A 52,200-nucleotide genomic window follows, 5' to 3' on the forward strand; every position below is an offset into this window, starting at 1 on the left:
ATCGTCGGTTTCCTCAACCCGGACCAGTCGAACCTGGTGTACCTGGTCTACGGCATGGCGATTCTCGCGCTGCCGTTCGCGATCCTGATCGAGCTGATCATCGGCAGGCAGTGGAAGCTGCTGGCCGGTTACGCCGCGGCCGGGATCGTCGCCGGACTGCTGCTGTCCATCACCGGCACCGGACTGTCCGCGCCGAAATGGCATCTGCAGGTGCCGGATCGGTTGGACACTTTCCTGTCCCAGTTCCTGGACGACCCGCGCTGGATCGCGATGATCGCCGCGATGCTCACGGTCGCCAGCCCGTGGCTGCCCGTCCGCCCGCGCCGCTGGCTGTGGTTCCTGCTGCTCGCGTTCGCTCCGATCCACCTCGTGGTCAGCACCGTGGTTCCCGCTCGCGCGATGTTCGGCCTCGCGGTGGGGTGGCTGGTCGGGGCGGTGATCGTGCTTGTGGTGGGCACGCCCGCGCTGGAGGTCCCGCTCGACGCCGCCGCCCGGTTGCTGGCCAGACGCGGTCACACGGTCACCGGTTTCACCGTGGTGCATCCCGCCGGCCGGGGGCCGCTGGTGCTCGCCGCCGCCACCGAAGGGCCCGAACGCGAGCTGATCATCGAGATGTTCGGCAAGAACCAGCGCAGTTTCGGCGCGCTGCGGCAGTTGTGGCGCTGGCTCACGTTCCGCTCCAGCGAGACCGCGGCCATGCACGGTTCCATGCACCGCGCGGTCGAGCATCGCGCGCTCATGACGATCGCCGTCGCCGACCTCGGGCTCGGCAGCTGCGCTCCCGTCGCGGTCGCCGGACTCTCTCGTGGCTGGATGTTGTACGCGCGCACCCAGCCCTGCGGTACGGCGATCACCGACCAGTCCGCCGATGTGCTGCCCGGGGTGTGGCGCGCACTCGACACCTTGCACCAGAAGCAGATCTCGCACGGCGACCTGCGCCCGGCCGACATCCGCGTCGCGGACGGCGCGACACTGTTCGGCGGCTTCGGCAACGCCGAGTACGGAGCGTCGGAGGCGCAATTGCAATCCGACATCGCCCAGCTGCTCGTGACGACCACCGCGACGTTCGGCAAGGAACCCGCGGTCCGGGCGGCCATCGAGATCCTCGGCGAAGTGCGCGTGCTCGCCGCGGCGAGCCGGTTGACCAAGTCGGCGATACCGACCGGGATACGCAAAGCGGTCCCGGAATGGAAGGCCGCGCTGTCCGACGCCCGCGACGAGGTCCGCAAACAGACCGGTCAGGATCGGATCGAAGCCGAGCAAATCACCCGTTTCTCCCGCAACCAGATCATCCAGCTGGTCCTGCTGATCGGGCTGGTGTACGTCGCCTACCCGTTCATCAGCGCGGTGCCGACCTTCTTCACCCAGTTGCGAACAGCGAACTGGTGGTGGGCGCTGCTCGGGCTGGTGGTGTCGGCACTGACCTACGTGGGCGCGGCGGCGGCGCTGTGGGCCTGCGCGTCCGGCGCGGTGAGCTTCCGCAACCTGGTGATCATGCAGGTCGCCAACACCTTCGCCGCGACGACGACGCCCGCGCGGGTGGGCGGGCTCGCGTTGAGCGTGCGCTTCCTGCAGAAGGGCGGAGTGGGCGCGGTGCGTGCCACGGCCGCGGTGGCGCTGCAACAGGCCGTGCAGGTGATCACGCACGTCAGCCTGCTGCTCGCGTTCAGCATCCTGGCGGGCACCTCGACGGATCTGTCGCACTTCGTCCCGGACGCCACGGTGCTGTATTTGCTCGCCGGTGTCGGCGTGGGCATCGTCGGCACGTTCATGTTCGTGCCGAAACTGCGCCGCTGGCTGAACAACGCGGTCCGGCCGCAACTGCAAGAGGTTCTCGGCGAGCTCGCCGACCTCGCGCGCGACCCCAAACGATCCGCGGTGATCGTGCTGGGTTGCGCGGCGATCACCCTGGGGTTCGCCGGCGCGCTGTGGGCCAGTGTGGAGGCGTTCGGCGGCGGCACCACCTTCGTCACCGTCACCATCGTCACCATGATCGGCGGCACCCTCGCCTCGGCCGCGCCGACCCCGGGCGGTGTCGGCGCGGTCGAGGCCGCGCTGATCGGCGGTCTGGCCGCCTTCGGCCTGCCGGCGAACATCGCCGTGCCCTCTGTGCTGCTGTACCGGGTGCTCACCTGCTGGCTTCCGGTGTTCTGCGGGTGGGCCACGATGCGCTGGATGGCGAAGAGGGATCTCATCTGAGGCGACTGCCTCGCCACCGCTCGGCCGCAGGCTGTCGACGGCCCTCGGATACGTCCGTCATGGCTTGGTCGCCACGAGAACGCCGGTCGCGGGACGCACCGCGATGAACCGGACGTCCTGGAATCCGGCCGCGCTCAGCGCGTCCCGATACCGCCGGATATCGATGGCCGCCAGGGGATCACCCTCATCGTGTGCGGTGTCGTGGGTGCGGTGGGCGGCGAACCGTGCCATGACGCGCACGGCGGCGGAGAGCACCGGGCCGGTCGGATGAGTATCGGCGAGCAACAGCCGGCCTCCCGGCCGCAGTACGCGGAACATCTGCGCGAAGGCGTCGCGGCGGTGCGCGGCGGGGATGTGGTGCATCGCGAAGGTCGAGGTCACCAGGTCGGCGCACGCGTCGGGCAGCGGAAGCGCTTGCGCCGCGCCGATTTCGAATCGGCAGTTCGCCAGGTCGCGGGAGCGCGCGTTCGCGTACTCGATCATCTGCGGTGACGGGTCGATTCCGGTGACCAGGCCGACCCGGCGGGCCAGCACCCGGGCGAGGTCGCCCGGACCGCACCCGATATCGACCACGTCGGCGTCGGCCGCCGGATCGGCGAGACCGGCGAGCCGGGCATTCAGACGGCCGCCGCGACCGAGCAGGAAGGCGGACTTGAACGCGCGGTAGCGGCGCGGCTGGGTGAGCAGCACACCGATCTCGGTGGGCGAATCGATGGCAGACTGGGGTTCGTTTCCGGACATGAGTTCAGGATCGTCGGATCTCACGCTGCCGACCAGGAACAATGCCGCGGGATTCGTCCGGAACCGGACGCATAGGAGACATCTGTCCGGGAGGCACGATGCCGGGAGAACAGGACACCGACGATCGGCGGGTACGGCGCACCAAGGCCCTGCTGCACCGGGCGCTGATCGAGCTCATGGTGGAAAACGCTTACGACCGGATCACCGTCCGCGACATCCTGGAGCGCGCCGACGTCGGACGTTCCACGTTCTACGCGCACTACCGGGACAAAGACGACCTGCTGTTGCGCAGCAGCACCGACTACCTGCGCACGGCCATGGCCGCCGCGCAGACCGGAGCCGACGCTGCCGAGTTGCTCGCGCCGGTGCGCACGCTGTTCCAGCTGGCCGCGCGTCATCCCGAGATCTATCGGGCGCTGCTCGGCCGCAAGAGCGGCGCGGTGCTGCTGCGCACCACGCGGGTGATGGTCGCGCAAATTCTCGCCGAGCGGCTGCGCGACCGGCTTAGCATGCCGGAGGACGAGTTCGCCACTACCGTCACGTTCCTGTCCTGGGGTGTCGTCGGCCTGCTCGGAGCTATCGCCGAGCCGCATCCGCCGCTTTCGGCCGAGGATGCCTACCGGCGTCTGGTGCGCTTGGTCGGTCCCGGTCTGAGCGGCGAAGTTTGACGGGCTTCGGCGAAGCACCGCCGTCCAGCGGGCCTGGCTCCAGGCCGCCGTCGCGGTGTCGAGCGCCGCCGATCGGAGCGGTTCGAGCCCGCGCCGGAATGGAGTCGGCGGATTCGGACGCGAATCCAGGATCGAGGGCGCTCACACGCCCGCGGTGACGTTCGAGGTCGGCCGGCGCCGCTTGGTGCGCTACCGCAAGCGTTTCGGCGCAATCGCCGAGGTCGACTCGAGGTTTCGGACGCGCTGCCCGAATCAGCGAGAATTCATGCGATCCAATGCCTCGGCGGCGCTCACCCGGCCCGCCGTGACGAGTTCGAGGTTGGCCAGCGCGGCTTCGTGCGCTTCCTCGGTGGCGGCGGCCACGCAGTCGGCCACCGGATGCACCGTGAACCCGAGATCGGTGCCGTGCCGGGCGGTTTGCTCGACAGTGAGGTTGGTCGCGACACCCGTGACGAAAAGCGTCTCGATGCCCTGATCCGCCAACCACTCCGGCAATTTGCTGCCCGCGAGGCCGGAGAGTTTCTGGTTGTCGAACACTTCCGTCGGCTGCGCCGCCATCTCCGGAATGATCGCGGCGCCGGGCGAATCGGGCCGGAACTCGGTCTGCGCCGCACCCACCGAACGCATGAATCCGGTGTTGCGCACCAGTTCGCCCTCACCGACCGGGATGGTGAACCGGGTGAAGACCACCGGCGCCCGCGCCGCGAGCGCCGCGGCGTGGAAGTCCGCCGCACGTGCCACCACGCCGCTCGCCGCCACGGGCGCTGCCAGCATGGGGCCGAAAAAACCCTCCGGCCGAATGACATTCACCTGCCAGTGCAGCGCCAGCACTGCGGCGCGGATGCGTCGGATCGCCATGCGACGACCTTACGCATCCGCGCTCGCGCGCATCGTCCGATTCACGTGAAACGAACGCACTCGGCGCTCAGGACGAATAGTCTTTGCGCAACTGCACTTTCACCACTTTGCCGCTGGCGTTGCGGGGCAGCTCGGGCACCAGCACCAGGTCTTTCGGGTGCTTGTAGCGCGCCAGGTTCTCGTTGAGGAACGGCTCCAGCTCGGCCAGGGTCAGCTCGTCGTCGGGGTTGTGCAGGGCGACCACCGCGACCGGCACTTCGCCCCACTTGTCGTGCGCACGGCCGACCACCGCCGCCTCCCGGATCTTCGGGTGCGCGAACAGCACGTTCTCCACCTCGGCGCAGTAGATGTTCTCACCGCCGGAGATGATCATGTCCTTCTTGCGGTCGACCACGTAGACGAATCCCTCTTCGTCCTGGCGGACCAGGTCGCCGGAGTGGAACCAGCCGCCCGCGAACGCCTCCGCGGTGGCCTCCGGCTTGTTCCAGTAGCCCTGCATGAGCGTCGGACCGCGGTAGACGATCTCACCGACGTCGCCGGGGGCGACGTCGTTCATCTCGTCGTCGACGATGCGCGCCTGGATCGTCGGGATGGGCTTGCCGACCGAGCCGATCTTGCGGATGGCGTCCTTGCCCTCCAGCACACAGGTGATCGGCGACATCTCCGTCTGCCCGAATACCGCGACGTTGAACGCGTTCGGGAACGACTCGCTCATCGCGCGCAGCACCGTGTCGGAGGCGGGCGCGGCGCCCCAGCTGAGCGCCTCCAGCGCGAGCTTGCGGTCCTTCACGGTCGGGTGGTCGCAGACCAGCTGCCACTGGGCGGGCACGCAGAAGGCGGTGGTGGCCTGCTCGCGCTCCAGCGCGTCCAGGAACTCGCCCGCGTCGAAGGCGCCCAGCGGGTGCAGCACCGTCTTCGAGCCGAGCAGGAACGCCGGTGCGAGGCTGCCGAGTCCGGCGATGTGGAACAGCGGCGAGGTGCACAGCGCGATCGACTCCGGGTGCAGCGCCATCGCCCGGATACAGGTCAGCGCCTGGGCGTTCATGTTCGCGTGGGTCAGCACCGCGCCTTTCGGGCTGCCGGTGGTGCCGGAGGTGTACATGATGAGGCTGGGGGTGTCCTCGGGGATGTCCAGCGGGGTGTGCGGATCGCCCGGCTCGGCGAGCAGGTCGTCGAAGCCGATCACGCCGTCGCCGGAGGCGCCGCCGATCACCACGCAGGTCTCCAGTGCGGGCGCCTGCGCCTGCACGGCGGTGGCCAGCGGCTGCAGCACGGTGTCGGTGACGACCGCCTTGGCTCCGCTGTCGCTGACGATGTAGGCGACCTCCGGCGGCGTGAGCCGGAAGTTGACCGGGACCGCGATCGCGCCGAGCGCGTTGATGCCGAACACGGCTTCGAGGTATTCCGTGTGGTTCAGCGCCAGGATCAGCACCCGGTCGCCGAACCCGACACCCTGGCGCGCCAAACCGTCGGCGAATTTCAGCGACCGCTCGTGCAACTGCCGCCAGGTGGTGTCCACCCCACGGAAGCGCACCGCGACCGCGTCCGGGCGCATCTGCGCGTGTGCGGCGATCTGGTTGTTCCAGTGGTTGCGCCGCGACCTGATCGGCTCGTCGAGCGCTGCTGCCCCGGTGGTCATTGCCACGAACTCCTCTCGGACCGTCATCGGCCCGCCGGGTTGTCCGACGGCGGCGACGGGCTGAATCGCGTGCAGAATAGCAACTAACTTAAATGTCCGGCAAGGGATTGCGGGATGAATCCCGGTTAATCAGCCCGGACCGGCTCCCAACTCTTCCGATACCCTTCTTAGCAGCGTATTTGCGCTCATGCACACGGAGGGCAAGACCGAAACCCTATCGATGAAGATCATCCAACATGCGAACCTCGGCTTACTTATGAGTTGAACGTTCGGCGATTCTCGTGTCACCATCGAGCCCAACGGGCGAACCGGCACGCCCGCGCGAGGTATAGGAGAAGCGCATGCTGCGGACCAGGTTCACCGAGAAGTTCGGGGTCCAACACCCGATCGTGCAGGGCGGCATGATGTGGGTCGGCCGGGCCGAACTCGTCGCGGCCGTCGCCAACGCGGGCGGGCTCGGCTTCATCACGGCCCTGACCCAGCCCACCCCGGACGACCTGCGCCGCGAGATCGAGCGCACCAGGGAGCTGACCGACAAGCCGTTCGGCGTGAACGTCACCATCCTGCCGTCGATCAACCCGCCGCCGTACGCGGAGTACGTGCAGGCGATCATCGACAGCGGCGTGAAGATCGTCGAGACGGCGGGCAGCAATCCCGAGCCGTTCCTGCCCTACTACAAGGACGCCGGCATCAAAGTGCTGCACAAGTGCACCAGCGTGCGGCACGCGCTGAAGGCGGAGCGGATCGGCGTGGACGGCGTGAGCATCGACGGCTTCGAGTGCGCGGGCCATCCCGGCGAGGACGACGTCCCCGGCTTGGTGCTCATCCCGGCCGCCGCCCGCGAGCTGAGCATCCCGATGATCGCCTCCGGCGGCATCGCCGACGCCCGCGGCCTGGTCGCCGCGCTCGCCCTCGGCGCGGACGGCGTCAACATGGGCACCCGGTTCCTGTGCACCCAGGAGTCCTCGATCGATCAGAAGGTCAAGGAGAAGATCGTCGCGAACTCCGAGCGCGACACCCAGCTCATCTTCCGCACCATGCGCAACACGGCGCGGGTCGCGGACAACGAGATCAGCCGCAAGGTGGTCGAGATCGAGAAGGCCGGCGGCACTTTCGACGACGTGCGCGACCTGGTCGCGGGAGCACGCGGCCGCCGGGTGTTCGACGAAGGCGACCTGGACGCGGGCATCTGGTCGGTCGGCTTGTGCCAGGGCCTGATCCACGACATCCCGACCTGCGCGGAGCTGATCGGCCGGATGGTCACCGAGGCCGAGGAGCTGATCACGGCCCGTCTCGCGGAAACCGTCGTGGTCGGCTGACCGGAGTCACCTGGCCGCGCGAGCGGTGACGGCCGCGTAGTCGTGGCTCGCGACGAGTTCGATGCCGTCGGGCAGGGCGTGCAGACGGTGGATCGTGGTGAAGGCGGCGTCCCGATCGGCGTCGAACAGCTTGCCCGGCATCGGCGCCTTCTCCCGCAGCAGATCGACCTGCAACTTGCTCCAGACGGCGTCGCCGGCGAACAGCACGCGGCTGCCGTCGTCCACCGCGAGCAGCACGCCGATACTGCCCGGCGTGTGACCCGCGAGATCGACCAGCAGCACCGAGCCGTCGCCGAACAGGTCCTTGCTGCGCGGGAAGGTGAGCACCGGCGGTCCGTCCAGCTCGAAGCGGTCGAAGCCGCGCCCGCGCAGCGGGCCGCGCGCCACACCGGCCGGTGCGTGCGGGCCGCCCATCGCCCACTCGTACTCGACCCCGGGCAGCCGGATCTCCACTGCGGCGGGCAATTCCAGCAGGCCCGAGACGTGATCCCAATGCAGGTGGGTGGGCACCACGAAATCGATGTCCTCGCCCGCGAGATCGTGCGCGGCCAGCGCGTCCGACAGCCCGAGCACCGGTTTGTCCGGCGCGACGAGCAGCGGGACCGGGAACGGCAGTTCGGGCAGTACCCGGTCGTGCACGCCCGCGCACAGGGCCGGATCGATCAGGAAACGCGCCTTCGGGTGCTCGACCAGGAACGCCGCCATCGACAGCCGCATCTCCCGCAGACTACGCACCCCCTCGGCCACGATGGTGGTCGGCGCGGACATGGTGGCCTGCGTCAGCACGGTCAACCGGACCGCGGCGCTCGCGGCGGACGGCGGCAGCGCTTCGAGCTTCGCCAGCAGCGCGGTGTCCGGCCGGCGCGGCCGCAGCAACCGGCCCGGCGTGACCGCCAGCGCGGCGCAGCAGCGCAGCAAGGTGGGCAGAGTGGGCGTGCGCTCGGCGCGGGCGGCGGCGCCGCTGTCCGGTTCGGTCACGACGCCACGGTATGTGATTGCGTCCGGTTCGCGAAAGACCGGACAGGCAGCGGAAACGCGACCTTGCCCCGCGCGATTTCTCCGGCATAATCGCGTGGGTACCGTTCTTCAGTGGGGTAACAACGGCCGGGAGACGGGGAGGGAGGACGCGATGCGGCCCAGTCTTCCGGACGGGCACAGCGGTGCTCAGGAGAACGAAGGTTCGCTCGGCTATCGTCGGCGCACCGCGCTCACTTGTGCCGCTGTTCTGGCTGTCGCGGATCTACTAGGCGTCGACGCCGCCGCGGTGTCGACCAGCTCGCCCTTCACCGATCTCGGCCTCAGTTCCACTCAGCTTGCGAGGCTGACCGCCCAACTCGAGGATGCCATGGGAGTCGAGGTTCCGCTGACCGCGATCTACGACCATCCGGACATCGAACAGCTTGTCGAGTATCTCGCGATGCGATGAGCAGCGCGCCTTCTGATTCCGTCGGCTCGCATCCCCCCGTCTCCATCATCGGCATCGGCTGCCGACTGCCCGGAGCGGCGAGCGTCGCCGAGTTCTGGCAGTTGCTGGTGGAGGGCAGGGACGCGACCTCCACCCCGCCCACCGGGCGGCTGGGCTCCCGGCGCGGCGGGTACCTCGACGACGTCGAGTCCTTCGACAACGACTGGTTCGCCATCTCCGACCGCGAAGCCGCGGTGATGGATCCGCAGCAGCGGCTCGCGCTGGAGGTCGCGGTGGAGGCGCTGGACGACGCCGGGATCGGTTATCGCGCACGCGGTTGCGGCGCCGCCGTCGTCTTCGGCGCGTCGGGATACGACCACGGCATCGCGGTGCTCGGCCGGGCCGGTCACGACGCCCCCTACGCGGTGACCGGGTCCGCGCTCAGCATCATCGCCAACCGGTTGTCGTATGTGCTGGATCTGCACGGCCCGAGCCTGGTGCTCGACAGCGCCTGCTCGTCCTCGCTCGCCGCGGTGGACCTCGCGGTGCGGCTGCTCGCCGACGGCACGGTCCCGTTCGCCATCGTGGGCGGGGTCAACCTCGTTCTGCTGGAACACACCTCGGACTACTTGGCCGAGGGCGGTTTCCTCTCACCCGGCGGCCGGTCGGCGCCGTTCGACGTCACCGCGGACGGCTACACCCGCGGTGACGGTTGCGCCGTGGTGGTCTTGCAGCGCAGCGCGGACGCGGTGCGCGAGGGCAACCGGGTGTACGCGGAGATCGTCGGAACCGCCGTCGGGTCCGACGGCCGTTCGAACGGCTTGTACGCGCCGAACGGCCGCGCGCAGCAGAAGACGCTGCGCACCGCGTGGTCGCGAGCCGGATATCCGCCGAGCCGCGCGGGGTACATCGAATGTCACGGCACCGGAACGCCGTTGGGCGACGCGGTGGAAGTCGGCGCACTCGCCGCCGCGCTCGGCGACGGCGCGGACGATCCGGTCTGGATCGGCTCGGTGAAGTCCAACATCGGGCATCTCGAGGCCGCCGCCGGAGTCACCGGGATGGTCAAGGCCGCGCTGTCCATCCACCACGGGGTGATAGCCCCGACGATCAACGTCCACACCGAGCACCCGCTGCTGCACCTGGCCGAACGCGGGCTGCGTGTGCCGACCGAGCCGGTGGACTGGACCCCCGTGCCCGGCCCCCGACGGGTGGCGGGCGTCAGCTCGTTCGGGTTCGGCGGCACGATCGCGCACATCGTGCTGCGCGGCGTCACGCCCGCCCCGCCCGAGCGTGGCGAACACTTCCCGGTGCTGCTGCCGTTCACCGCGCGCGACGAGGGGGAACTGCGCGAGCGCGCCCTGCGGCTGGCCGACGCCGCGGAAGAGGCTCGGCCTGCGTTGCGTGCGCTCGCTTCGTCGACGGCCCGGCTGCTTCCCGAGTCGGCCCGGGCCGCGATCCTCGCGCACGACCACGGCGACGCGGTGCACCGACTGCGCGCCTTCGGCCGCGGCGACGCCGAGGCGGCGCTCGGCCCCGTCGCGCACCGCCGCCGCGGCGGCCTGCTGTTCCTGTTCTCCGGGCAGGGCGGGCAGCATCCGAAGATGGGCCGCGCGCTGGCGGCGCGGTATCCGGTCTTCGCCGCCGCGCTCGCCGAGACCACCGAGGCGATCGTGGCGGCGGGAGGACCGCGGATCTGGACGCCGCGCCACGGTTGGGCCTCCGCGGGCGAGTCGCAAGCCACCGACCTGGTGCAGCCCGCGTTGTTCGCGTTCCAGGTGGCGCTGGTGAAACTGCTGGCGGCGTGGGGGATTCGGCCCGACGCGGTGGCCGGGCACAGTCTCGGCGAGATCGCGGCGGCGGCCGCGAGCGGCGCGCTGTCGCTCGCGGACGCGGCGCGCGTGGTGGTGCTGCGCAGCGCTACTTTGGCTCATCTGGACGGCCACGGCGCGATGGCGGCGCTGGAGGCCCACCCGGACGAAGCGGCGAAGCTCGTGGAGCCGATGCGCGCGGAGGTGGCCGTCGCCGCGGTAAACGGCCCGAGGTCGGTGGTCGTATCGGGCACGCCACGCTATGTCGACGCGCTGGTGCGCCGAGCCACCCGCCGGAACATGTTGGCGCGCAGGCTCGCGGTGGACTTCGCCGCGCACAGTCCGCAGGTGGCCACCGTGCTAGCACCGTTTGTCGCGGCGTTGACCGAGATCACCCCGCTGGCGCCGCGCGTGCCGGTGTACTCGACGGCACGGCGCGGCGCGAAGCTGACCACCGCGGCCATGGACCGCGACTATTGGGCCCAGAACGCCGCGAGCACGGTGCAATTGGCCGCCGCCTTGGAGTGCGCGGCCGGAGACGGTATCGCGACGGTGGTCGAGATCGGCCCGCATCCGGTATTGCTCTCGGCGGTGCGGGAGTATCCCGACTTCCGCGACGGCGCGCACGCCGTGGCGCTGCGCGACGACGAGGCAAGCGGCTTCCTCACCGGCTTGGCACGGCTGTACCTGGAGGGGCGGCCGGTGGACTGGTCCGCGCAGGGCCCGTCCGGCACGACCGCACCGCGAAAGTGGCGCAGGCGGAACTTCCCGTTGCTGGTGGCGGAGTCCGCGAGCGCGCACATCCCCGAATCCGCCTTCGAGGCCGAGGATCTGACCCAGCACGTGGTGCAGGGCGACAGCACCGTGCCCGCCGTCTTCTGGCTGCGGCGGCTGCTGCACCTCGCCAGGGACACCGCCGGTGCGGCCGCCCTCGCCGATTTCGCCGTGCACGAGAGGACCGATCCGGGCGCACTGCCCGAGGTGGTCTACCGGGGGCCGGGAGCGGAGGAAAGCGTGCGGGCGGAGGTCACGGGCACCGGGACGCTGGCTTCGGCCCGGCCCGCCGGTGACCCCACACCCGCGGATATCGTCGCATGGATGCGGGTGGTGGACGCAAATCGGGCCGCCAGGCACCACATGCGTGTCATCACCACCGGCGCCTTCTACCAGGAATTGCGTCGCAGAAGGTTGGAGTACGGTCCGCGATTCCGGGCGCTGCGCGGTATCGCCGCGGGCACCGGCCGGGCGCTGGGCCTGTTCGACGCCGCCGAATTGCACCGGACCGCAACGCTGGACGGCTGCCTGCACGTACTCGCCGCCGCGGTGTTCGACGACATGCCCGCGACATCCGTCCCGCTGCCGATCGGCATGGACTCCGCTTGGCTGTCGCACGAGCCGAATCGCCACGTGCTCGAGGTGCACGCGCTGATCCGGGAGCGCGGCGAGACCGGGCTGCTGGGCGACGTCATCGCGACCGATCAGCACGGTGTGCCGTGTCTCGCTTTCTCGGGTGTGCGCATCCGTTACGCCAACCCTGGCACCGAAGAGGAACGCGGGGCGGTCCGCGCGACACGTGGCGAGCACGACGCGCAGGCCGCACCCTTCCGCCACGAGGTATGGGCCCCATGTGATCCCGAGACGCTAGGGCTCGCCGCGGCCTCCGCGGACCGGACCCTTGTGCGGCGCGCGGTGGTGGTCGGCGCCTCCGGCCTCGCGGTCCGGCTCGCCCGCGCACTGGACGCCGAGGTGCCCACCGAACGCGTCGCGCGCGACCCCGCCGAGGCGCACTCGCTCGTCACCGCTGTGTTGACCGGGCGCGGCAGCGGTCACGCCGTCGCGGTGGTCTGGCCTCCGGATTCCGCGACCGGCGAAGGCAACAGCGCCGCCGCGGTGACCGGCCGGGTCCTGGAGTTGCTGCAACTGATCTGCGCCCACGATGCCACCGCGTCCGTGACTGTCGCGCTGCCGCGGGATCGTGCGCACGCGACGACCTCGGAAGCGGGCCCGCCGACTTCGGTCGAGACCGCGGCGATCGCGGGACTCGTGCGCTCGCTGCAACTCGAGACCGGCCGACCTGTGCGGTTGGTCTGGACCGATGCCGACCCCAGGAACGTCGCGCTGCTCACCGGCCTGGTGACGGCCACCCATAACGAGGTCCCCGACGAGTCTCGCTTGTCGGCCGGGGAGATCGCCGTCCGGCGCTTCACACCTGCGCGAGCGCGAGCGCTGCCGGTCGCGGCGGTGGACGCGAGCGGAACCTACGTCGTCACCGGCGGGTTGGGCGCTCTCGGTTCGGTCGCCGTGCGCTGGCTGCTGGAGGCGGGCGCGCGCGACGTCGTGGTGCTGACCCGCGCGCCCCGTCCCGTGCCCGCGCTGCTGGACGGCCTGGAGGACCGCATCGTCGTGGTGCGCTGCGACGCGGCCGATCGGGACGATTTGGCCAACGCGCTCAGTGATATCCGCGCCTCCGACTCCGCGATCCGCGGCGTCGTGCACGCGGCGGGCGCGCTGGAGGACGCCGCGTTCGACGCGATCACCACTGGTCAGCTGGCCAGGATGTTCCTGCCCAAAGCCACCGCGGCGGCCAACCTGATCGACCTCACCGCGACCGACGCCACCGACTTCGTCCTGCTGTTCTCCTCGGCCACCGGCGCGCTCGGAGCGCCGGGGCAGGCCGCCTATGCCGCCGCCAGCGCGGCGATGGACGCCCTGGCACGGCGAGATCCGGGCAGGCGGATTCTCAGCATCGGCTGGGGCCTGTGGGATTCCGGCCTCGCCGCGGCGGCCGGCGGGGCCGCTCATCTGCGGCGAGCGGGCATCGGATCATTCGACCTGCGGCGTGGCAGCGCCGTACTGTCCCAAGTTCTGCGCTATGACGGCCCGTACCTGCTCGCGCTCGAGCACAGCCCGACCGCCGACAGGTCGCCCATCGCGCTGCGCGTGGCGAATCTGCTCGGACCGACGCTCGATTCGAGTCCTGCTCCGGCCCGCGACATCGCGCCCGCGCCCCCGGAGTCTGCCGAACCGCTGACCAGCATCATCCGCCGCGTGCTGGCCAGCACGCTCGATCTGCCCGCCGAGCACATCGACCCCGCGGCCGACTTCAACGACCTCGGGCTCAGCTCACTGCTCGCGATCGAGATGCGACGGAATCTGGAATCGCGGCTGCGCGTCCGGATCGCCACGGCGGAGCTGTTCAAGCATCCGACCATCACCGCCCTGGGGGCCGCCCTGCTCGATCGGGTCGCCGCGAACCCTGGAGAATCTTCGTGACCGCCGCCGACCGAACCGCAGGCAACGGTCTCGCGACCGCGGTGGCCGCGTGGGCTGCCGCCCGGCCGGACCAACCGGCCTTCACCGAACTGCGCTTCCGCGGACGGGAACGCGTGCCCGTCACGCTGACCTACGCCGCCCTGCACGCCGCCGCGGCCGCGCTGGCCGCGCGACTACGGCAGGAGAGCGCACCCGGTGACCGAGTGGCCATTCTCTGCGCCCACGGAGTCGACTACGCGGTGGCCTTCCTCGCCTGCCTGTACAGCAACCGGGTCGCCGTGCCGCTGTTCCCGGCCGCGGGCGCACGCAATCGCGACCGCCTGCATGCCGTCCTCGCCGACGCCAGACCCACGCTCAGCCTGCTTTCTGCCCACGACGAGAACACCGCGCCGACCCTGGGGCCAGCACTGGGCCGCGTCCTCGCTTTGCCGCCGAATCCGGCCGCCACCGAACGGGATTCGGCCGGACAGATAGTTTCCGCCGAACGATCGGTGCTGGCGACGGCGGGCGTCGCCGAGCCGGTAGCCCGGTACGCGGACTCGGTACAAACACGTTTCGTGGCGCCGGGTACGGGTTCCCCCGCGCTCGACATCGCGGCCGCGTCCGTCATAGATCCGGTATTTGACGAGCTGGCGTACTTGCAGTACACCTCCGGATCGACCAAATCCCCCGCAGGCGTCCGGGTCACGCACGAGAACCTCGCGACAGCGTTGACGCAGCTCGGGCATGCCATCTCGACCGCAGCCGATCGGCCCGTCGTGACCTGGCTGCCTTTCTTCCACGACATGGGCTTGATCCTCGGCCTATCGTTGCCCCTGTTCCTGGGCGTGCACGGCGTCACGCTGGCACCCGCGGAGTTCGTGAAGCGCCCCGTCCGCTGGTTGCGCGCGATCGCCGACTACCGCGCCGGCACCACGGGGTGCCCCAATTTCGGTCTGAAGCTCGCGGTTTCGGGCACCACCCCGGCCGAGCGGGCCGGGCTGGACTTGTCCGGATTGGACGTCCTGCTCAACGGCTCCGAGCCGGTCCGCGCCGATGCGCTCGACGAATTCACCGAGACCTTCGGTCCGTACGGTTTCCGTCACCACGCGCACACCCCCGGCTTCGGCCTGGCCGAGGCCACCCTCACGGTCACCGTCTGCGACCAGCACGCGGCCCCGGTGTGGCACCGCTTCGACCGCGCGGCGCTGGCCGAAGGGCGCGCGGTCGCGCTATCGGACACCGCGCCGGAATCCCGCAGCGGTGTGGCGCTGGTCGGGTGCGGCGCACCGGTCGGACAAGAGCTGCGGATCGTCGATCCGGTGGACTGGACGGTGCGGCCCGCGGGACGGGTCGGCGAGATCTGGGTGGCCGGAAGCAACGTGTGCGACGGGTATTTCGGCAGGCCGGATGCCACCGAGGAGATCTTCGGCGCCACGCTGACGGGCAGCCTCGTCCGCTGGCTGCGCACCGGCGACCTCGGATTCCAGCACGAGGGCCAGCTCTACATCGCCGGACGCCGCAAGGACGTCATCGTGGTCGACGGGCGCAATCACTATCCCGCCGACATCGAGGCCACGGTGCAGGCATGCGCCGCGGAGGTCAGGCCGGGGCATGTGACGGCGTTCGGACATGACGACGGGCTGCGCGAAGACCTGGTCGTGGTCGCCGAACTCGTCGCGGTCGGCGGCGAACCCACCGAACTCTTCGCGCTGGCCCGCCGCATCCGCACGGCGGTCGCGACCACACACGAGGTGATGCCCGGCGCCGTCCTGCTGGTGGAGCCGGGACGCATTCCCAAGACGAGCAGCGGGAAGCTGCGCCGCGGCGAGTGCAGGGCCCATTACCTCGCAGGCCATCTGCGCCCGGTCGCCATGATCTGACGCCGAGCGCGAAGCCCGGTGCCCGCCCAGACTCCAGTCGGCGAGAGCAACCGGTCCGACCGCCTTCGCGGTTTCGTGCGACGCGAACCGGAGGCAGGCGGGTCAGGACTCGTCCCGGCCCATGAGGCGATCGGTTTCGCGGCGCTCGCGCTTGGTAGGCCGTCCGGCGCCGCGATCTCGGCGCGGCATGCTCGCCAGGATTTCCCGGGGCGGCGGAGGGGGACTGCGATCGATCAGGCATTGGGCGGCGATCGGCGCGCCCACACGCTTGGTGACGATTCGCTCCACGATGACGATGCGCTCGATACCACCCGCCCGGATGCGTACTTCGTCACCGGGGCGTACCGACTGCGCGGGCTTGGCGGGGGCGCCGTTCACCCGAACGTGCCCACCACGACAGGCCTCCGCGGCAGCGGATCTTGTCTTGAACAAACGCACCGCCCAGGTCCACGAATCGACGCGGGCCTGGGTCGGGGTGTTCTGGATGCCGGATTCGGCGCGGGCCACTCGTCAGACGATACGGCGTGCGGTGACCACCATGTCGGGGCGCAGCGGCGTGTAGGACACCGGCGTACCCGACTGCACCGCGTTGAGAAGCTTGTTGTCGCCTGCGTAGATGCCGACGTGACCGCCGCCGTTGGTGATGACGATGTCACCCGGCTGCAGGTCGTGGTAGGCGACCGGAGCGCCGACGTGCGACTGCTCGAAGCTGGTGCGGGGGAGTTCGACACCCGCCTGGCGGAACGCCCACTGGACGAGACCGGAGCAGTCGAAGGCCCGCGGACCGGCGGCGCCCCAGGAGTACTGGGCTCCGACCTTGGTCCTGGCGGCGTCGAGGGCGATGTCGCCGGGGCTGTTCTGCTGCTGTCCGAACAGGCCCGGCAGCATCGGCGCGAAGTTGGGCGCCTGGGGCGCGACCGCTTGCGGCGCCTGGGGGGCAGGGGCGGCGGGAACGGCCGCGAGCGCCTGCTGAATCTGCTGGTTGAGCTGCTGGACCGGCTGTTCCCATTCCTGCGGAACATCGAAGTTGCCGACACCGGGAACGTTGATGGTCGCGGCCATGGCCGGAATCGCGGGCATGGCGCCGGTCGCGGCCACCGCACCCATGACTATCGCACCCTTGACGGAATTCGGTACCCGAGAATCCCGCTGCAAGCTGTGTTTACCCACCGAGCTACGTCTCCGATCTTGCTGCTCTTCCGCCGACCGGGTTAGCTGACGGGTTCGGGCCGGGAGAGCGGCCCTACCTCGCGACCGATATGGCCGCAAGGATTCACCCCAGACGAACCTGTGGGTCCCCGGCACGACAGCCGAGACCGGTTGGCCCCGACAGCCGTTTAGGCGGTAACTAGTGGCGCCGTTTCTCTTACGAAGCGACTGGTTCCACTAAGTCACGAGAAGATTACGGTGCCGACGCGATGTTGTCCAGCGCACAGAGCTGCATCTTTTCCGGGCCCCGGGGTATCCGCGGCAAGATCGGCGGAAAACGGTCGTGGGCGCGGATCACGAAGTGATCTCGTCATCCGGCGACAGGTCACCGAACGGCCGACGCCGTCCCGGATACCGACGCAGCGCTCAGGATCGGCCGCCGTGCACCGCGCGCTCCAGCTCGTCGATCCGGCGGCGCGCCTCGGTCAGTTCGACCTCGAGCCTGCCCAGCGCCATGACCAGCGGACCGACCGCGAGATCGGCGACCAGTTGCGGATCGTCGTAGCCGCGTTCGATCGCGACGAGGATGTTGGAGCGGATGCGCTCGGCCACCGTGGCGCCGGGCGGAACGTTCCATGACCCGACCACTTCGGCGATGCTGGCGGAAGTCGGTTCGTCGGACATGCCCCTCCGTTCCCGCGCGATATGACGCGCGACCGTTCTGGCGAACCGCCGCAGGCCGGGAAGACCGGCGACGAGAGCCATAGTGCAATACCGTCCGCTAAGGCTCTCTAGGGCGCGCCGTAGATATGGCCAGAATATTCCGACCGAACGCGCTACGGTGTCGGGGCATGGACCCCGTGCGCAATCCGTATGCCCCCGGCGCGGGACAGCGCCCACCCGAATTGGCCGGACGCGACAAACAACTCACGGCTTTCGACATCGTGCTCGAACGCGTCGCGCGCGGCCGGCCGGAACGCAGCGTCGTACTCACCGGTCTGCGCGGTGTGGGGAAGACCGTGCTGCTCAACCAACTTCGCTCGGCCGCGATATCGCGCGGTTGGGGCACCGGCAAGATCGAAGCGCGGCCGGACCAGGAACTGCGGCGCCCGCTCTCCTCGGCGCTGCACATGGCGGCGCGAGCGATCGCCACGTCGCACCGCAATCCGGAACGGGTGGACGATTTCCTCGGCATTCTCAAGGCTTTCGCGTTGCGGTCCGCCGCGGACAAGGGCATGCGAGAACGCTGGCAGCCCGGCATCGATGTCCCGGCGGTGAGCGGACGGGCCGATTCCGGCGACATCGAGATCGATCTGGTGGAACTGCTCATCGAGGCCGCGGCGCTGGCCGGCGACATCGGCGTCGGCATCGCGATCTTCATCGACGAAATGCAGGATCTCGGACCGGCGGACATCTCCGCGATCTGCGGCGCGTGCCACGAACTGAGCCAGGACGCGGCGCCGCTGATCGTGGTCGGCGCGGGTCTGCCCCATCTGCCCGCGGTGCTGTCCGCCTCGAAAAGCTACTCCGAGCGACTATTCAGCTACCACCGCATCGATCGGCTGGACCGGGAATCGGCGGACCAAGCGCTGATCGCTCCCGCCCAGCGGGAAGACGTGAAGTTCACCGACGACGCGCTGGACGCGCTGTATCGCAAGGCCGACGGCTACCCGTATTTCGTCCAGGCGTACGGCAAGGCCACCTGGGATCAGGCGCCGGAGAGCCCGATCACGGCCGAGGACGTCGAAGTGGCCTCGCCCGCCGCCGAGGAGGAGTTGGCGGTCGGTTTCTTCGGCTCCCGTTACGAGCGGGCAACGCCGGCCGAACGGGAATACATGCGCGCCATGGCCGACCTGTCCGGCGACGACGGTCCGGTGGCGACCGCGGCCGTGGCCAACGAACTCGGTCGCAAACCCGCGTCCCTCTCACCCGCTCGCGACGGCCTGATCAAGAAAGGTCTGATCTATTCCGCCGAGCGCGGCACGATCGGATTCACCGTGCCGCACTTCGGCCGCTATCTGCGCTCGGTCTGACCGCCGACCGCCCGAGCGGCGGGGGATTGCCCAGTATTCGCCTATCTTCCATGATCAATAGAATTTCGTAGATATCTGTCGACCAGCAGGGCTACCGGTGGGTAACAAACCCTCCTACACTCGGATGTGATCCTGCTCACGTCCGAGGGAGGACATCATGGCGACAGCCGCAAAAGTCGACGCCACCGAAGAACAGGCCCGCGCACTGGTCGAGGAGTCCCGCGAAACGAGCTGGGCCAAGCCCTCCTTCGCCAAGGAGATGTTCCTCGGCCGGTTCCGGCTCGACCTGATCCATCCCTTCCCGCAACCGGAAGCCGAGGACTCCGAGCGGACCGAGGCGTTCCTGGCCCGGCTGCGGACGCTGTGCGAATCCATGGACGGCTCGGTGATCGAAGCGGAGGGCCGGATCCCGGAGGAATACGTCAAGGGTCTGGCCGAACTCGGCTGCTTCGGCCTGAAGATCCCGCAATCCTATGGCGGTCAGGGTCTTTGCCAGCTCGGCTACAACCGTGCGCTGATGCTGGTCGGCTCGACGCACCCGAGCCTCGGCGTCCTGCTCTCGGCGCACCAGTCCATCGGCGTGCCCGAACCGCTCAAGCTGGCGGGCACCGAGGAGCAGAAGGCCGAGTTCCTGCCGCGCTGCGCGGCCGGAGCGGTCAGCGCGTTCCTGCTCACCGAGCCCGATGTCGGCTCCGACCCGGCCAGGATGGCCAGCACCGCGACCCCGACCGAAGACGGCGAAGCCTACGTGCTCAACGGCGTGAAGTTGTGGACGACCAACGGCGTGGTCGCCGAGCTGCTGGTGGTGATGGCCCGGGTGCCCAAGAGCGAGGGGCATCGCGGCGGCATCTCGGCGTTCGTGGTCGAGGCCGATTCCCCGGGCATCACGGTGGAACGCCGCAACTCCTTCATGGGCCTGCGCGGCATCGAGAACGGGCTGACCCGGATGCACGAGGTCCGGGTACCCAAGCGCAACCTGATCGGACGGGAGGGTGACGGCCTCAAGATCGCGCTCACCACGCTCAACGCGGGCAGGCTCGCCATCCCCGCGCTGTGCACCGCCGCCGCCAAGTGGTCGTTGAAGATCGCGCGGGAGTGGAGCACGCAGCGCGTGCAGTGGGGCAGGCCGGTCGGCGAGCACGCCGCGGTCGGCCAGAAGATCGCGTTCATCGCGGCCACCACGTTCGCGCTGGAAGCGGCGCTCGACCTGTCGGCCACCATGGCCGACGAAGGACGCAACGACATCCGCATCGAAGCGGCGCTGGCCAAACTGTGGGCCAGCGAGATGAGTTGTCAGATCGCCGACGAACTCGTGCAGATCCGCGGCGGCCGCGGCTACGAGACAGCGGCCTCGCTCGCCGCGCGGGGCGAGCGGGCCGTCCCCGCCGAGCAGCTGGTGCGCGACCTGCGAATCAACCGCATCTTCGAGGGCTCCAGCGAGATCATGCGACTGCTGATCGCCCGGGAGATGGCCGACGCCCACATGGCGGCCGCGGGGGCGCTGGTCGACCGGAAGGCCGAGTTCAAGGACAAGGCGAAGGCGGCGGTCGGCGCGACGGGGTTCTACGCCAAATGGTTCCCGCAGCTGGCCGTCGGAGCGGGCACGGTGCCCGCGGCCTACACCGAATTCGGAGTACTGGCCAGGCACCTGCGGTTCGTCGAGCGCAGTGCGCGCAAGCAGGCGCGGTCGCTGATGTACGCGATGGGCCGCTGGCAGGCGGGTCTGGAATACCGCCAGAACTTCCTCGGCCGGATCGTCGACATCGGCGCCGAGTTGTTCGCCATGTCGGCGGCCTGCATGCGCGCCCAGTCGATGCGCGCCGCCGGCGCGCCGGAGAGCAAGGCGGCCGAGGAACTGGCCGACGCCTTCTGCAGGCAGTCGCGCCTGCGGGTGCGCAAGCTGTTCGACGCCTTGTGGGAGAACACCGACGACGACGACCGCACGCTCACCCGAGGCGTGCTCGACGGCCGCTACGAGTGGCTGGAGGACGGCGTGCTCGATCCGAGCGAGGGCACCGGGCCGTGGATCGCGGAGTGGCAGATGGGTCCGTCGACCGAGGAGAACCTTCTGCGCCCGTTCCTGCCCTCGACGCGAACCCGAGCGGAGGCGTGAGCAGCGCGGGGCGTCGACCGGCAATTTATTCGGCAGTATCGGATTTCCACTAGAAATCGGCATATTCGCCTCGCGCCCCCGCGCGGGGCGAAGCCTGCGCGGGTGGGGATCACCGTGATCTAAAGGAATCTACTGACTTGGCTATCGCTCTGTAGATTTTTCGGACGTGTGCGGCGCCGACCGCTGGATCGACCGGCAGCCTCAGTTGGACAACGTGTGCATAACGGCAGGTGTGGGCCGTTAACGAGATGGAAATCCAGCTCGACAACCGGGCAAGAAGCGCCTGCCTGGCGCCTCGCCCCAGGAGAGTGCCATGTCCACGCTCAGCGCCCGCCGCGCCGCCGATTACGACGGCCACCGCGTCACGGTGTCGACCGAGGACGGCGTTCCCCTCGCGGTCCGCGTCTTCGGCGCCGCGGAAGCTCCCGCGACCGTCGTCTTCGTCCACGGCCACTGCCTGCACACCGAATCCTGGTCCTACCTGCGCGAGCACCTGCTGCGGCGGTGGGGAAGCGACACCAGGATGGTGTTCTACGACCACCGCGGCCACGGTGCGTCCGGGGTGGCGCATCCCTCGACCTACACCATCGAGCAACTCGGCCACGACCTGGACACCGTGCTGCGGACGGTCGCGCCGACCGGGCCGGTGATCCTGGTGGGCCACTCGATGGGCGCCATGGTGGTGCTCGTCTACGCCCGGCTCCATCCGGAGGCCGTCGGCGCCCGGATCGTGGGCGTCGGACTGCTCGCGGGCGCGGCCGGCGCGATCACCGAGGTCGGGCTCGCGCGCCTGCTCAACCGCCGGGCGGTGACCTCGTTGCAAGCGGCCGTCACCCGCGCTCCGCGGGCGATGCGGACCTCCCAGCGCCTGACCCGCCGAGTGCTCGCGCCGCTGCTGCGCGAGGCCGGCTCGGGCGCCAGGAAGATGAACCCGCGGATGGCCGCACTGGCCACCGCGATGCTGAGCGACACGCCCCTGCTCACCATGGCCGGCTTCCTGCACTCGCTGATCACCTTCGACGAGACCGCGACACTGCACCGCCTCGGCGCCATCCCCGCGCTGGTGCTGGCGGGCTCGGCGGACCTCATCGTGCCGTTCGCGCATTCGGTGGCGCTGGCCTCCCAGCTGGCCGGTTCCGAACTGGTGCGCCTGGAGGGCGCCGGACACAGCGTCATGCTCGAGCGGGCCGAAGAGGTCGCTCTGTCCATCGCGGCGCTCGTCGAACGCGCCTTCGCCATGGCACCCCCGCACACCGACTACATGGCCGCTGGCTGATCTTCGGCAAATAAAGGGCAACTATCGGATTTCGGCCCCGCACGAGCCAGGAGCGGATTCTTTCGGTACTGTGTTGTAGATCACGTTGTGTGGTGGGTCACACGACTCGGTGTCGCGCGGTCCGAGGCAGAAGGGCACCGCGCGCCAAACGCCGAGTTCGCATGTCCGCCAAGGAATCAGGAGGTTTCGATGACTCGCAGCGAATTCGCGGAACTACGCTACGCGGTCGGCCAGCTCCGGCAATCCATCGGCGTACTGCGCACCCAGTTCGGCGACGCCAGCACGGTGCGCCGATTGGAGAACGATCTCGAGCGCCTCGTCATCGACGCCGACGAACTCGAGCAGTCTCCGCCGCCGGAGGTACGACGCCGCCCCCAGGACGTCATCTACGTGCCGGACAGCAAGTCCGATGAGGCGGCCTGGATGGGCGCGCAGGACGAGGGACTGGGCTTCCACTCCCGGCCACGGACCAAGTAGCCCGGGTTGGGCGGCACCCGCCGCCCAATTCGGTGCGTCCCGGTCCGACCCCCGCCGGGTCGGCCGCACGCGCGATGAAGACCCGCGGGGCGACAGGCGCACCATGCGTGACGAGCCGCGCTACGGCGAACACTCGTGGCGACCAACTGCGGGCCACACCGAACGACGGCGCGGCCAGCCGCATACAACACCGAACACACTGGTCACGCCCCTCGCGTGACGAACACACCCGTGGTCACGAGCCCCGCTACGCCGACAAGCTGCGTTACGAGCACCGCGTGGCAACGAGCGCTCCACACCGCGACGAACGCGGCTCGCCCAACGAGCCATCCCGCCAGGGCTGACCGTGCGGCGACCGCCGACTTGCCCACCGCTCGGCGGCGCTCCGGCCGCGGCCGAGAACGACGAGTTCCAGACCTAAGCGTTCTCCGGTAGGCGGGCAACTCGGCGGCAAACCACGCGATATGCCATCGCGGCGACGCATGGAACCCGGCGGCGGAATCGCAACCGACGGCAATTCGACCGACCAGGAATGGCATCGACGCCGGGCCGAGACCCGCCGCCCGCACCGACGCTCTGGTGGACTCGCTCCGGACCGTGTGGACACCGGCCCACCTCGGCTGACAGCAGCGCGAAGCTCGCTTGGGTCCTGTCATCGAGCAGTGCCCCAACGCCGCGCCGCTCAAATGCCAGTCACTCGACGAGCCCATCCGGGCCGACCTCGAGCCGCGATCCTTCCCGGCCCCGGCACCACTCCAAACTCGTTCCGCTTCAAACGAGTTCGAAAAGTCCGGTTGGCCCGCTGCCCGGCGTAAGCAATCATGCGGCGCACGCGATGTGGCGTAAATCATACGGTTGACGGCGGGGCGGGTTTGTCGAGACCCCGTCAGATCAATAGCGGACGTGTCGTATGGTGCTCAGCATCACATTCGATTGCGGAGGTAACGATGACCACCCGCACACAAGATCAGCGAGGCATCCACCTGTGAGTGCCGCACCGACCGCCGCCCCCGAAGCGGGCACCGGCGTATTCAGCAGAACAAGGGCCCGAATCTCGGAACGCACATTGCGCACCGACCGATGGTGGATCCCCCCACTCGTCACGGTGCTCGGCCTTGGCGCGTTCCTTGTCTACGGCTTGATCAGATCGTATGTGCGCACGGCATATTGGGTGCCGGACTACCACTACCTGACGCCCTTCTACTCGCCGTGCCTGAGCACCTCGTGCGTGCCGGGTTCGAGTCATTTCGGGACGCCCTTCGGCGAACTGCCCGCGATTCTGCCCCTCGGCTTCGTGGTGCTGCCCTTCCTGCTCGGCTTCCGCCTGACCTGCTACTACTACCGCAAGGCCTACTACCGGTCGGTGTGGTTCTCGCCGCCCGCCTGCGCCGTCGCCGAGCCGCACGCGAAGTACACCGGCGAGACCAAGCTGCCGCTGATCATCCAGAACGCGCACCGCTACTTCTTCTATGTGGCCGTGATCGTCTCGGTGATCAACACCTACGACGCGATCGTCGCGTTCCACGGCAAATCCGGCGGCTTCGGTTTCGGCCTCGGCAATATCGTGCTGCTCGGCAACGTGATCCTGCTGTGGGCGTACACGCTGTCCTGCCACTCGTGCAGGCATATCGCCGGCGGACGGTTGAAGAATTTCTCCGCGCACCCGGTGCGCTACTGGTTCTGGACTCAGGTCTCCAAGCTGAACACCCGGCACATGGCGCTGGCCTGGACCACCCTCGGCACGCTCGTGCTGACCGACTTCTACGTGATGTTGGTTGCCAGCAACACGATTTCGGACCTGCGGTTCATCGACTGACCGCCAAATCGAGGAGTTTCTCTGCATGGCAGAAGTGGAACGGCACAAGTACGACGTCGTCGTGATCGGAGCGGGCGGCGCCGGGTTGCGGGCGGTCATCGAAGCCAGGGAACACGGCCTGTCCGTCGCCGTGGTGTGCAAATCGCTTTTCGGCAAAGCCCACACCGTGATGGCCGAGGGAGGCTGCGCGGCGTCGATGGGCAACGCCAACGAGAAGGACAATTGGCAGGTTCATTTCCGCGACACGATGCGGGGCGGCAAGTTCCTCAACAACTGGCGCATGGCCGAATTGCATGCCCAGGAGGCGCCCGACCGGGTGTGGGAACTGGAGACCTACGGGGCCCTGTTCGACCGCACCGCGGACGGCCGCATCAGCCAGCGCAATTTCGGTGGTCACACCTACCCCCGGCTCGCGCACGTCGGTGACCGCACCGGCCTCGAGATCATCCGCACCATGCAGCAGAAGATCGTCTCGCTGCAGCAAGAGGATTTCGCCGAGACCGGTGACTACGAGAAGCGCATCAAGGTGTTCGCCGAGTGCACCATCACCGAGTTGCTCAAGGACGGCGACCGCATCTCCGGCGCGTTCGGCTACTGGCGTGAATCCGGTCGCTTCATCTTGTTCGAGACCCCCGCCGTGGTGCTGGCGACCGGTGGCATCGGCAAGTCCTACAAGGTGACCTCGAACTCCTGGGAGTACACCGGCGACGGGCACGCGCTGGCGCTGCGCGCGGGCGCGACGCTGATCAACATGGAGTTCCTGCAGTTCCACCCGACCGGCATGGTCTGGCCGCCGAGCGTGAAGGGCATCCTCGTCACCGAGGGCGTGCGCGGCGACGGCGGGGTGCTGAAGAACACCGAGGGCAAGCGGTTCATGTTCGACTACATTCCGCCGGTCTTCAAAGGGCAGTACGCCGAGACCGAGGAAGAGGCCGATCAATGGCTTCGGGACAACGACTCGGCGCGGCGCACGCCGGATCTGCTGCCGCGCGACGAGGTCGCCCGCGCGATCAACGAAGAGGTCAAGGCCGGGCGCGGCACCGAACACGGCGGCGTGTACTTGGACATCGCCTCCCGGATGCCGGCCGAGGAGATCGTCCGGCGGCTGCCCTCGATGCACCATCAGTTCAAAGAACTCGCGGACGTGGACATCACCAAGGAGCCGATGGAGGTCGGGCCCACCTGTCACTACGTGATGGGCGGGGTGGAGGTCGACCCGGACACGGGTGCGGCCACGGTGCCCGGTCTGTTCGCCGCGGGCGAGTGCAGCGGTGGCATGCACGGGTCGAATCGGCTCGGCGGTAACTCGCTGTCGGACCTGCTGGTGTTCGGCCGCCGGGCCGGCCTCGGCGCCGCCGCCTATGTGGAACAGCTCGGCGAGCGGCCCTCGGTCTCGGAGGGCGATGTCACGAAGGCCGCGAAGGCCGCGGTAGCGCCGTTCGATCCGCCCAGCGACGGCAAGGGGGAGAACCCGTACACTTTGCACACCGATCTGCAGCAGACGATGAACGACCTGGTCGGCATCATCCGCAAGGAGCACGAGGTCCGCGAGGCGATCGACAAGCTCGCGCAGCTGCGCGCCCGCTTCCGTCACGTGACGGTGGAGGGCCATCGCCAGTTCAATCCCGGCTGGCATCTCGCGCTCGATCTGCAGAACATGCTGCTGGTCAGCGAATGCGTGGCACACGCGGCGCTGTTGCGGACCGAGAGCCGCGGCGGGCACACCCGCGACGACCACCCGTCGATGGATCCGGATTGGCGGAACAAGCTGCTGGTCTGCGCGGTGGACCCGGGAACGGCCGGGGAGCCGATCCCCGACGTCACGGTGACGCGCAAGGAACAACAACCGATGCGATCGGACCTGCTCGCCCTCTTCGATCTCGGCGAGCTCGAAAAGTACTACACCCCGGACGAACTCGCCGGGCACCCGGCCGCGGCCGGGCATTCGACGGAGCGAGAGGCGTAACGATGGGTTACGACGCCAAATTCCGCGTATGGCGCGGCGATCTCGACGGCGGAGAACTGCACGACTTCACCGTGCTGGTGAACGAGGGCGAGGTGGTGCTCGACATCATCCACCGATTACAGGCCACGCAGGCGCCCGATCTTGCGGTGCGCTGGAACTGTAAGGCGGGCAAGTGCGGTTCGTGTTCGGCCGAAGTGAACGGGCGGCCGCGTCTGCTGTGCATGACGCGAATGTCCACCTTCGATCCGGACGAGGTGATCACGGTGACGCCGATGCGCACCTTCCCCGTGATCAAGGACCTCGTGACGGACGTGTCGTTCAACTACGAAAAGGCGCGCCAGATCCCGTCTTTCACGCCGCCCGCCGATCTCAAACCGGGCGAGTACCGGATGAAGCAGATCGATGTGGAGCGTTCGCAGGAATTCCGCAAATGCATCGAGTGCTTCCTGTGCCAGAACACCTGTCACGTGGTGCGCGACCACGAGGAGAACAAGACGGCGTTCGCCGGGCCGCGCTATCTGATGCGGATCACCGAATTGGAGATGCATCCGCTGGATGTCGGCGATCGGACCGATCTCGCCCAGGACGAGCAGGGGCTCGGCCTGTGCAATATCACCAAGTGCTGCACCGAGGTCTGTCCGGAACATATCAAGATCACCGACAACGCGCTGATCCCGATGAAGGAACGGGTGGCCGATCGCAAATACGACCCGGTGGTATGGCTGGGAAACAAGCTGTTCCGCCGTTAGACGCGAAGACCGGCCGGGAGCGATCCCGGCCGGTCGGCGCACCCTTACAGCATTGCCACTACACCGAGGGCGACGATCCACACCAGCAGGCCGACGAGCAGCGCCGACAGCAGCGAGCTGGTGAGGACGAAGACTCCGACCGCCGACACCGCGAACAACAGTGCGACGATCAGCCATTCCACCCAATCATCCGGACGCAATTTCTTGTACCGGGGATGGGAACTCTTGAGCCCACGGTCCACGAATAGAGGACTACCCGTATTTCAGCTGCGGCAAACGTCGTTTCGTTGTCGAATATCCGTCATTTCGTGATGTTCGAAGGCGCCCTAACGCGGCCGATCGAACTCACCGTCGTGCACCCCGGCCGTGAAAGCGGCCCACTCTCCGGGGGTGAAGACCAGCACCGGCCCGTCGGGGTCCTTCCCGTTGCGTAGGCCCACGTGTCCGTCGGCGAGCAGCGCCACCTCCACGCTGTCGTTGCCCGACCCCTCTCCGGCCTTTCGCCAGGTAGCGCCGGTCAGGTCGATGTTCGCGTTGCCTTGAATGCTCACGAATTGGACTCCTTCGCTGTCCGCCGAGGCGGACGTGTACGGACCGGGCGTCCAGCACTCCGGCTGGCCGCATGCACGCGCGCCCGATCGTACCGCCGCTGAGCGACACTGTCGGGCGAACGACGAGGCCGGACGATCCGGCCGGTGTCACCGGCCGGACCCGACGATTCCGGCGAAACACGCAGCGCGACCACGCTCTCAGCGGCGGCGCTGCGCCGGCTCGGCCCACGCGCGGATGGCCGCGACCACCACCCGGCCGGAAGGGCGAAACTGGTTGCGCGGCGGAACGATCCACCGGCGAATGGCGCCGACCGCCGCCGTCGGAGACGGCAACGCGATCGTCGATCCGGTCCGGGAGATCGACACGTCCAGCCGGAACAACTCCGCGAACAGCCGCGTATCGCTTTCGGGCAGGTCCGGCGCGATCAGGAAGGTCCACCGATTCGACCGAGGGTGCGCCAGGATCGGGCCGAGCCGAACGCTCTTGCTCTGCATGTGCGCCTTGACCGCCTGCCCCAGGCTGCTCGGCATGGTCAACGCCCAGACCGATCCGGCGCGCATCACGATCCGGCCGAGTTCGGGTGGGTCCACGACGGCGGGGAGGTCACATTCGCGCCGATAGAACTGGCATCTGGACCCTGGTGTATCCCCGAGTGGCCTCTGCTTCACTGACAACCCCCTGCAGTTGTAGTTCGACATTTAGATGTGCGTCATACCGAAAGCCCCTGCGATTCGACTGCGCCCCCGCTCGTGCCGAGGTGCATACGGAGATGGCGCACCTCTAGTTTCGCGTTGCCGCCCCACGGACAAACTGATAAAGACAGTGCAAAACTGGGAAAAATGTTTGCGCCGCGGGACGTATGTGAACGCTTCAGTGCCAGCTGTGGTCGGTCAGCGGGGTACGGGGGCCGAACTTGGGTTTGTGGAATTGGCCGCTGATTTCGAGCAGACGGATCGCCCGATAGCGGTGCGGGCGCAGCGGTTCCAGATATTCGACCATCGCCTCGTCGTCCAGCGGACGGCCGAGCAGGGTCCAGCCGACGGCGGCGGCAAGGTGGTAATCGCCGACCGATAACGCGTCCGCGTCGCCGAACGCCCGCTGCGCGATCTCCGCGGCGGTCCACACCCCGATACCGGGGACGCTGCGCAGCATCCGCGCCGCCTCGGCCGGATCGACCCGCGCCGCGCGCTCCAACGACTCGGCGATCCGCGCCGCGCGCACGATGGTCTGCGCGCGCTGCGGTCCGACGTTGGCCCGGTGGTAGACCCAGGAGGGGATGCGCCGCCAGGTTTCGGCGTCCGGCGGCAGCAGCATTCCCTCCGGCGCGGGGCCCGGCGCGGGTTCGCCGAACCGCCGTACCAACTTGCGCCACGACGCCCGCGCGGAGACGGTGTGCACTTTCTGTTCCAGCACGGCGGGCACCAGGGCTTCGAAGACCAGGCCGGTGCGCAGCATGCGCAGGCCGGGGAAGCGGCGATGGGCGTCGGCGAGCTTGGGATGATCAGGGAGGAACGCCGAGACGTCCTCGTCCAAGCAGAGCATGTGCTCGAGACCGTCGAGGAATTCCGCCGCGCCCGGCCCCCAGGCACGCGCCTGCACCGCGCACGGGCCGGACTGGGTCAATCGGTAGGTGACCGGCCCGGTCGGCAAACGGGAGGCGTGCCAGTGTGCGCCGTCGCCGGTCACTCGGTGGCACGGGTCCCCGGAGCCGCGGCCGAGCGGCGCGACGGTGCAGGTCAGATCGATCGGACGATCCGCGGTCACGGTCCGGCTCGCTACCGGCTCGACCGTCACGCTGCGCACCCGCATCATTCTGCCCCGTGCGGCGCGCGGGCGCGCGTCCCCCTCTACTCGCGTGGCGCGGATTATCATCCGAGCCACACCAGAGGGGCTTTCATGCCATTCGCGCATAATCGGAGTTTGCGCGATCTGATGTAACAGCAAGGGATGCAGGGCGATATCGATTTCGATCGGCAAATAGTTAGCAGAAGCCATGACGGAGGTTCTGGAATGATCACCAATGTGCTCAACTGGTTGCTCAACGCCTGGGGTGGGGTTTTCGCGGGCAGCTCGGGTTACCAGATTCCGCCGGGCACCCTGCCGTTCGGTAGCTGAATCACGCGGCGCGCCCGCCCGCCTCCGCGGGCGCGCCAAAGGTCACCGCCCCAAGAGGAATTGCGCGAGATGTCGCGCCTGCCGCCCGGCCAGGGCAGTGGCCTGGGTGCGGCAGGAGAAGCCGTCGGCGAGGAGGATCGCGTCCTCGCCCGCGGCGCGCAGCGCGGGCAGCATGCCGTTCTCGGCCACCGCCACCGAAATGTCGTAATGGCCCTCCTGCATTCCGAAATTTCCCGCCATACCGCAGCATCCGGTGATTTCCGTCACCCGAATACCCATGCTGGCTAATAGCTGGCGATCGGTCTCGAATCCGAGCATCGCGTGTTGGTGACAATGCGGCTGGACCACCACGGATTGTCCGATTCGAGTCGGCGGGCGCCACGTGGGCTGTTCGGCGAGGAATTCGGCGAGGGTGCGCACCGCGGCGGCGGTCCGGGCGGCTCTCGGGTCGTCCGGCAGCAGTTCGGTCAGGTCGCCGCGCAGGACGGCGGTGCAGGACGGTTCCAAACCGACGATCAGGCCACCCGAGCGGACGTGGTCTTCCAGCGCCGTCAAAGTCGCCCGTAGCCGCGCACGGGCGCCGTCGAGCTGCCCGGTGCTGATCCAGGTGAGGCCGCAGCAGACGCGGCGCTCGGGAATCCGGACGCGGTAACCCAGCGCGGCCAGCAGCCGGGCCGCGGCCAGCGCGATCTCCGGGTCGAACGCGTCGGTGAACGTATCGATCCACAGCATCACGTCGCCGCGACCACCCACCCCCGCCTGCTCCTCGGGCGCGTACGACGACTCGGCCAGCGCGGCGCCCTCGTCCAGGTCGCGCCAGATCCGGCGAAAACTGCGCCGGGCCAGGCGCGGCGCGTCCCGCCGCGGATCCATCCCCGCCGCTCGCAGACCCGCCCGGCGCAGTGCGGCCCGGCCAGCCAGCGCGTTGACCACCCGCGGCATCCGGCCTGCCACCGAAAGCCATCGGGGCAGCCAGCCCAGCGAGTAGTGATCGATCGGCCGCAGCCGATGACGGTAGCGGCGATACAGCGTCTCGGACTTGTAGGTGGCCATGTCCACGCCCGCCGGGCACTCCGACCGGCACGCCCGGCAGGACAGGCACAGGTCGAGCGACTCGGCCACGGCCGCCGATGACCAGGGCAGCGCGCCGCGCACCACCTCCTGCAGGATCCGCGCACGCCCGCGCGTGCTGTCCTTCTCGTCCCGGGTGGCCAGGTACGACGGGCACATGAACCCGCCGTCGGCACGGCATTTCCCCACGCCGACACAGCGATGGACCGCGACGCCCAGATCCCCGCCGTCTTCGCCGAACGCGTAACCGTTCGACGGCCCGACGCGCGGCAGTCCGGCCAGCCGGAGATCGGCGTCGATCGGGCGCGGTGCGACGAGCACACCAGGGTTCAGGACGTCACCCGGATCGAACAGCGCCTTGTACCCGGCGAAGACGTCGAGCACCGCGGGGGAGTACATCACCGAGAGCAGTTCCGAGCGGGCCCGGCCGTCGCCGTGCTCGCCGGAGAGCGAACCGCCGTGGCGGACGACCAACTGCGCGGCGTCGACGAGGAAAGCGCGGAAGCGGCGCGGCGCGTCGGCGATCGGCAGATCGAGGCGGACGTGGATGCAGCCGTCGCCGATGTGCCCGTACAGCAACCCGTCGACGCCGTGGTCGCGGGTGAGCGCGGCGAAATCACGCAGGTACGCGCCGAGCCGCTCCGGTGGGACCGCCGCGTCCTCCCAACCCGGCCAGGCCGGCTGCCCGTCGGGCGTGCGACCCGCGAGCCCGGCGCCGTCGGCCCGGATCCGCCAGAGCGCGGCTGCGGCGCCGGGATCGGTGACGATCCGGGTGTCCACCGCGCCTGCCGTCCGGCACAGCCGCTGTGCGACGGCCAGCGCGTCGGCCGGGGTCTCGCCCGCCGTCTCCACGAAGAGCCAACCGCCGCCGCGCGGCAGGTCGGGCACCGGTCCCCCGTGCGCGCGGACCACGTCGACCAGCCGCGCGTCGATGCCCTCCACCGCGATCGGCGCGCAGGCGAGCACGGCGGCGACATCGTCGGCCGCCGTGGCGATGTCCGGGTAGCCGAGCACCGTCAGCACGGTGGCCGTGGGCAACCCGACCAGGTCGACCGTCGCGTCCAGCAGCAGGCCGCAGGTGCCCTCGCTGCCGACGAACGCCTTCGCCGCCGACGCGCCGCGTTCGGGCAGCAGGTGTTCCAAGCCGTAGCCGGAGGCCTGGCGATCGAAGCGTCCGAGATCGGTGCGCAGCACCGCGAGGTTCGCCCGGCTGAATTCCGCGAGGCCGGGGACCGAGGCCAGGCCGGCGGCCAGCGTGCGCTCGGTGCCGGTGCCGTCGAGGATGCGCAACGCGCGCACGGTGTCGGAGGTGCGGCCCCACGCGACGGCTCGCGGTCCGCAGGCGTTGTTGCCGATCATGCCGCCGAGCGTGCAGCGATTCTGGGTCGACGGGTCCGGTCCGAACCGCAGGCCGTGCGGACGGGCCGCACGCTGCAATCGCGACAGCACGACGCCGGGCTGCACGGTGGCGACCCGCTGGGCCGGATCGATCGCGACGATCCGGTTCATGTGCCTGCTGAAGTCGAGCACCAGCCCGGAGCCGATCGCGTTGCCCGCCACGGAAGTTCCCGCGCCGCGGGCGGTGACCGGCAGGCCGTGGCCGCGGGCGAACTCGAGGGTGGCCGCCACGTCCTCGTCGGTCCGGGGGAAGACGACCGCGGCGGGGAGAACCCGGTAGTTCGACGCGTCCGAGGAGTATTCGGCACGCCGCCGGTCGGACGTGTCGACCTCGCCCGCGATCGTGCCGCGCAGTGCCGCCATCGGGTTCTCGGTCACCTCGTAAGCCTAGGTGCGAGTTCGCGGCAGCACAGGTGGGCACGGCGGCCGGTTTCGCTGTCGGCGGAACCAGCGGACGGCCGGAACGACTTGAACTAAACCATTGTTCAGGTCTTAGTGTCGGTGGCCAGGTCTTTGATGGGGCGGGGAGCGAGAGGGAGAACAACGTGAGCATCGAATCCGTGGCGTGGAGTCAGATGTACCGGCGCGCGAACGCGCCGCGGGAACAGCGGCCGTTCCGCCTCGCCACCGCCGCGCGCATCATCCGGTTCGCCGCGCCGCACCGGCGGAGAATCAGCGCGTTCCTGCTGTTCAGCATCGTGTCCGCGGTGCTCGCCGTGGCGACGCCGGTGCTGGCGGGCCGGGTGGTCAACGACATCGTCGGCGGCGCCGCGCCGCGCGTGGTGGTCCTCCTCGCGCTGGTGATCGGTCTGCTCGCGGTGTTCGACGCGGGGCTCGGACTGGCGACCCGATGGATGTCGGCGCGGATCGGCGAAGGGCTCATCCTCGATCTGCGCACCGCCGTGTTCGACCACGTGCAGAAGATGCCGGTCGCGTTCTTCACCCGGACCAGGACCGGTGCGCTGGTCAGCCGCTTGAACAACGACGTCATCGGCGCCCAGCGCGCGTTCAGCGACACGCTCTCCGGCGTGGTGGCCAACCTGGTGACGCTCGCGCTCACCCTCGGCGTGATGTTCAGCATTTCGTGGCAGATCACCTTGCTCGCACTGGTGCTGCTCCCGGTCTTCGTGATCCCGGCACGCCGGATGGGGAACCGGCTGGCCGACATGCAGCGCGAAGCGGCCCGGTTGAACGCGGCGATGAGCACGCAGATGACCGAGCGGTTCTCCGCGCCGGGCGCGACGCTGGTCAAACTGTTCGGTCGTCCGGAGCAGGAGTCCGGCGAATTCGACCTGCGGGCGCGGCGGGTGCGGGACATCGGCGTGCGCACCGCGATGTTGCAGACCGTCTTCGTCACCTCGCTCACGCTGGTGTCCGCGCTGGCGATCGCGCTGGTGTACGGGCTCGGCGGCTGGTACGCGCTGCGCGGGCAGTTGGACGCGGGCGCGGTCGTGTCGCTGTCATTGCTGCTGACCAGGCTCTACACCCCGCTGACCGCGCTGGCCAGCGCTCGGATGGAGATCATGGCCGCGCTGGTGAGCTTCGAGCGGGTCTTCGAAGTGCTCGACTTGAAACCGCTGATCGAGGACGCGCCGGGCGCGCGAGCGGTTCCGCCGGGCCCGGTCGCGCTGGAGCTGGACGAGGTGAGCTTCGGTTACCCCTCGGCCGACAAGGTGTCGCTGGCCTCGCTGGAGGAGGTGGCGAATCTGGATACCCGCGGCGGGGTGGAGGTGCTGCACGACGTGTCGCTGCGCGCGGAGCCCGGCCAGCTGATCGCGCTGGTCGGCTCGTCCGGCGCGGGTAAGTCGACCATCGCCCAGCTGGTTTCCCGGCTCTACGACGTCGACGCGGGCGCGGTCCGGTTGAACGGCGCCGACGTGCGCGAACTGACCACCCGCTCGATCCGCGAAACGGTCGGGCTCGTCACCCAGGACGGGCACCTGTTCCACGAGACCATCCGGGCCAACCTGTTGCTCGCCCGGCCCGAAGCCACCGAGGACGAGCTCTGGGACGCGCTGGAGCGCGCCCGGCTGCGCGAGCTGGTCGCGTCGTTGCCGGACGGGCTGGAGACTGTGGTCGGCGAACGCGGCTACCGGCTTTCCGGCGGTGAGCGCCAGCGTCTGACCATCGCGCGCCTGCTGCTCAAGCAGCCGCGCGTGGTGATCCTGGACGAGGCGACCGCCTCGCTGGACTCGACCTCGGAAGCCGCCGTGCAGGAGGCGCTGGCCGAAGCGCTGGAAGGCCGAACCGCGCTGGTGATCGCACACCGGCTGTCCACCATCCGCGCGGCCGACCAGATTCTCGTGCTGGAGCAGGGCCGCATCGTGGAGCGCGGTACCCACACCCAGCTGCTGGCCGCCGACGGCCGCTACGCGGAGCTGTACCGCACCCAGTTCGCCGAGGAGCCGGTCACCGCGGCGGCTTGACCGGTCGTTCGGCTAGCTCGCAGTCTCGTCGGCGGCGCAGGTGGTGTCGGTCTCCGGCAGCGCTCCCGCCCCGAAGTAGGCGTTGATCGCGTTGTTCACACAGCTGCTCAACTCGGGCCGGAATGTCATGTGGATCCGGACGTCTCGCAAGGTGACCATGCGCGACTCGGACAGAAATTGGTGCAGGCGCACGCCGTGGGCGTACGGGGTGCGCGGATCTCCGGTCGCCTGCACGATGAGCGCGGGCACGGCGTTGCGGACCACGGTCGGCGCTTCGACCGGTCTGGGCCAGAACGCGCAGGGCTGGATGTTGCCCGCCAGCGCGCCGAACACCGGTTGCGTGGCCCTGGTCTGCTCGATGTTGCGCCAGTACCAGGTGGGATCGATCGGCGCGCCGACGTCACCGCAGGCGATCTGCGCCAGCACGGAGTTCTCGTTGTCCCGCAGCGCCTGCACGATGGCGCGCAATCGGGGCGTGCGCGAGGTCGTCGGCGGGCCGCCCGCGTCGTCGGCGATCTCCCGCACTGTCGCGGCCAGCGCCTCGTTGAGCCGGAAGTTCGTCAGCAAGGCGTGCAGGATGAACGGAAACCAGTGGTCGTCGATCGCGAACCCGTCGATGACGACCGGTTGACGAGCGACGACGCGAACCAGCTCCTCCACCGTCGCGCGCACCTGCCGCGGCGTCGCGCCGAGCCGGAATTCGTCGTCGCGGGCAGCGGCCCACACCGCCCAATCATCCAGCGCGATCTCGTCGGCGGGCCCCCAATCCTGCACCAAGCCCGTCCAGTACCGGTCCGGGTCGATCGCGCTGTCGAGCACGATCCGATCGCTGCGCTCGGGGAACATCTGGGTGAACACGGCCCCGAGGTACGTACCGTAGGACAAGCCGTAGAAGTTGATCTTCTGCTCGCCCAGCGCGGCCCGCACGATGTCGATGTCGCGCGCCGTGTTCCGCGTGGTCAGCTGCCGCAACATGATCGGATCACGAATGACGCAGCTCGCGGCCATGCCCGCGGACTGAACGGTGTCGTGCGCGAACCCCAGCGGGTCCAGGCCCGCCGACCGGACCATCTCGCCGACCGGCCACCCGCACCGCGGCGTCCGGCCGGACTCGCCGACCCCGCGCGGGTCCATCCCGATCAGGTCGTGACTCGCCAGCACGTCCGGTGACAGCACGTCCCCGAGCAGGTCCACGCTGTCGAGTCCCGGCCCGCCGGGACCGCCCGGATTCGACAGCAGGACTCCCCGCCGCCGTGCCGGATCGCTTGCCTTCACCCTGGATATCGCGACGGTGATGGTGCGATCCCCGGGGTGCCCATAGTCCAGCGGCACCAGCACGTCGGCGCACTCGCCACCGGCCTTGTCCAGATTCTCGACACCGCACGGTTTCCATTCGAGCTGCTGGCGATAGAACCGGTCCAGGCCGGCCGGGTAGACGTCCGGCATCGGCTCGGCACGGCTGTAGGTGGGCGCCGCCAGCAGCACGGATACCGCCATGACCGAGATCGAACGCCAGAACAGCTTCGCGGACAACAGACTTCGCCTCTCGACCGGAGCGGGCACGTGGGTGGATGCGGAAGAACCGTATCGGATCGGGGCTTCCGATGGTCGCAACCCCTTCCCGCGTGCGGCGTGCGGCAAGGTCGGCGGCAGGTGTTCCGGCATCGAGCCGGGCTTCGGCGTATCGGACGCAGGGGCAGCGGTCGACTATCGGCCAGGGGCGTCACAGCCTCCTGCGAGCACCGCGACCTACGAGAACCCGCCGCGTACCGGCCTCGCGCAGGTGACGATCAGAATTCGCCCGCCACGCCGAGAATGGTCCGCCCCGAATGCGTGCCTTTCCGGATGGCATGCAGCACCTTCTCCGCGTCGGTGATCGGCGCGTGCTGCTGCAAGGCCGAAAGATGCTGTGGGCGGAGTTCTTTGCCGAGCTGCGACCACACCTCCCGGCGGCGCTCGATCGGCAGATTGACCGAATCGATTCCCTCGAGGGCGACGCCGCGCAGGATGAACGGCATCACGGTGGTGGGCAGTTCGGCGCCGCCGGTGAGGCCGCTGGCCGCGACCACCCCGCCGTAGCCGATGGCGCTCAGCACGTAGGCCAGCGATGGGCCGCCGACGCTGTCGAGGGCCGCGGCCCACCGCGCTTTGGTGAGCGGCCGCGGCTTGGCGTCCGGGTCCTCCGGCAACCGGCCGATCACCTCGTTCGCGCCGATCTCGCTGAGCAGATCGGCCGCGTCGGTCTTACCGGTGGAGGCGATGACTTCGAAGCCGAGGCCGGAGAGGATGTCGATGCTCACGCTGCCGACGCCGCCGGTCGCGCCCGTGACCAGCACCGGCCCCGCGTCCGGGGTGAGGCCCCGCTCGAGCAGGGCCAGCACGCTCAGCGCCGCGGTGAAGCCCGCCGTGCCGAGCGTCGCGGCATCGCGCAAACTCAGGTTCTCCAGTTTGACCACCCATTCGGCGGGCACCCTGGCGTATTCGGCGAAACCGCCGTTGTGCGAGACGCCGATCTCGTATCCGTGCGCGATCACCGGGTCGCCCGGGGCGAAATCGTCGTCGGCGGACTCGACCACCTCGCCCACGAGATCGATGCCCGGAACGATCGGGTAGTTGCGCACCACCCCGCCGCCCTTGGTGATCGCCAGACCGTCCTTGTAGTTCGCGCTCGAGTAGTGCACTTTGATCGTCACGTCGCCCGGCCCGAGGAAACTCTCGCCGACCTGCTGCCGGGTCAGGACGATCCCGCTATCCGTTTCGTGTGCCACCATCGCCCAGAACTCCATGCGGACGAGCATACGAGTGTCCGGACCGGTCCGGGAGCTACTGCGGCAGGAGTTCCAGCCGCACGCCGAGCAGACGAACCGGGCGGTCGAGGTCGAACCGGTCGACGATCCGCAGCGCGGTCTCGGCGATCCGCGCCGCATCGATCGTCGGTTCGGGCAGTTTCTCCTGCTTGCTGCGGGTGTAGAAGGTATTCGTGCGCACCGTGACGCCGACCCGGGTGCCCACCCGGCCCGCGGCGGCCATCTCCTCGGCGACCTCGGTGGCCAGCCGCGCGACGTGGGCGCGGATCTCGCCCGGATCGGTCAGATCGCGGGGGAAAGTCTCGGATTTGCTGCGACCCACCGGGATTCGCGGTTCGGTGGTGACATCGGTATCGCCTTTGCCATGGCCGAGAACCCGGAGATACGGGCCGGTATTCGGCCCGAACTCCGCGGCCAGCCGATCCCGATCGGCCGTCATCAGATCACCCACGGTCTGGATGCCGAGGGCGGCGAGGCGGGCGGCGATCCGGCTGCCGATGCCCCACAGCGCGTCCGTCGGGCGATGCGCCATCACTTCGGTCCAGTTCGCGGCGGTGAGCCGGAAGACGCCCGCGGCGGCGCCGGGGTCGGTGCCGGGCTCGGCCGACGACTTGCCCGCGGACTTGGCGAACCCGGTGGCGAGCTTGGCGGTGAGCTTGTTGTCGCCGATGCCGATCGAGCAGGTCAGGTCGAGTCCGGCGACGGCGGCGCGCACCTGCCGCGCGAGAGCCTCCGGGTCGTCGGTGTCGGCGGCCAGGAACGCTTCGTCCCAGCCCCACACCTCGACCCGCCCTGGGAATGTCCGCAGCAGCGCCATCACCTCGTCGGAGGCGTCCTCGTAGGCGGCCATGTCCAACGGAAGGAACACCCCGTCGGGGCACTTGCGCTGCGCACCGCGCAGCGGCATGCCCGCACGCACGCCGAACGCCCGCGCCGGATAGGACGCACAGGTCACCACTTTGCGCGGTTCGGTCGGATCGCCGTGGCCGCCGACGATGACCGGCAGTCCCCGCAGTTCCGGATGACGGCGGAACTCCACCGCCGCCTGGAACTGGTCGAGATCGACGTGCAACAGCCATCTGGCCACATGCCGTTCTTACCCCACGGCCCCGACAACCTGCCCGGATTCCGTGGATCGGCCGTCGACCGGCCTTCGCCGCGCCGTACCGTCCGCCCCGGACGAGTCGGGTACCGGTACACCGTCGGGGGTGAGCGCGATCGACGCGGCGTTGCGATGACGAAAAAACAGAACTAAATTCTGTATATGAAGATTCGAGATCGGTTGCTGTTGGCCGCCGAGCGGCAATTCGCCGAGCACGGGGCGCTCGACGCGACGCTGACCCAGATCCGCGACGCGGCGGGCGCCAGCGTCGGGGCGCTCTACCACCATTTCCCGGACAAAGCCGACCTGTATCGGCAGGTGTGGGCCAACGCGCTGGTGGACTACCAGCGGCATTTCTGGGCGGTGGTCGCCGACAGCACCGACGCCCACGAAGGCGTCACCGCCGGTGTGCGCGAGCATCTGCGCTGGGTGAGCGAGAACCAATACCGCGCGACGGTGCTCACCTCCGCACGGCCGCCAGGGGTGCGCGAGAGCGAGAGCAATCGCCGCTTCATGTCCGACGTGACGCGCTGGTGGCGCACGCACGCCGGATACGGCGCGGTCCGCGATCTTCCGATCGATCTGGTCTACGCGCTGTGGCTGGGCCCCGCGCAGGAATACACCCGGCAGTGGCTGGGCGGCGAAATGCGCATCGCGCCGGCCGATGTCGCGGGCGAACTCGCCGACGCCGCCTGGCTCGCCCTCGCCGCCGATCGCACCCGCGCCGCGGAAGAGGTCGGTCGATGACAACCGCCACGACCCTCGACCTCGACAGCGCCAAGAAGATCTTGGCCGCACAGCCTTTCGCGAGCTTGGTCGGCACCGAGATCACCGCGTTCGGTGACGGCGCCGCGACCCTGGTCATCCCGCTGCGCCACGAACTGACCCAGCAGTTCGGTTATGTGCACGGCGGCGTTCTCGCTTACGCCGCCGACAATGCCCTCACCTTCGCCGCGGGGACGGTGCTCGGCGCGAACGTGCTCACCGGCGGTGTCACCGTCACCTACCTGCGCCCCGCCGCAGGCGAGCGATTGCGCATCGAGGCATCCGTCACCGGAGCGACGCGCCGCCAAGCGGTCGCCCGCTGCGAGATCTACGCGGAAGCTCCGGACCGGGAACCGATTCTGTGCGCGGTGGCCCAAGGCACCACCCGACTCGCCGAAACCGATTTGACCAGTGCGAACACCGCTCCTTGACCGCGCGATGCCGCCTCCATCGCCGACGACACCGGGGAGGGCGCGTCGAGCATCGCTACACCACTCGGCCGGAACTGATGTGCGGCTCGATGCGGCCGAACACGTCGTGCCTGGTGGCCCGCCAGGCCGCGCCGCCGCTCAGGACAGGTAACCGATGCGCAGTGGTCGCATGTCATGCCTCCGACCTCGCAGGCCGGTCGAGCACCGACGAAGGGCCGGGCACGGAGATGTCCGTGCCCCGCCCGTTCGGCCCCAGGTCAGGCGGTCGCGGCGAAGGCCGGGCCCAGGGCCGGTTCGGCGACCGGCTCGATGGCGTAGGCCAGGATGTCGGCCACGTCGGCGACCGGACGGACGTCCAGCGCCGCCAGCACCTCCGCCGGGACGTCGTCCAGATCCGGCTCGTTGCGCGCCGGGATGAACACCGTCTTCAATCCGGCCCGCTGGGCGGCGAGCAGCTTCTGTTTGACGCCGCCGATCGGCAGCACCCGGCCGTTCAAGGTGACCTCGCCGGTCATGCCGACGTCCGATCGCACCTGCCGCCCCAGCGCCAGCGACACCAGAGCGGTGACCATCGTGACGCCCGCGGACGGTCCGTCCTTGGGCACCGCACCGGCCGGGAAGTGGATGTGGATGTTGCGGTCCAGCACCGACGCCTCGACGCCGATCTCCTCCAGGTGCGAACGCACGTAGGTCAGCGCGATCTGCGCGGACTCCTTCATGACGTCGCCGAGCTGGCCGGTGAGGGTCAGCGAGCGCTCACCCTCGGCGGCGTTGGCCTCGATGTAGAGGACGTCGCCGCCCGCGCCGGTCACGGCGAGGCCGGTGGCCACACCGGGGACGGCGGTGCGTTCGACCGAGTCGGGGGTGAAGCGCGGACGACCCAGGTAGTCCGTCAGATCGCCCAGCCCGATGGTCAGGACGTCGGTATCGACCTGGTAGCCCAGTTCGGGGTCGTAACCTGACGCGGCCGGGACGTTTTCGCGCTCGGAGAGCCGGGTGGCCGCCTTGCGCAGCGCCTTGGCGATCAGCCGCTCCATCTGCCGCACGCCCGCCTCCCTGGTGTAGTTGGCCGCGATCTCGCGCAGCGCTTCCTCGCTGACGGACACCTCCTCGGCGGTCAGCGCGTTGCGCTCGAGCTGCCGCGGCACCAGGAAGTCACGCGCGATGGCCACCTTGTCGTCCTCGGTGTAGCCGTCGACGGTGATCAGTTCCATCCGGTCCAGCAGCGGGCCGGGGATGGTCTCCATGACGTTCGCCGTGGCGATGAACAGCACGTCGGACGAGTCCAGGTCCAGATCGAGGTAGTGGTCGCGGAAGGTGTGGTTCTGCGCCGGGTCCAGTACCTCGAGCAGGGCGGCGGCCGGATCGCCGCGGAAATCGGAGCCGACCTTGTCGATCTCGTCCAGCAGGACGACCGGATTCATCGATCCGGCTTCCTTCATGGCGCGGACGATGCGACCGGGCAGCGCGCCGACGTAGGTACGGCGGTGGCCGCGGATCTCGGCCTCGTCGCGCACGCCGCCCAGGGCGACGCGAACGAACTTGCGCCCCAGAGCGCGCGCCACGGACTCACCCAGCGAGGTTTTGCCGACACCGGGCGGGCCGACCAGCACCAGCACCGCGCCGGAGCCGCGTCCGCCGACCACCTCCAGGCCGCGAGCGGCCCGGCGGGCGCGCACGGCCAGGTACTCGACCATGCGGTCCTTGACCTCGTCCAGGCCGTGGTGATCGGCGTCCAGGACCGCGCGGGCGGCCGAGACGTCGGTGCTGTCGGTGGTCTGCACCGCCCACGGCAGTTCGAGCACGGTGTCCAGCCAGGTCCGGATCCAGCCGGATTCCGGGCTCTGATCGCTGGCTCGCTCCAGCCTGCCGACCTCGCGCAGCGCCGCCTCGCGGACGGAGTCGGGCAGGTCGGCCTGCTCCACCCGGGTGCGGTAGTCGTCGGCGCCGTCCGGCTCGTCCTCGCCGAGTTCCTTGCGGATGGCGTTGAGCTGCTGGCGCAGCAGGAATTCGCGCTGGCTCTTCTCCATGCCCTCGCGCACGTCTTCGCTGATCTTCTCGCTGATCTCGGCCTCGGCGATGTGCGCTTTGGTCCACTCGATCAGGGTGGCGAGCCGCTGGGCCACGTCCGGGGTCTCGAGCAGTTCGCGCTTCTGCTCGAAGGTCAGGTAGGTGGCGTAACCCGCGGTGTCGGCGATGGCCGACGGGTCGGTCAGCTGATTGACCGCGTCGATGACCTGCCAGGCCTCCCGGCGCTGCAGCACCGAGACGACCAGCTTCTTGTACTCGGCGGCCAGTTCCTTGGTGCGGCCGTCCGGCGCCGGCGTCTCGACCGGTTCGGCCTCGACCCACAGGGCGGCGCCCGGGCCGGTGACCCCGTGCCCGATCTTGGCGCGCCGTTCGGCCTTGAGCACGGCCGCCGGGGCTCCGCCGCGCATGCGGCCGACCTGTTCGATGGTGGCGACCACGCCGTAGGTGGCGTATCCCTCGTTCAGCCGCGGCGCGAGCAGCACGGCGTCGGTCCCGGCGGCGCGCGCGGCATCGATCGCGGCCTGCGCCGATTCGTCCAGTTCGATGGGCACGACCATGCCCGGCAGCACGATCGGATCGGTCAGGAACAGCACCGGCAGGTTCTGTGGTGTAGTCACGTCTTCGACCCTTCCAAAAGTTGAGCGTTGCCTACTCAACCCCCGGATGTCCGGGTTTGTTCCACTCCCATGCCGCGTTCGCTGAGGGCGAATGGACGACTCGCGCGTGCGCGGCCGGACCGCGCGCACCGTTCGCGTTGACACTCCGTCCAAGGCAATGAGAACGTGGGGGCCTTGATATCTCATACCGGCGGTACCGCCGGATCGGCTTAGGGAGTCCCATCGATGTCGTCGCTCGCCGCCGGCGTGTTCGTCGACTGGGAAGGATTGACCGGGCAGCCGAAGTTCGTGGTCGACCTGATCACGTTTCCGGTCTTCAGCGCGCTGGCCGGTTGGTTGACCAACTGGACCGGTGTGCTCATGCTGTTCTGGCCGATCCTGTTCCGCGGCGTCCGCATCCCGGGCTTGCACGTGCTCTATCCGTACTTCCCGCGCCGGGTCCAGGTGCTGCCGACCTTCTCCGGCGACGGCCGCCGCCTCGGATTCCAGGGCTTCATCCCGGCGCGCGCGGAGAAGATGGCCAGCATCTGCGTGGACAAGGCCCTGATGCGAATCGGCAGTCCGAGGGACTTCATTTACGAACTCGATCTCGACGGCATCGCCGACTACATCGCCGTGCTCGCGCGCGAGCAGGTGCGGCCGCTGGTCGACGAGCTGATGTACCGGGAGAACCCGGAGCTGTGGCGCACCGTGCCGCGTCCCGCCAAGCAGTTGATCTACCAGCGGGTGGATCGCGAACTGCCCGCCCTGTCCCGCCGTGCGTTCGCCTCACTCGGCGACAACGTCGACCAGCTGATCGATATCAAGAGTTTCGTGATCCGCTACCTGCGGGAGAATCCGACCATCCTGAAGGACCTGACCACCACCATCGCCGCGCCCGAGCTGCGCTTCATGGTGCGCATCGGTCTGCTCGGCGCCCCGTTCGGCGTGCTGCTCGCGCTGTATCTGCATGTACATCAGCACATTCCGGTGCTCGGCTGGGTGCCGGGCTGGGTGATCGTGCTGCTCGCCTCGGCGGCGATCGGCGTGATCGTGAACGTCATCGCGGTGAAGATGGTGTTCGAACCGGGTGACCCGCAACCGCGGTACAAGTACCTGTGGAAGCAAGCCCTTCTGGCCAAGCGACAGACCCAGGCGGCCACCGATCTGGCGCACATCCTGGCTTATCAGGTGCTGACGTTGCAGAACTTGTCCAAGGAGCTGCTGGAGGGCCCGAACGGGGACAAGACCAGACAGCTGCTGGAGCGCTTGATCGCCGACGAGATCAGTCGCCAGCTCGGCCCGACCACCACGCTGGTGCGCGCGGCTCTCGGGCGCCGCCAGTTCGACAACCTCACGGTGGGCGCGGCGGGCGCGGCGGTCGGCTTGGCGCCGACCCTGGTGGAGGACGAGGAGTTCACCCTCGCGCAGGCCAAGACCATCGACGACTTCGCGGCGCGCAAATTGCGCGACCTGACGCCGGGGGAGTTCATGGAGATGTTCTACGCGTCGGTGGAACAGGACGCCTGGCTGCTGTATCTGCACGGCGCGGTGCTGGGTCTCGTCGTCGGAGCTGCCCACCTGCTGGTTTTCGGCTGGTAGCCGGGGCGTCGCCGCAATATAAAACAAGCATGCTTGCCTTTTTTTAACCTCGCTGCGATGCTGGACCCGGCGGCACACGAGGCGGTGTGCCCGAAACGGCAGGGGAACAGATGGCTGACCTCGAGGCGCTGCTCGGCGATTTCGCCGACGAATGCGCCGACCTGGAACGACTCGTCGGCCCGCTGGCGCACGCGGAGTGGGCGCGGGCCACACCCGCGCCCGGCTGGACCATCGCCCACCAGATCGGTCACCTGGCCTGGACCGACGAGATCGCGACGATCGCCACCGCGGACGCCGACGGTTTCCAGAAGTTGCTGGCCGAGGCCGGGCCCCGTGCGCTCACGTTCGTCGACGAGGCCGCCGAGAAGGCCGCGACCGAACCGCCCGCCGACCTGCTCGATCGCTGGCGGCGCGGACGCGCATCGCTCACCGCCGCGCTGCGCGCGGCGCCCGCGGGCGTCAAACTGCCCTGGTTCGGCCCGCCGATGAGCCCCGCCTCGATGATCACCGCCCGCATCATGGAGACCTGGGCGCACGGCCAGGACGTGGCCGACGCCCTCGGTGTGCACCGCACTCCCACCGCGCGGCTGCGCACTGTGGCCCATATCGGCGTGCGCACCAGGAACTTCGCCTACACGGTGCACGGAAAGACCCCGCCCACAACGGAGTTCCGCGTCGAACTCACCGCGCCGGACCGCACGATCTGGGCATGGGGTCCCGAGGACGCCGAGCAGCGGGTGACCGGACCGGCGCTCGACTTCTGCCTGCTGGTGACCCAGCGCCGCCATCCGGACGACCTGGCGATCGTGACACAGGGCGACGACGCCGCGGAATGGCTCGAGATCGCACAGGCTTTCGCGGGCCCGACGGGTGCGGGAAGGACAGCGGGCCAGTTCGCCTGACCCGCCCACACCCGGCCCGATCGATGACGATTCGGGAGCGGGCGAGCGCCACACTTGGGTGCGCCGTGTTCATGTCGACGGCCGGACGCCGTTGGCCGGGTGTCTCGAGGTGGCAGTCGAGAATGGCGCTCGCCAGCTAAACGAATATTTACCCCTTGGTGTGCGCACGGAAACATCTACGCCACCTAGGGCGGTGGCGCCTGAGCTGCCGCACCGTGTGATCCTGCTCTCTTCGACGCGACAGACGCCGCGACCCCAGAGGTAGCCTGGACGGGCGTACAGCTCCTGAGGAGCTGGTCTGTGGGGAGCAGCGTCGCAGGGAAAGGAGCGCATCGTGACAGCACACCGACCTGCCCAAGTCGCTCGGCATGCCGCCATCGTGCTCGCCGGCGCCGCCAGCTTGAGCCTGACCGCCGCCGCCGGGGCCTACATCGTGCACCAGATCGCCGATACCCAGCGCCCGGATTCTCGGCTCGCCGCACCGGTCACCCCGGCTACCCCTCATGCGCCCGACCACGGCCGGGCGACCGTCTCGTATCCGGTACTCACCGCCAGCAGCTCCGTATTGCCCGCCGCGGTCTCCGCTCCGCCTGCTTTCGAGCCCGAAGCCGCTACGCCGCCGATCAATTCGCCGACCGCGCCCGCGCATCTCAGCGGTGAGGTCCGCCTCGGCGACGCGTATTTCGGCGCGCAGGTCGCGACAGCCGAGCCCGAAACCCTCTCGGTCACCGTGGATACGAACGCGATTACGGTGCTCACGGGTTTACTCCGTTCCGCCCCCGCGCCGGAGCAGCCGGGCGCGTCCACCGTGACCACGATGCGCACCGATCTCGACACCCAGAGCGGTGAAGTGCGCGTGGCCTTGTCGGATCCGCGACTCGGCGAGCACGACCTGCGCCTGAATCGTCACGCCGCCCCCGCCCCGGGGCAGATTCCGGCCGGTGGCCGGAAGCATGACGCCACCCAACCCGTGCTCACCGCCCCGCAGGGCGCAGTGGATTCCGTCAAGGTGTGATCCACCGCTTACCCTGCTCGGCATGAGCGCCTACGACTTCTGCGTCATCGGCGGCGGGATCGTCGGCGTCGCGACCGCGCACCGGATCCTGGCGCGCTACCCCGGCGCCGAGCTGGTACTGCTGGAGAAGGCGCAGCACCTCGGCGCACATCAAACCGGGCACAACAGCGGCGTCATCCACTCCGGGATCTACTATCCGCCGAACAGCCTCAAGGCCACGCTGTGCCGCCGTGGCGCGCGCTGGACCGAGGAATTCGCGGCGGCGCACGACATCCCGCACCGGATCTGCGGCAAATTGCTGGTCGCCACGGACGACGCCGAATACGGACGCATGCTCGCGCTGCACGAACGCTCGATCACCAACGGGGTGGCCGTCGAGCTGATCGATGCCGCCGAACTGGTGCGACGCGAACCGCGCGTCACCGGTGTCGGCGCACTGTTCGTCCCGGGCACCGGGATCATCGACTACACCCGGGTCACCGAAGCGCTCGCCACGGAAGTTCGCGGCGCCGGTGGCGAGTTCGTGTTCGGCGCCGAGGTCACCACGCTCACCGAGACCACGGGCGCGGTGACCGCGGCCGGGCCGACCGGTTCGTGGACGGCGCGCAGGCTCGTGGTCTGCGCCGGCCTGCAGGCCGATCGGATGGCACGGGCAGCCGGGCTGAGCAGCGACTTTCGCATCGTGCCGTTCCGCGGTGAGTACTACCAGTTGCCGCGCGAACGCAGCGGCTTGGTCAGCACCTTGATCTATCCGATTCCCGATCCCGAATTGCCCTTCCTCGGAGTGCATTTGAGTCCGGCGATCGACGGGACGCTCACCGTGGGACCGAACGCGGTGCTGGGCCTTGCCAGAGAGGGCTATCGCAAAGGCAGCTTCGACGTCAGGGACGCTCGAGAAGTGCTCGGATACCCCGGATTTCACCGGGTGGCCAAGGCGAACGTGCGCACCGGGCTGCGCGAATTGCGCAACTCGCTGTTCAAGCGCGGGTACCTGGCGCAGTGCCGCCGCTACTGTCCGGAGCTGACGCTCGCCGATCTGCTCCCGCGCGAGGCGGGTATTCGCGCGCAGGCCGTGCTGCGCGACGGAACCTTGGCGCACGACTTCATGATCGAGCGCACCGAACGCTCGATTCACCTGCTCAATGCCCCGTCACCCGCGGCGACCTCGGCCATGCCGATCGCCGAGCACATCGTCGACCAGCTTTGAACGACGCACCGCCGGACCGACCGCCCGGTCGCTATCTGGCATGACAGCGCACCAAATTCTGCCGAGCCCTCGAATAAAGAGGAGAGCTGTAGTACTTTTGACGCCAGTCGTGGAACAGGGAGGGCCTATGGGCCACATCAAGTACGCGAGTGACGTCGGAGCGCCGGTCGAGGTCGCTTTCAGCTACACCGACAACCATCTCTTCGTACCGGATTGGATGTTCGGCATCGCGGACTTCGTGCCGACCGGCGACCAGGAACGCGGCCTCGGCGCGATCTTCGCCACCACCACCCGTCTCGCACTCCTACAGCCCGCGTCGACCTGCGAGATCACCGAATACCGCCACAACGCGGTGATCGGGTACACGCTGCGCGGGCGCTTCTCCGGCACTTTGCGGCTGCGCTTCGATCCGCTCGGCTACGGACGCTCGGTGCTCACCTCCGAGGCGGAGTACAGTTCGCCCCGCGGCGTGATCGGGCGCCTGGGCGCGGGCTTGGTCGACGCCGCGGTCAAATCGGCGCTACGGCGTACCGAATCCCGGTTACGGAGGGAGATAGAGGAATTCCACGGTACCGATCTTGTCGGTCGGATTGCGTAGGGTGCCAGCCATGATCATCGTGAGCACCGACGGATCCTGCCTCCGCAACCCCGGCGGCGCCATCGGCTGGGCTTGGGTCAATCATCAGGGTTCCTCCGCCAGCGGAGGAGCCGCGTCCGGAACCAACCAGGTCGCGGAACTGCGCGCGGTGCTGGAAGCGATCGTCGCCCATCCCGGGTCCGAACCTCTGCTCATCGAGAGCGATTCGCTCTACGCGATCAAATGCGCGTCGGAGTGGGTGTCGGGGTGGCGGCTCAACGGCTGGCGCACGTCCACCGGCGGCGCGGTGAAGAATGTCGAACTCGTCCGGCAGATCGATCGAGCCATCGCGAGCAGGCCGGGGCCGGTCCGCTTCCGCTGGGTCCGTGGCCATGTCGGCAACTACTTCAACGAGCAAGCCGATGCGCTGGCCGGAGAAGCGGCTCGGCAGGCCGCGGTCACCGCGGCTGTCGCCGAGGCGAACACCGTGGAAATGCTCGCGGTGACTGTGGAGAAAGCGTCGGCGGCGCCGGAAGCGCCGAAGGACAAGGCCGCGGGGAAGGCGGCCGCGCCGTCGGCGCCACAGACTTTGACGCTGTTCTGATTCGTGCGCGAATCGCCGAAGACCGCCCGAATGACCTCCGGCGGTGGTGGCTCGGCCCACCGCCGGAGGCGCTCGGCTAGTTGCCCGGCTGCGGTGCGGGCTGACCAGACGGTGCGGGCTGCGGGGCGCCGCCCGGCGCGGGAGCGCCGGGAAGGCCGGTGCCCGCGCCCTTCAGCATCGGCGAATCGAGCTTCTCGACCAGCCACTTGTCGCCCGACTTCTGCAGCTGGGCGATCACCACGACGAACTGCCGCTCGGGGTTGGCCTGGGTGAAGTTGGTCCGGTACTGCGTGAGGGTCACCAGCACCTTGGCCGAGGTCTGGTCACCGGACTGGTAACCACACTGCACGTCGTCGGCCCAGGACTTGACCTGCGCCTGCACCATGGCGTCCTCGAGCGCCTTGGTCGCGTCGTCGAACTCCTTGAGGAACTCGCCGGTCGAACCGGCCTTCACCGTGGTGAAGTAGTCGTCGAGGTTCTTCGAGTAGTCGTAGACCGAGACGTCCTTGCCGAAGGCGCACGCGGCGCTGGTCGAATCGCGGATCGCGTCGAGCTTGTCGCCGCGATCCTTGCCCTGCAGGAAGAACACGACCACCGCGGTGATCGCCGCGACCGCGAGCACGCCGGCCGCGAAGGCGGCCACGAGCGGAAGCGAGGTGGATTTCCCGGACGGCGCCGGCGCGGCCGCCTTGGGAGCGCCACTTTTCGCTGTCGACTTCTTGCCCGCCTCGGTCTTGCTCGCCTCGGTCTTGTCCGCCTTCTCCGCCTTGGACAGCTCGGGCTTCGCCGCGCCCGCGGCATCCTCCGACTTCGCGGTCACCGCGTCGGTGTCCTGGTCGGCGGCGGCCTTGGTCCCGGCGTCCTTGTCGTTCTCGGCGTCGTCGGTAGACATCGATAAAACCTGCACTTTCCCGGCGCGCGTCGGTGCGCACCGATTGGCTTCAGCGGCCCGCGGCAGCGAACCTTACGGGTTCACCAGCGAGTATGCCCGGCCGACGGGTGGACCGCCGGGCCGGGTACGACTCACCGCACCGGAGGCAGAGTCCGCTCGTTCGGATCCACGCCCGGCGGCATGTGCGCGCCGTTGTTCGGCACGTCCGGCCGAGGCGCGTTCGCCGCGCCGCGGATCTGCTGACCCGGCGGCGGGTTCTCACAGTAGTTCCACTTCGGAATCGTGCCGTCCTGCACGACCTCGTTGCGGATCTTCGGAGTGTTGTAGGTACAGAACGGCCGCGGCCAGATGTCGATCATGGCGTGGAATTCGTTCCCGTGCGCCGGGACGCCCAGCGCCTCGCCGCCGAGCGCGAGCGAGGGGAACAGCGCACGCAGCGCGGGCAGCCGCAGCTGCGCCGCCTTGGTGATCGCCTGGAAGTTCGCGGCCAGACCGGTGATCGGGTCGGCCGTCCGGTCCACCACCGCGCCGAGGCTGGTGAGCTGGCCGGGCGCCTGGTCGAGCACCCGCTGCAGTTCCGCGTTCGCGTTGTTGAACTGCTCGAACAGCACCCCGGAATTGCGGGTCAGCGTCGCCAGATCGGGCTGCGCGTTGGACGTGGTGCCGGCGATGGTACGCAGATTGGTGATCAGATTCGTGGTCTGCGGCAGCAGCGAGTCCAGGCCGGCCATCGCCAGACTGATCCCGTTCACCAAGCCGCGCAGCTGGTCCGGACCACCGCTGAGCGCGATGTCCAGCTCGCTCAGGATGACCTGGAAGTGGTCCGGGTTGATCTGCGCGATCAGAGCGCTGGAGTTGTCCAGGACCGACCACACCGGCGTCGGCGTGTAGATCTTCTCCGGATCGAACTTGATCACCGCGCCGTTGGCCAGGTACGGCCCCTGCTCGATGTTCGGCCGGAAATCGATGTACTGCTCACCCGCGCCGGACAGCGCCTGCACCGCGATACGGGTGTCCACCGGGATCTTGTACTTCGACTCGATCTGCGCGGTGGCGGCGATGGCCTGCCCACGATCGGTCAGCTCGATCGAGGTCACCTTGCCGATCCGCCAACCGCGCAGAGTCACGTCGTTGCCCGGCTGCAGACCGCCGGAGCGGTCCAGGTTCACCGTGACGGTGTAGTCGGACCGCAGCGGGTTCACCCGCATGACGTTCACCATCAGGTACGCGGCGCCGACCAGGAGCACGAGCACCAGGCCCAGGTTCGACAGGAAGATCTTGCTTCCGAACAGTTTGCGTACGGAGGTCATCGGTGTCCTCCCTGCACCCGGCCCTGCACCAGCTGCAACACCTGGATCAGGCTGCCCGCGAAGTCCTGCAGGTCGTGCAGATCCTGGAGCTTGCCGTGCTCGGGATCGGTGAGCGCGCTGATGTCGAGATTGGTCGCGGTGGCGTACACCGCGAAGCTGCTGCCGCGGAAGGTCGCGTCCACCTTGGGCCGCAGCACGCGGAGCCGATCGAGCAGTACGCCGAAGTTGTCACCGGTCTTGGCGATCGCGTCCATCAGCTGCTGGGTGTTCTCCAGCAGGCCGTTCAGCTGCGCGGTGGAGGTGTCGGCGTAATTGCCCAGCGCGGCGCTGGCGACGGACAACTTGTCCAGCAGATCGCCGATGGCCCGGTTGTTCTCGGCGATGGCGCCGATCATCTGGGGCAGCGTGTCGGCCACCTCGCCGAGTTCCGAGCGCCGCGCTTCGATGGTGTTGGCGAGGGTGCTGAATTCACCGAGCACGCTGTCCACCCGGGCCGAGTTGGCGTTCAAACTGCCCACCACGCCGGTCATCTCGGTGATCAGGTGGGCCAGCTGCTCGCCGCGGCCGCCGACGATGGAATCCAGCTCCGAGCCCAGCTTGGACAGGCTGGCGATACCGCCGCCGTTGAACAGCATGGAGACCGAGATGAGCAACTGCTCGACGGTCGCGCCCGCGGAAGTGTCGTCGATCGTGAGCGTGTCGCCGTCGTGCAGCATCTCCGCGCCCGGCTCGGTCTTGGGCTTGGACACCGCGACGAACACGTCACCGAGCGGGGTGGCCTGCCGCAGTTCCGCCGTGCTGCCCTTGGGCAACTCGATGTCCTTGCTGATGGTCAGGTCGACGATCGCCTGGAAGTTCTTCGTCTTGATGTCGGTGACCACGCCGACGTCCGAACCGCCGATCTTCACCTTCGCCTGGTCGGGCAGGTTCAGCGCGTTCTCGAACACCGCGTGGATGGTGTAGGTCTCCCCGGACATACCCGGTTTCGGCAGCGGCAGCTTCTCCACGGTGAGCCCGCAACCGGAGGTGACCGCGACACCGGCCACCGCGGCGACGGCGACCAGCGCCCTGCGTGCCTTGATCGTCATTCGGTACGTCATTTCGTCAGTCCGAGCAGTGCGGCGGTGAGCCCGTAGTCGGGTCCGAAGTCCTGCATGTTTCCGGTGCGGCAGCCGTCGGCCTTCATCTGGATGCGTTCGCAGAACAGGCTGACGATCTCGCCCGACAGCGCGGTGCCGATCACCGCGTGCAGCCGGACGTACCCGTGCTCGCGGTTGATGATGTTGTCGACGTTCTGCATGACCATCGGCGCCAAGTCGGCGACCTCGGTGAGGCCGTAGGCGTTGTCGCGCAGTTGCTGGGTCACGTTGGTCAGGCCGGTCACGGAGCCCGACAGCTGATCCTGGTACTGCGTGAGCGTGGTGCTCGTGTTCTGCAGGAACG

The 52,200-nt window shown here is 69.0% G+C and carries 41 protein-coding genes, 1 pseudogene and 1 riboswitch; of the genes and pseudogenes, 22 read left to right on the top strand and 20 right to left on the bottom strand.

Features of this window, described 5'->3' with window-relative positions:
- Positions 1–2,199: lysylphosphatidylglycerol synthase transmembrane domain-containing protein (locus ON27_RS28755; RefSeq protein ID WP_043734413.1), on the top strand; the 2,199-nt coding region annotated here is incomplete at its 5' end.
- Between the two features lie 57 nt (positions 2,200–2,256).
- Here ON27_RS28755 and ON27_RS28760 read toward each other — a convergent pair.
- The gene (locus ON27_RS28760) at positions 2,257–2,940 is read right to left on the bottom strand and encodes a class I SAM-dependent methyltransferase (protein ID WP_063711385.1); all 684 of its coding nucleotides are present in this window, start codon (positions 2,938–2,940) and stop codon (positions 2,257–2,259) included.
- Positions 2,941–3,038: 98 nt separating this feature from the next.
- Here ON27_RS28760 and ON27_RS28765 point away from each other — a divergent pair, with 98 nt between their 5' ends.
- Positions 3,039–3,608: a TetR/AcrR family transcriptional regulator gene (locus ON27_RS28765; RefSeq protein WP_051047081.1), complete on the top strand. Its 570-nt coding sequence runs from the start codon at positions 3,039–3,041 to the stop codon at positions 3,606–3,608.
- Positions 3,609–3,860: 252 nt separating this feature from the next.
- Here ON27_RS28765 and ON27_RS28770 read toward each other — a convergent pair whose 3' ends face one another.
- Both ON27_RS28770 and fadD5 read right to left on the bottom strand, forming a co-directional pair.
- The gene (locus tag ON27_RS28770) at positions 3,861–4,466 is read right to left on the bottom strand and encodes a cysteine hydrolase family protein (RefSeq protein WP_043734416.1); all 606 of its coding nucleotides are present in this window, start codon (positions 4,464–4,466) and stop codon (positions 3,861–3,863) included.
- A gap of 67 nt (positions 4,467–4,533) precedes the next feature.
- A complete protein-coding gene (fadD5, locus tag ON27_RS28775) occupies positions 4,534–6,105 on the bottom strand; it encodes a fatty-acid--CoA ligase FadD5 (RefSeq protein ID WP_043734496.1) in 1,572 nt (523 codons plus the stop codon).
- Between the two features lie 341 nt (positions 6,106–6,446).
- Between fadD5 and ON27_RS28780 the strand changes: the two genes are divergently transcribed.
- Positions 6,447–7,424, top strand: coding sequence for an NAD(P)H-dependent flavin oxidoreductase (locus ON27_RS28780; protein WP_174377895.1), 978 nt, complete (start codon positions 6,447–6,449; stop codon positions 7,422–7,424).
- 6 nt (positions 7,425–7,430) lie between these two features.
- Here the strand turns inward: ON27_RS28780 and ON27_RS28785 are convergent, their stop codons facing one another.
- Positions 7,431–8,402 carry an MBL fold metallo-hydrolase gene (locus ON27_RS28785; RefSeq protein ID WP_245560257.1) on the bottom strand — a complete coding sequence of 324 codons (972 nt, stop codon included), beginning with the start codon at positions 8,400–8,402 and terminating at the stop codon, positions 7,431–7,433.
- 151 nt (positions 8,403–8,553) lie between these two features.
- On the opposite strand from ON27_RS28785, the gene ON27_RS28790 reads away from it, so the two are divergent.
- From ON27_RS28790 to ON27_RS28800, 3 genes are read left to right on the top strand one after another with little or no spacing between them, the layout of a single operon-like run.
- Positions 8,554–8,850 carry an acyl carrier protein gene (locus tag ON27_RS28790; protein WP_051047082.1) on the top strand — a complete coding sequence of 99 codons (297 nt, stop codon included), beginning with the start codon at positions 8,554–8,556 and terminating at the stop codon, positions 8,848–8,850.
- Complete coding sequence (locus ON27_RS28795; RefSeq protein WP_043734422.1) at positions 8,847–13,913, top strand: type I polyketide synthase; 5,067 nt, start codon at positions 8,847–8,849, stop codon at positions 13,911–13,913. The genes ON27_RS28790 and ON27_RS28795 overlap by 4 nt, the downstream gene beginning before the upstream one ends.
- Positions 13,910–15,775, top strand: coding sequence for a fatty acyl-AMP ligase (locus tag ON27_RS28800; protein WP_051047083.1), 1,866 nt, complete (start codon positions 13,910–13,912; stop codon positions 15,773–15,775). Before ON27_RS28795 ends, ON27_RS28800 begins: the two co-directional genes overlap by 4 nt.
- A gap of 102 nt (positions 15,776–15,877) precedes the next feature.
- On the opposite strand, the gene ON27_RS28805 is transcribed toward ON27_RS28800, so the two are convergent.
- From ON27_RS28805 to ON27_RS28815, 3 genes are all read right to left on the bottom strand, one after another.
- The gene (locus tag ON27_RS28805) at positions 15,878–16,282 is read right to left on the bottom strand and encodes an RNA-binding S4 domain-containing protein (RefSeq protein ID WP_245560259.1); all 405 of its coding nucleotides are present in this window, start codon (positions 16,280–16,282) and stop codon (positions 15,878–15,880) included.
- 3 nt (positions 16,283–16,285) lie between these two features.
- Complete coding sequence (locus ON27_RS28810; RefSeq protein ID WP_043734433.1) at positions 16,286–16,882, bottom strand: C40 family peptidase; 597 nt, start codon at positions 16,880–16,882, stop codon at positions 16,286–16,288.
- A 78-nt stretch (positions 16,883–16,960) separates the two neighbouring features.
- Positions 16,961–17,129: riboswitch (cyclic di-AMP (ydaO/yuaA leader) on the bottom strand.
- Between the two features lie 221 nt (positions 17,130–17,350).
- Entirely contained in the window at positions 17,351–17,608 is a 258-nt protein-coding gene (locus ON27_RS28815; protein WP_043734434.1) for a hypothetical protein, read from the bottom strand.
- Positions 17,609–17,775: 167 nt separating this feature from the next.
- Here ON27_RS28815 and ON27_RS28820 point away from each other — a divergent pair, with 167 nt between their 5' ends.
- The 7 genes from ON27_RS28820 to ON27_RS28850 all read left to right on the top strand — a co-directional run bounded on the left by ON27_RS28820 (position 17,776) and on the right by ON27_RS28850 (position 27,354).
- Positions 17,776–18,957 (top strand): ATP-binding protein, encoded by a 1,182-nt coding sequence (locus tag ON27_RS28820; RefSeq protein ID WP_043734436.1) that lies wholly within the window; start codon positions 17,776–17,778, stop codon positions 18,955–18,957.
- Between the two features lie 157 nt (positions 18,958–19,114).
- Positions 19,115–21,070 carry an acyl-CoA dehydrogenase family protein gene (locus ON27_RS28825; RefSeq protein WP_043734439.1) on the top strand — a complete coding sequence of 652 codons (1,956 nt, stop codon included), beginning with the start codon at positions 19,115–19,117 and terminating at the stop codon, positions 21,068–21,070.
- 313 nt (positions 21,071–21,383) lie between these two features.
- A complete protein-coding gene (locus tag ON27_RS28830; protein WP_043734441.1) occupies positions 21,384–22,346 on the top strand; it encodes an alpha/beta fold hydrolase in 963 nt (320 codons plus the stop codon).
- A gap of 189 nt (positions 22,347–22,535) precedes the next feature.
- Positions 22,536–22,823, top strand: a complete 288-nt coding sequence (locus ON27_RS28835) for an Rv0250c family protein (RefSeq protein ID WP_043734443.1) — start codon at positions 22,536–22,538, stop codon at positions 22,821–22,823.
- Between the two features lie 985 nt (positions 22,824–23,808).
- Positions 23,809–24,639, top strand: coding sequence for a succinate dehydrogenase subunit SdhC (gene sdhC / locus ON27_RS28840; protein ID WP_043734444.1), 831 nt, complete (start codon positions 23,809–23,811; stop codon positions 24,637–24,639).
- A gap of 25 nt (positions 24,640–24,664) precedes the next feature.
- Positions 24,665–26,605 carry a fumarate reductase/succinate dehydrogenase flavoprotein subunit gene (locus tag ON27_RS28845; protein WP_043734446.1) on the top strand — a complete coding sequence of 647 codons (1,941 nt, stop codon included), beginning with the start codon at positions 24,665–24,667 and terminating at the stop codon, positions 26,603–26,605.
- Positions 26,606–26,607: 2 nt separating this feature from the next.
- Complete coding sequence (locus ON27_RS28850; protein ID WP_043734447.1) at positions 26,608–27,354, top strand: succinate dehydrogenase/fumarate reductase iron-sulfur subunit; 747 nt, start codon at positions 26,608–26,610, stop codon at positions 27,352–27,354.
- A 44-nt stretch (positions 27,355–27,398) separates the two neighbouring features.
- Here ON27_RS28850 and ON27_RS28855 read toward each other — a convergent pair whose 3' ends face one another.
- From ON27_RS28855 to ON27_RS28875, 5 genes are all read right to left on the bottom strand, one after another.
- Complete coding sequence (locus ON27_RS28855) at positions 27,399–27,596, bottom strand: hypothetical protein (RefSeq protein ID WP_043734453.1); 198 nt, start codon at positions 27,594–27,596, stop codon at positions 27,399–27,401.
- Between the two features lie 84 nt (positions 27,597–27,680).
- A complete protein-coding gene (locus ON27_RS28860; RefSeq protein WP_051047084.1) occupies positions 27,681–27,905 on the bottom strand; it encodes a DUF397 domain-containing protein in 225 nt (74 codons plus the stop codon).
- Between the two features lie 198 nt (positions 27,906–28,103).
- Positions 28,104–28,496: a DUF1616 domain-containing protein gene (locus ON27_RS28865; RefSeq protein WP_245560262.1), complete on the bottom strand. Its 393-nt coding sequence runs from the start codon at positions 28,494–28,496 to the stop codon at positions 28,104–28,106.
- A gap of 280 nt (positions 28,497–28,776) precedes the next feature.
- Positions 28,777–29,718, bottom strand: coding sequence for a DNA-3-methyladenine glycosylase family protein (locus ON27_RS28870; protein ID WP_218003051.1), 942 nt, complete (start codon positions 29,716–29,718; stop codon positions 28,777–28,779).
- 345 nt (positions 29,719–30,063) lie between these two features.
- Positions 30,064–32,853 (bottom strand): FAD-binding and (Fe-S)-binding domain-containing protein, encoded by a 2,790-nt coding sequence (locus ON27_RS28875; RefSeq protein ID WP_043734511.1) that lies wholly within the window; start codon positions 32,851–32,853, stop codon positions 30,064–30,066.
- A gap of 182 nt (positions 32,854–33,035) precedes the next feature.
- On the opposite strand from ON27_RS28875, the gene ON27_RS28880 reads away from it, so the two are divergent.
- Positions 33,036–34,916 carry an ABC transporter ATP-binding protein gene (locus ON27_RS28880; RefSeq protein ID WP_043734455.1) on the top strand — a complete coding sequence of 627 codons (1,881 nt, stop codon included), beginning with the start codon at positions 33,036–33,038 and terminating at the stop codon, positions 34,914–34,916.
- 12 nt (positions 34,917–34,928) lie between these two features.
- On the opposite strand, the gene ON27_RS28885 is transcribed toward ON27_RS28880, so the two are convergent.
- From ON27_RS28885 to ON27_RS28895, 3 genes are all read right to left on the bottom strand, one after another.
- On the bottom strand, positions 34,929–36,449 hold the full coding sequence (locus ON27_RS28885; protein ID WP_169334539.1) for an alpha/beta fold hydrolase: 1,521 nt from the start codon (positions 36,447–36,449) through the stop codon (positions 34,929–34,931).
- 257 nt (positions 36,450–36,706) lie between these two features.
- Entirely contained in the window at positions 36,707–37,702 is a 996-nt protein-coding gene (locus ON27_RS28890; RefSeq protein WP_043734515.1) for an oxidoreductase, read from the bottom strand.
- A 37-nt stretch (positions 37,703–37,739) separates the two neighbouring features.
- A complete protein-coding gene (locus ON27_RS28895) occupies positions 37,740–38,810 on the bottom strand; it encodes a DNA polymerase IV (RefSeq protein WP_043734457.1) in 1,071 nt (356 codons plus the stop codon).
- Between the two features lie 177 nt (positions 38,811–38,987).
- Here ON27_RS28895 and ON27_RS28900 point away from each other — a divergent pair, with 177 nt between their 5' ends.
- Both ON27_RS28900 and ON27_RS28905 read left to right on the top strand, forming a co-directional pair.
- Positions 38,988–39,572, top strand: a complete 585-nt coding sequence (locus ON27_RS28900) for a TetR/AcrR family transcriptional regulator (protein ID WP_043734459.1) — start codon at positions 38,988–38,990, stop codon at positions 39,570–39,572.
- Positions 39,569–40,021, top strand: coding sequence for a PaaI family thioesterase (locus tag ON27_RS28905; RefSeq protein WP_043734460.1), 453 nt, complete (start codon positions 39,569–39,571; stop codon positions 40,019–40,021). The genes ON27_RS28900 and ON27_RS28905 overlap by 4 nt, the downstream gene beginning before the upstream one ends.
- A gap of 257 nt (positions 40,022–40,278) precedes the next feature.
- Here the strand turns inward: ON27_RS28905 and lon are convergent, their stop codons facing one another.
- The gene (lon, locus tag ON27_RS28910; protein WP_051047086.1) at positions 40,279–42,609 is read right to left on the bottom strand and encodes an endopeptidase La; all 2,331 of its coding nucleotides are present in this window, start codon (positions 42,607–42,609) and stop codon (positions 40,279–40,281) included.
- A 285-nt stretch (positions 42,610–42,894) separates the two neighbouring features.
- Between lon and ON27_RS28915 the strand changes: the two genes are divergently transcribed.
- From ON27_RS28915 to ON27_RS28940, 6 genes are all read left to right on the top strand, one after another.
- A complete protein-coding gene (locus tag ON27_RS28915; RefSeq protein WP_043734463.1) occupies positions 42,895–44,250 on the top strand; it encodes a DUF445 domain-containing protein in 1,356 nt (451 codons plus the stop codon).
- 110 nt (positions 44,251–44,360) lie between these two features.
- Positions 44,361–45,152, top strand: a complete 792-nt coding sequence (locus ON27_RS28920) for a TIGR03084 family metal-binding protein (protein ID WP_043734466.1) — start codon at positions 44,361–44,363, stop codon at positions 45,150–45,152.
- A 334-nt stretch (positions 45,153–45,486) separates the two neighbouring features.
- Complete coding sequence (locus tag ON27_RS28925) at positions 45,487–46,167, top strand: hypothetical protein (protein ID WP_157227380.1); 681 nt, start codon at positions 45,487–45,489, stop codon at positions 46,165–46,167.
- 22 nt (positions 46,168–46,189) lie between these two features.
- Complete coding sequence (lhgD, locus tag ON27_RS28930) at positions 46,190–47,374, top strand: L-2-hydroxyglutarate dehydrogenase (protein ID WP_043734471.1); 1,185 nt, start codon at positions 46,190–46,192, stop codon at positions 47,372–47,374.
- Between the two features lie 127 nt (positions 47,375–47,501).
- Positions 47,502–47,972 carry an SRPBCC family protein gene (locus tag ON27_RS28935; RefSeq protein ID WP_043734473.1) on the top strand — a complete coding sequence of 157 codons (471 nt, stop codon included), beginning with the start codon at positions 47,502–47,504 and terminating at the stop codon, positions 47,970–47,972.
- Positions 47,973–47,982: 10 nt separating this feature from the next.
- On the top strand, positions 47,983–48,555 hold the full coding sequence (locus ON27_RS28940; RefSeq protein ID WP_043734475.1) for a ribonuclease H family protein: 573 nt from the start codon (positions 47,983–47,985) through the stop codon (positions 48,553–48,555).
- 76 nt (positions 48,556–48,631) lie between these two features.
- Here the strand turns inward: ON27_RS28940 and ON27_RS28945 are convergent, their stop codons facing one another.
- The 4 genes and pseudogenes from ON27_RS28945 to ON27_RS28960 all read right to left on the bottom strand — a co-directional run.
- Positions 48,632–49,447 (bottom strand): hypothetical protein, encoded by an 816-nt coding sequence (locus ON27_RS28945; protein WP_043734478.1) that lies wholly within the window; start codon positions 49,445–49,447, stop codon positions 48,632–48,634.
- Between the two features lie 131 nt (positions 49,448–49,578).
- Positions 49,579–50,757 (bottom strand): MlaD family protein, encoded by a 1,179-nt coding sequence (locus ON27_RS28950; protein ID WP_043734480.1) that lies wholly within the window; start codon positions 50,755–50,757, stop codon positions 49,579–49,581.
- Entirely contained in the window at positions 50,754–51,845 is a 1,092-nt protein-coding gene (locus ON27_RS28955; RefSeq protein WP_043734483.1) for an MCE family protein, read from the bottom strand. Before ON27_RS28955 ends, ON27_RS28950 begins: the two co-directional genes overlap by 4 nt.
- 8 nt (positions 51,846–51,853) lie before the next feature.
- Positions 51,854–52,200: pseudogene (locus ON27_RS28960) on the bottom strand (mammalian cell entry protein); the annotation flags it as partial.

Source organism: Nocardia asiatica NBRC 100129 (assembly GCF_000308415.1).
GTDB lineage: Bacteria > Actinomycetota > Actinomycetes > Mycobacteriales > Mycobacteriaceae > Nocardia > Nocardia asiatica.

What these genes read in the sequence shown, in the direction of transcription:
- ON27_RS28815 (WP_043734434.1), bottom strand. Translation starts at nt 17,608, where the DNA reads ATGTCCGACGAACCGACTTCCGCCAGCATCGCCGAAGTGGTCGGGTCA.
- ON27_RS28900 (WP_043734459.1), top strand. Translation starts at nt 38,988, where the DNA reads ATGAAGATTCGAGATCGGTTGCTGTTGGCCGCCGAGCGGCAATTCGCC.
- ON27_RS28830 (WP_043734441.1), top strand. Translation starts at nt 21,384, where the DNA reads ATGTCCACGCTCAGCGCCCGCCGCGCCGCCGATTACGACGGCCACCGC.
- ON27_RS28875 (WP_043734511.1), bottom strand. Translation starts at nt 32,853, where the DNA reads ATGGCGGCACTGCGCGGCACGATCGCGGGCGAGGTCGACACGTCCGAC.
- ON27_RS28850 (WP_043734447.1), top strand. Translation starts at nt 26,608, where the DNA reads ATGGGTTACGACGCCAAATTCCGCGTATGGCGCGGCGATCTCGACGGC.
- ON27_RS28790 (WP_051047082.1), top strand. Translation starts at nt 8,554, where the DNA reads ATGCGGCCCAGTCTTCCGGACGGGCACAGCGGTGCTCAGGAGAACGAA.
- ON27_RS28835 (WP_043734443.1), top strand. Translation starts at nt 22,536, where the DNA reads ATGACTCGCAGCGAATTCGCGGAACTACGCTACGCGGTCGGCCAGCTC.
- ON27_RS28935 (WP_043734473.1), top strand. Translation starts at nt 47,502, where the DNA reads ATGGGCCACATCAAGTACGCGAGTGACGTCGGAGCGCCGGTCGAGGTC.
- ON27_RS28955 (WP_043734483.1), bottom strand. Translation starts at nt 51,845, where the DNA reads ATGACGATCAAGGCACGCAGGGCGCTGGTCGCCGTCGCCGCGGTGGCC.
- ON27_RS28920 (WP_043734466.1), top strand. Translation starts at nt 44,361, where the DNA reads ATGGCTGACCTCGAGGCGCTGCTCGGCGATTTCGCCGACGAATGCGCC.
- ON27_RS28810 (WP_043734433.1), bottom strand. Translation starts at nt 16,882, where the DNA reads ATGGGTGCGGTGGCCGCGACCGGCGCCATGCCCGCGATTCCGGCCATG.
- fadD5 (WP_043734496.1), bottom strand. Translation starts at nt 6,105, where the DNA reads ATGACCACCGGGGCAGCAGCGCTCGACGAGCCGATCAGGTCGCGGCGC.
- ON27_RS28870 (WP_218003051.1), bottom strand. Translation starts at nt 29,718, where the DNA reads ATGATGCGGGTGCGCAGCGTGACGGTCGAGCCGGTAGCGAGCCGGACC.
- ON27_RS28845 (WP_043734446.1), top strand. Translation starts at nt 24,665, where the DNA reads ATGGCAGAAGTGGAACGGCACAAGTACGACGTCGTCGTGATCGGAGCG.
- ON27_RS28890 (WP_043734515.1), bottom strand. Translation starts at nt 37,702, where the DNA reads ATGGAGTTCTGGGCGATGGTGGCACACGAAACGGATAGCGGGATCGTC.
- lhgD (WP_043734471.1), top strand. Translation starts at nt 46,190, where the DNA reads ATGAGCGCCTACGACTTCTGCGTCATCGGCGGCGGGATCGTCGGCGTC.
- ON27_RS28915 (WP_043734463.1), top strand. Translation starts at nt 42,895, where the DNA reads ATGTCGTCGCTCGCCGCCGGCGTGTTCGTCGACTGGGAAGGATTGACC.
- ON27_RS28765 (WP_051047081.1), top strand. Translation starts at nt 3,039, where the DNA reads ATGCCGGGAGAACAGGACACCGACGATCGGCGGGTACGGCGCACCAAG.
- ON27_RS28760 (WP_063711385.1), bottom strand. Translation starts at nt 2,940, where the DNA reads ATGTCCGGAAACGAACCCCAGTCTGCCATCGATTCGCCCACCGAGATC.
- ON27_RS28820 (WP_043734436.1), top strand. Translation starts at nt 17,776, where the DNA reads ATGGACCCCGTGCGCAATCCGTATGCCCCCGGCGCGGGACAGCGCCCA.
- ON27_RS28825 (WP_043734439.1), top strand. Translation starts at nt 19,115, where the DNA reads ATGGCGACAGCCGCAAAAGTCGACGCCACCGAAGAACAGGCCCGCGCA.
- ON27_RS28780 (WP_174377895.1), top strand. Translation starts at nt 6,447, where the DNA reads ATGCTGCGGACCAGGTTCACCGAGAAGTTCGGGGTCCAACACCCGATC.
- ON27_RS28945 (WP_043734478.1), bottom strand. Translation starts at nt 49,447, where the DNA reads ATGTCTACCGACGACGCCGAGAACGACAAGGACGCCGGGACCAAGGCC.
- ON27_RS28770 (WP_043734416.1), bottom strand. Translation starts at nt 4,466, where the DNA reads ATGGCGATCCGACGCATCCGCGCCGCAGTGCTGGCGCTGCACTGGCAG.
- ON27_RS28795 (WP_043734422.1), top strand. Translation starts at nt 8,847, where the DNA reads ATGAGCAGCGCGCCTTCTGATTCCGTCGGCTCGCATCCCCCCGTCTCC.
- ON27_RS28905 (WP_043734460.1), top strand. Translation starts at nt 39,569, where the DNA reads ATGACAACCGCCACGACCCTCGACCTCGACAGCGCCAAGAAGATCTTG.
- lon (WP_051047086.1), bottom strand. Translation starts at nt 42,609, where the DNA reads ATGGTCGTGCCCATCGAACTGGACGAATCGGCGCAGGCCGCGATCGAT.
- ON27_RS28950 (WP_043734480.1), bottom strand. Translation starts at nt 50,757, where the DNA reads ATGACCTCCGTACGCAAACTGTTCGGAAGCAAGATCTTCCTGTCGAAC.
- ON27_RS28940 (WP_043734475.1), top strand. Translation starts at nt 47,983, where the DNA reads ATGATCATCGTGAGCACCGACGGATCCTGCCTCCGCAACCCCGGCGGC.